Source organism: Streptomyces sp. NPDC013455 (assembly GCF_040632975.1).
GTDB lineage: Bacteria > Actinomycetota > Actinomycetes > Streptomycetales > Streptomycetaceae > Streptomyces.
Map to the genome: position 1 here is coordinate 55,890 of NZ_JBEYCX010000009.1, position 57,671 is coordinate 113,560.

At 72.3% G+C, this 57,671-nt stretch carries 50 protein-coding genes and 1 pseudogene (1 of these 51 only partly in view); 37 read left to right on the plus strand and 14 right to left on the minus strand.

Annotated elements, in window-relative coordinates:
* A protein-coding gene (locus ABZ576_RS16655; RefSeq protein WP_360740756.1) for a YbjN domain-containing protein crosses the window boundary here: on the plus strand, positions 1–350 show its 3' portion. The gene continues 211 nt to the left of window position 1, outside the view; the window shows 350 of its 561 coding nt (coding positions 212–561); its start codon lies beyond the left edge, outside the window; the stop codon is at positions 348–350.
* Between the two features lie 105 nt (positions 351–455).
* Here ABZ576_RS16655 and ABZ576_RS16660 read toward each other — a convergent pair whose 3' ends face one another.
* Positions 456–1,649, minus strand: coding sequence for a pyridoxal phosphate-dependent aminotransferase (locus ABZ576_RS16660; RefSeq protein ID WP_360740758.1), 1,194 nt, complete (start codon positions 1,647–1,649; stop codon positions 456–458).
* A 336-nt stretch (positions 1,650–1,985) separates the two neighbouring features.
* Complete coding sequence (locus ABZ576_RS16665; protein ID WP_360740760.1) at positions 1,986–2,435, minus strand: hypothetical protein; 450 nt, start codon at positions 2,433–2,435, stop codon at positions 1,986–1,988.
* Between the two features lie 223 nt (positions 2,436–2,658).
* Between ABZ576_RS16665 and ABZ576_RS16670 the strand changes: the two are divergent.
* From ABZ576_RS16670 to ABZ576_RS16740, 15 genes and pseudogenes are all read left to right on the plus strand, one after another.
* Positions 2,659–3,082 (plus strand): annotated as a pseudogene (locus ABZ576_RS16670) (tyrosine-type recombinase/integrase); the annotation flags it as partial.
* 1,320 nt (positions 3,083–4,402) lie between these two features.
* Complete coding sequence (locus tag ABZ576_RS16675; protein WP_360740762.1) at positions 4,403–4,945, plus strand: DUF2617 family protein; 543 nt, start codon at positions 4,403–4,405, stop codon at positions 4,943–4,945.
* 79 nt (positions 4,946–5,024) lie between these two features.
* On the plus strand, positions 5,025–6,659 hold the full coding sequence (locus tag ABZ576_RS16680) for a polyamine aminopropyltransferase (RefSeq protein WP_360740764.1): 1,635 nt from the start codon (positions 5,025–5,027) through the stop codon (positions 6,657–6,659).
* A gap of 147 nt (positions 6,660–6,806) precedes the next feature.
* Positions 6,807–7,766 carry an SRPBCC family protein gene (locus ABZ576_RS16685; RefSeq protein WP_360740766.1) on the plus strand — a complete coding sequence of 320 codons (960 nt, stop codon included), beginning with the start codon at positions 6,807–6,809 and terminating at the stop codon, positions 7,764–7,766.
* 46 nt (positions 7,767–7,812) lie between these two features.
* Positions 7,813–8,601, plus strand: a complete 789-nt coding sequence (locus tag ABZ576_RS16690; protein ID WP_360740768.1) for an aldose 1-epimerase — start codon at positions 7,813–7,815, stop codon at positions 8,599–8,601.
* Between the two features lie 10 nt (positions 8,602–8,611).
* Entirely contained in the window at positions 8,612–9,160 is a 549-nt protein-coding gene (gene pyrE, locus ABZ576_RS16695) for an orotate phosphoribosyltransferase (protein ID WP_360740769.1), read from the plus strand.
* A gap of 142 nt (positions 9,161–9,302) precedes the next feature.
* Positions 9,303–10,325 (plus strand): class II fructose-bisphosphate aldolase, encoded by a 1,023-nt coding sequence (gene fbaA / locus ABZ576_RS16700; protein ID WP_360740771.1) that lies wholly within the window; start codon positions 9,303–9,305, stop codon positions 10,323–10,325.
* A gap of 63 nt (positions 10,326–10,388) precedes the next feature.
* On the plus strand, positions 10,389–11,870 hold the full coding sequence (locus ABZ576_RS16705; RefSeq protein WP_360740773.1) for an MFS transporter: 1,482 nt from the start codon (positions 10,389–10,391) through the stop codon (positions 11,868–11,870).
* Positions 11,867–12,280 carry a DUF3151 domain-containing protein gene (locus ABZ576_RS16710; protein WP_360740775.1) on the plus strand — a complete coding sequence of 138 codons (414 nt, stop codon included), beginning with the start codon at positions 11,867–11,869 and terminating at the stop codon, positions 12,278–12,280. The genes ABZ576_RS16705 and ABZ576_RS16710 overlap by 4 nt, the downstream gene beginning before the upstream one ends.
* Positions 12,281–12,432: 152 nt before the next feature.
* Positions 12,433–13,281 (plus strand): tryptophan 2,3-dioxygenase family protein, encoded by an 849-nt coding sequence (locus ABZ576_RS16715; protein WP_360740777.1) that lies wholly within the window; start codon positions 12,433–12,435, stop codon positions 13,279–13,281.
* Entirely contained in the window at positions 13,274–14,485 is a 1,212-nt protein-coding gene (kynU, locus tag ABZ576_RS16720) for a kynureninase (RefSeq protein ID WP_360740779.1), read from the plus strand. The genes ABZ576_RS16715 and kynU overlap by 8 nt, the downstream gene beginning before the upstream one ends.
* 183 nt (positions 14,486–14,668) lie before the next feature.
* A complete protein-coding gene (locus tag ABZ576_RS16725; protein ID WP_360740781.1) occupies positions 14,669–15,595 on the plus strand; it encodes an alpha/beta hydrolase in 927 nt (308 codons plus the stop codon).
* A gap of 173 nt (positions 15,596–15,768) precedes the next feature.
* The gene (locus ABZ576_RS16730) at positions 15,769–17,115 is read left to right on the plus strand and encodes a histidine kinase (protein WP_360740783.1); all 1,347 of its coding nucleotides are present in this window, start codon (positions 15,769–15,771) and stop codon (positions 17,113–17,115) included.
* On the plus strand, positions 17,112–17,777 hold the full coding sequence (locus tag ABZ576_RS16735; protein ID WP_360740785.1) for a response regulator transcription factor: 666 nt from the start codon (positions 17,112–17,114) through the stop codon (positions 17,775–17,777). The genes ABZ576_RS16730 and ABZ576_RS16735 overlap by 4 nt, the downstream gene beginning before the upstream one ends.
* Before the next feature lie 54 nt (positions 17,778–17,831).
* Complete coding sequence (locus ABZ576_RS16740; RefSeq protein ID WP_360740787.1) at positions 17,832–19,052, plus strand: cytochrome P450; 1,221 nt, start codon at positions 17,832–17,834, stop codon at positions 19,050–19,052.
* A gap of 33 nt (positions 19,053–19,085) precedes the next feature.
* Here ABZ576_RS16740 and ABZ576_RS16745 read toward each other — a convergent pair whose 3' ends face one another.
* Entirely contained in the window at positions 19,086–20,597 is a 1,512-nt protein-coding gene (locus ABZ576_RS16745; protein ID WP_360740788.1) for an APC family permease, read from the minus strand.
* A 125-nt stretch (positions 20,598–20,722) separates the two neighbouring features.
* Positions 20,723–21,571, minus strand: coding sequence for a diacylglycerol kinase (locus ABZ576_RS16750; protein WP_360740790.1), 849 nt, complete (start codon positions 21,569–21,571; stop codon positions 20,723–20,725).
* Positions 21,572–21,768: 197 nt separating this feature from the next.
* Here ABZ576_RS16750 and ABZ576_RS16755 point away from each other — a divergent pair, with 197 nt between their 5' ends.
* Positions 21,769–23,052, plus strand: a complete 1,284-nt coding sequence (locus ABZ576_RS16755; protein ID WP_360740792.1) for an adenylosuccinate synthase — start codon at positions 21,769–21,771, stop codon at positions 23,050–23,052.
* A 71-nt stretch (positions 23,053–23,123) separates the two neighbouring features.
* Here the strand turns inward: ABZ576_RS16755 and ABZ576_RS16760 are convergent, their stop codons facing one another.
* The 3 genes from ABZ576_RS16760 to ABZ576_RS16770 all read right to left on the minus strand — a co-directional run bounded on the left by ABZ576_RS16760 (position 23,124) and on the right by ABZ576_RS16770 (position 26,052).
* A complete protein-coding gene (locus tag ABZ576_RS16760) occupies positions 23,124–23,774 on the minus strand; it encodes a hypothetical protein (protein WP_360740794.1) in 651 nt (216 codons plus the stop codon).
* A 112-nt stretch (positions 23,775–23,886) separates the two neighbouring features.
* Positions 23,887–24,582 carry a GntR family transcriptional regulator gene (locus tag ABZ576_RS16765; RefSeq protein ID WP_360740797.1) on the minus strand — a complete coding sequence of 232 codons (696 nt, stop codon included), beginning with the start codon at positions 24,580–24,582 and terminating at the stop codon, positions 23,887–23,889.
* Positions 24,583–24,696: 114 nt separating this feature from the next.
* A complete protein-coding gene (locus ABZ576_RS16770; RefSeq protein ID WP_360740798.1) occupies positions 24,697–26,052 on the minus strand; it encodes an aspartate aminotransferase family protein in 1,356 nt (451 codons plus the stop codon).
* Positions 26,053–26,262: 210 nt separating this feature from the next.
* Here ABZ576_RS16770 and ABZ576_RS16775 point away from each other — a divergent pair, with 210 nt between their 5' ends.
* Positions 26,263–28,464, plus strand: a complete 2,202-nt coding sequence (locus ABZ576_RS16775; protein ID WP_360741113.1) for a serine/threonine-protein kinase — start codon at positions 26,263–26,265, stop codon at positions 28,462–28,464.
* A 34-nt stretch (positions 28,465–28,498) separates the two neighbouring features.
* Here ABZ576_RS16775 and ABZ576_RS16780 read toward each other — a convergent pair whose 3' ends face one another.
* Positions 28,499–29,248 carry an SLATT domain-containing protein gene (locus tag ABZ576_RS16780; RefSeq protein ID WP_360740800.1) on the minus strand — a complete coding sequence of 250 codons (750 nt, stop codon included), beginning with the start codon at positions 29,246–29,248 and terminating at the stop codon, positions 28,499–28,501.
* 260 nt (positions 29,249–29,508) lie between these two features.
* On the opposite strand from ABZ576_RS16780, the gene ABZ576_RS16785 reads away from it, so the two are divergent.
* The 7 genes from ABZ576_RS16785 to ABZ576_RS16815 all read left to right on the plus strand — a co-directional run bounded on the left by ABZ576_RS16785 (position 29,509) and on the right by ABZ576_RS16815 (position 35,947).
* Entirely contained in the window at positions 29,509–29,850 is a 342-nt protein-coding gene (locus tag ABZ576_RS16785; protein ID WP_360740802.1) for a YbaB/EbfC family nucleoid-associated protein, read from the plus strand.
* Positions 29,851–29,923: 73 nt separating this feature from the next.
* A complete protein-coding gene (gene recR / locus ABZ576_RS16790; protein ID WP_356151572.1) occupies positions 29,924–30,523 on the plus strand; it encodes a recombination mediator RecR in 600 nt (199 codons plus the stop codon).
* A complete protein-coding gene (locus tag ABZ576_RS16795; RefSeq protein WP_360740803.1) occupies positions 30,516–31,178 on the plus strand; it encodes a DUF5063 domain-containing protein in 663 nt (220 codons plus the stop codon). The genes recR and ABZ576_RS16795 overlap by 8 nt, the downstream gene beginning before the upstream one ends.
* Positions 31,179–31,376: 198 nt before the next feature.
* Positions 31,377–32,648: an aspartate kinase gene (locus ABZ576_RS16800; RefSeq protein WP_360740805.1), complete on the plus strand. Its 1,272-nt coding sequence runs from the start codon at positions 31,377–31,379 to the stop codon at positions 32,646–32,648.
* A gap of 16 nt (positions 32,649–32,664) precedes the next feature.
* Complete coding sequence (locus ABZ576_RS16805) at positions 32,665–33,735, plus strand: aspartate-semialdehyde dehydrogenase (protein ID WP_360740807.1); 1,071 nt, start codon at positions 32,665–32,667, stop codon at positions 33,733–33,735.
* Positions 33,736–34,139: 404 nt separating this feature from the next.
* Positions 34,140–34,733, plus strand: a complete 594-nt coding sequence (locus ABZ576_RS16810; protein ID WP_360741115.1) for a SigE family RNA polymerase sigma factor — start codon at positions 34,140–34,142, stop codon at positions 34,731–34,733.
* 143 nt (positions 34,734–34,876) lie between these two features.
* A complete protein-coding gene (locus tag ABZ576_RS16815) occupies positions 34,877–35,947 on the plus strand; it encodes a hypothetical protein (protein ID WP_360740809.1) in 1,071 nt (356 codons plus the stop codon).
* A 71-nt stretch (positions 35,948–36,018) separates the two neighbouring features.
* Here ABZ576_RS16815 and ABZ576_RS16820 read toward each other — a convergent pair whose 3' ends face one another.
* Positions 36,019–36,804 (minus strand): SURF1 family protein, encoded by a 786-nt coding sequence (locus tag ABZ576_RS16820; RefSeq protein WP_360740811.1) that lies wholly within the window; start codon positions 36,802–36,804, stop codon positions 36,019–36,021.
* A gap of 258 nt (positions 36,805–37,062) precedes the next feature.
* Between ABZ576_RS16820 and ABZ576_RS16825 the strand changes: the two genes are divergently transcribed.
* Entirely contained in the window at positions 37,063–38,877 is a 1,815-nt protein-coding gene (locus ABZ576_RS16825) for a prolyl oligopeptidase family serine peptidase (protein ID WP_360740813.1), read from the plus strand.
* Positions 38,878–39,061: 184 nt separating this feature from the next.
* On the opposite strand, the gene ABZ576_RS16830 is transcribed toward ABZ576_RS16825, so the two are convergent.
* Positions 39,062–40,894 carry an NAD(P)-binding protein gene (locus ABZ576_RS16830; RefSeq protein ID WP_360741117.1) on the minus strand — a complete coding sequence of 611 codons (1,833 nt, stop codon included), beginning with the start codon at positions 40,892–40,894 and terminating at the stop codon, positions 39,062–39,064.
* A gap of 339 nt (positions 40,895–41,233) precedes the next feature.
* Between ABZ576_RS16830 and ABZ576_RS16835 the strand changes: the two genes are divergently transcribed.
* Positions 41,234–42,217 carry a permease gene (locus ABZ576_RS16835; RefSeq protein ID WP_360740815.1) on the plus strand — a complete coding sequence of 328 codons (984 nt, stop codon included), beginning with the start codon at positions 41,234–41,236 and terminating at the stop codon, positions 42,215–42,217.
* Positions 42,214–42,918 (plus strand): TIGR03943 family protein, encoded by a 705-nt coding sequence (locus ABZ576_RS16840; RefSeq protein WP_360740817.1) that lies wholly within the window; start codon positions 42,214–42,216, stop codon positions 42,916–42,918. Before ABZ576_RS16835 ends, ABZ576_RS16840 begins: the two co-directional genes overlap by 4 nt.
* Positions 42,919–42,996: 78 nt before the next feature.
* Here the strand turns inward: ABZ576_RS16840 and ABZ576_RS16845 are convergent, their stop codons facing one another.
* Positions 42,997–45,078 (minus strand): NAD(+) synthase, encoded by a 2,082-nt coding sequence (locus ABZ576_RS16845; protein ID WP_360740819.1) that lies wholly within the window; start codon positions 45,076–45,078, stop codon positions 42,997–42,999.
* Between the two features lie 167 nt (positions 45,079–45,245).
* On the opposite strand from ABZ576_RS16845, the gene ABZ576_RS16850 reads away from it, so the two are divergent.
* Together ABZ576_RS16850 and ABZ576_RS16855 are read left to right on the plus strand one after the other, a co-directional pair.
* Positions 45,246–45,653: a hypothetical protein gene (locus ABZ576_RS16850; protein ID WP_360740821.1), complete on the plus strand. Its 408-nt coding sequence runs from the start codon at positions 45,246–45,248 to the stop codon at positions 45,651–45,653.
* 299 nt (positions 45,654–45,952) lie between these two features.
* Positions 45,953–46,669: a flavodoxin family protein gene (locus ABZ576_RS16855; protein WP_360741119.1), complete on the plus strand. Its 717-nt coding sequence runs from the start codon at positions 45,953–45,955 to the stop codon at positions 46,667–46,669.
* A 10-nt stretch (positions 46,670–46,679) separates the two neighbouring features.
* On the opposite strand, the gene ABZ576_RS16860 is transcribed toward ABZ576_RS16855, so the two are convergent.
* Positions 46,680–47,216, minus strand: coding sequence for a PepSY domain-containing protein (locus ABZ576_RS16860; RefSeq protein ID WP_360740823.1), 537 nt, complete (start codon positions 47,214–47,216; stop codon positions 46,680–46,682).
* A 122-nt stretch (positions 47,217–47,338) separates the two neighbouring features.
* Here ABZ576_RS16860 and ABZ576_RS16865 point away from each other — a divergent pair, with 122 nt between their 5' ends.
* From ABZ576_RS16865 to ABZ576_RS16880, 4 genes are read left to right on the plus strand one after another with little or no spacing between them, the layout of a single operon-like run.
* Positions 47,339–48,025 (plus strand): response regulator transcription factor, encoded by a 687-nt coding sequence (locus ABZ576_RS16865; RefSeq protein WP_360740825.1) that lies wholly within the window; start codon positions 47,339–47,341, stop codon positions 48,023–48,025.
* On the plus strand, positions 48,018–49,640 hold the full coding sequence (locus ABZ576_RS16870) for a HAMP domain-containing sensor histidine kinase (protein ID WP_360740826.1): 1,623 nt from the start codon (positions 48,018–48,020) through the stop codon (positions 49,638–49,640). Before ABZ576_RS16865 ends, ABZ576_RS16870 begins: the two co-directional genes overlap by 8 nt.
* Positions 49,637–49,864 (plus strand): hypothetical protein, encoded by a 228-nt coding sequence (locus tag ABZ576_RS16875; protein WP_360740828.1) that lies wholly within the window; start codon positions 49,637–49,639, stop codon positions 49,862–49,864. Before ABZ576_RS16870 ends, ABZ576_RS16875 begins: the two co-directional genes overlap by 4 nt.
* A gap of 40 nt (positions 49,865–49,904) precedes the next feature.
* Positions 49,905–50,366, plus strand: coding sequence for a hypothetical protein (locus ABZ576_RS16880; protein WP_360740830.1), 462 nt, complete (start codon positions 49,905–49,907; stop codon positions 50,364–50,366).
* A gap of 358 nt (positions 50,367–50,724) precedes the next feature.
* On the opposite strand, the gene ABZ576_RS16885 is transcribed toward ABZ576_RS16880, so the two are convergent.
* Both ABZ576_RS16885 and ABZ576_RS16890 read right to left on the minus strand, forming a co-directional pair.
* Positions 50,725–51,906, minus strand: coding sequence for a serine hydrolase domain-containing protein (locus ABZ576_RS16885; protein WP_360740832.1), 1,182 nt, complete (start codon positions 51,904–51,906; stop codon positions 50,725–50,727).
* A gap of 79 nt (positions 51,907–51,985) precedes the next feature.
* The gene (locus ABZ576_RS16890; protein WP_360741131.1) at positions 51,986–52,132 is read right to left on the minus strand and encodes a hypothetical protein; all 147 of its coding nucleotides are present in this window, start codon (positions 52,130–52,132) and stop codon (positions 51,986–51,988) included.
* A 111-nt stretch (positions 52,133–52,243) separates the two neighbouring features.
* On the opposite strand from ABZ576_RS16890, the gene ABZ576_RS16895 reads away from it, so the two are divergent.
* The 3 genes from ABZ576_RS16895 to ABZ576_RS16905 are packed head-to-tail and all read left to right on the plus strand — an operon-like array spanning position 52,244 to position 57,301.
* Positions 52,244–52,609, plus strand: a complete 366-nt coding sequence (locus tag ABZ576_RS16895; protein WP_360740834.1) for a hypothetical protein — start codon at positions 52,244–52,246, stop codon at positions 52,607–52,609.
* A complete protein-coding gene (locus tag ABZ576_RS16900) occupies positions 52,599–56,867 on the plus strand; it encodes a DUF6531 domain-containing protein (RefSeq protein WP_360740836.1) in 4,269 nt (1,422 codons plus the stop codon). The genes ABZ576_RS16895 and ABZ576_RS16900 overlap by 11 nt, the downstream gene beginning before the upstream one ends.
* Entirely contained in the window at positions 56,864–57,301 is a 438-nt protein-coding gene (locus ABZ576_RS16905) for a hypothetical protein (RefSeq protein WP_360740838.1), read from the plus strand. Before ABZ576_RS16900 ends, ABZ576_RS16905 begins: the two co-directional genes overlap by 4 nt.
* Positions 57,302–57,671 lie beyond the last annotated feature (370 nt).

A 57,671-nucleotide genomic window follows, 5' to 3' on the forward strand; every position in this document is an offset into this window, starting at 1 on the left:
AGGCGATCTTCTCGGTGCGGACCTTCTACGACCGCCCCCACAAGATCGACGAGCGGCCCCAGCTGCTGGAGTCCCTCGACGAGTGGAACCGCCGCACCCTGTGGCCCAAGGTGTACACCCACACCCACGACGACGGCACCGTCCGTCTGATCGGTGAGGCCCAGATGCTGATCGGCACGGGCGTCGACATCAACCACTTCGTCTCCTCCACGGTCAGCTGGGTGCGGGCCGCGATCGAGTTCGACAAGTGGCTGGTCGAGCAGCTCGGCCTGGAGCAGGAGGTCAACGAGGCGGAGACGCCCGAGAACGGCGCGGACGGCGCCGGCAGGCCCGAGGGCGACGGGGAGTAACCGAGCCCGGACCGGTCCGGGGGCGCACCGCCCCCGGACCGCACCCTTCCGCGTGCCCGCACCCTTCCGCGTGCCCGCGGCCGGGCCGCCGCCTCGCGGGGTGCCTCACATGCCCCGCAGGCGCTCCGCCGCCTCGCGCAGCACGTCCTCCCGCTTGCAGAAGGCGAACCGCACGAACGGCGCCCCCGCCTCCCGGTCGTCGTAGAAGACCGCGTTGGGGATGGCCACGACGCCCGCCCGCTCCGGCAGCGCGCGGCAGAAGGCGAACCCGTCCTTCTCGCCGAGGGGCCGGATGTCGGTGGTGATGAAGTAGGTACCGGCCGGCCGGAACACCTCGAAGCCCGCCGCCGTCAGCCCCTCCGCCAGGATGTCCCGGCGGACCAGCATGCCCCGGCGGAACTCCTCGAAGTAGCTGTCGGGCAGCGCGAGGGCCTCGGCCACCGCGTACTGGAAGGGGCCCGAGGAGACGTACGTCAGGAACTGCTTCACCGCCCGGACCGCGCCCACCAGCTCCGCGGCGGCCGTCACCCAGCCGACCTTCCAGCCGGTGAACGAGAACGTCTTGCCCGCCGAGCCGATGGTCACCGTCCGCTCGCGCATCCCGGGGAACGTGGCCAGCGGCAGGTGCGCGGCGTCGTCGAAGACCAGGTGCTCGTAGACCTCGTCGGTCACCACCAGCAGGTCCCGCTCCACCGCCAGCTCGGCGATCGCGGCCAGCTCCGCGCGCGTGAGGACCGTGCCCGTCGGGTTGTGCGGGGTGTTGATCAGCAGCAGCCGGGTGCGGTCGGTGACCGCGGAGCGCAGTTCGTCCAGGTCCAGACGGAATCCGGCGCCCCCCTCGTAGTGCGGCCGCAGGGTCACCGGCACCCGCCGGCCGCCCGCCATCGCGATGCTCGCCGCATAGGAGTCGTAGTACGGCTCCAGCGCCACGACCTCGTCCCCGGGCTCGACCAGCGCCAGCAGGGCGGCCGCGATCGCCTCGGTGGCGCCCGCCGTGACCAGCACCTCCGTGTCGGGATCGTAGGACAGGCCGTAGCGGTGCCGCTGGTGCGCGGCGATCGCGGTGCGCAGCTCGGGGACGCCGGGCCCCGGTGGGTACTGGTTGCCGCGGCCGTCGCGCAGCGCCCGTACGGCGGCCTCGCGGACCTCTTCGGGGCCGTCGGTGTCGGGGAAGCCCTGCCCGAGGTTGATCGACCCGGTCGCCACGGCGAGCGCCGACATCTCGGCGAAGATCGTGGTCCCGAACGCGGCGAGCCGGCGGTTGAGGTGGGGGCGTGCGCTGGAGGTCATGCCGGTCATCCTGCGCCCAAGCTCTGGACTTCCTCAACTCACCTTCACGGATGAGCGCCTGCGGCCGTATCCAACGCGCCAGCCCTGAGCTGGGCGAATGCTGTCATCAACTGTCGTTGTTTGTCGTCATTGGCCGTCTCCGGACGGCCCCGAGACGGCCCCTCACTGCTGTCGTCTGACACTGAACATGCACCGACTGCCAGGGAAGTGGACCACCGGCCGCAGTCCCCCGGGAAGGGCGGGGCGCACCGGTTCCCCGCTTACGTCAAGATCAGGTGGCGGCGCGGTTGTCGCCCCGCTGCCGGAGCAGCGGTGTGCCGGATCGGCGCGTGGGGAGGCGGGGGGCTACCTCACGTCTTTCTCAGCCAACCCCTCCTCGAAGCGGTCGGCCAGGATGCCGACGACCATGGCCGACCCAATAGCGATTTTCAGAAGCTGCTCTTTGGTGTTTTCCGTGCTGTCGTCGCTGTACGGAATCAGGCTGAAGTGGTGACGCAGGGCCAGCTGCCCGCCGATGTTGACGGCGCCCGGCCTACGCCACTCCTCCCCGAGCTGCTCAAGAAGTGCTGAGATGTTGAGCCCCTCAGCGGCGGCGATGAAGGACGTGGCAGCGACCCACCCCATGTTTTTGCCGTCGGACTCGAAGAGCACCTTCTGGCGGCGCTTCTGCGTGCTGCCCTCCTCGGCAGGGACGTCCATGGTGGCCGACACCTTCGTGCCGTCTCGCCCTACTGACACGTTCTCGGTGCCGAACGCATCGGTGAGGACTTCGATGAATCGCTGCCACGTCGCCATGGTTACCCTGCTCCTGGATCGTCGGATGTGCCTCGTGCTCAACGGGCATACCGCCTACAGGTCACGGCCACGGGACACGGACGATCGGCCCGCGGACGGACGGGGTCACCTCCCTCACCTCAAGACTTACGAACTGATCCGAAGCAACTTGGGAGCTATGGCCCACGGACAGGTTCTGACGGTCCATCTTCGATGGCACATAATCCAACTCCGATGTCAGAGCTCCGTCGCGGAAGCCGTCCGGGCGCACATCGACGCTTTCAAACCCGCCGAGATCACGTTGCCGTGGGACGTGCCCGAAGGGCCGAAGGTGTCTGCCCGGCTGATCTTCACGGCCGAGCAAGGGGGAATGGTGTGGCGGAGCAACTTCAACGGCAAGGAGTGGAAGCCCGCTCTCGCGGCGGCAGGGCTCATCCCGGAAGCCGACGGTGACGGCAAGTACGAGTCGGCGCGCGCACGGGATGCACGCCCTACGGCACTTCTACGCCTCCGCGCTGCTGGACGCGGGCGAGAACATCAAGGCCGTCAGCGAGTACATGGGGCACGCCGATCCAGGGCTGACTCCGCGGGTGTACGCCCACCTAATGCTTGATAGCCGCGAGCGCGCCCGCCGCGTCATTGACTCGGTGTTTGCGAGCACAAGCTGACGGGACGCCGGAGTACCACGACCCGGGTGTCCCATCACCAGGAGTTGCCTGCGAAAACGGGCGGGACGGTGAGGCGCTGAGCTGTCCTGCCTGTCCGTCAATGACCTGTTCACGGGGGGCGGCGCCTTGAGACCTGGGCGGAGGAGTAGTCCAAGTCGGGGGGGGACTGCTCCCCCCCCCGCTCTCGTTGATCAGGTCCCCCGCAGACGGAAGGAACATCACGTGACTGACGTTGACTCGCTGTTTGGCGGCGCGATCCCGCCCATCGGCACGGACTTCCCATTCGAGATGTACGCGGCGAATGCGCCGCTGAAGATCGACACCTTTCGGCGGCCTCGGGCTCGACTTCAAGGGCCGCATCAACGTCGCGGGGCTGTTTGATGCGATGCCACACGCGATTACCTGGCTTCGCGTTCTGGGGAAGATCACGGCCCACAGACGGCCCAGTGAACCCCGGACGGCCCCTGAACTGCCCTTCTGTGCAGGTCAGGGGCCGTAGTCGTGCGAAAACCCTCTGAACTTCCTCAACTGTGCTTTGCGCGTTCGGGCGGTGGGGCATCTCCCCGGCACCGCGCGGGACGCGGCAGTGCGCGAGGCGCCCACGGGGGGCCGCTTCGGGGGAACGGAAGGAGGGTGGCGCCATGAGTGACACAGCGATCGCGGGCATCATCCTGGCGGTGGTCGTAGTCGTGCTCATCGCGGTGAGCCGGGCGCGTCGCAGCCGGCGGCGGGTGAAGCCGTCGCTCGGCAAGGGCGGTGCGCGCGGCCGGGGACACCGCTCGGTGTCGTCGGCGTCGTCGTCGGCGTCCAGCACCTACGGCGGTGGCAGCTGGTGGGCCGGGGGCGGCGACTCCGGCTCGTCGGGGGGACACGGCGGACATCACGGGGGGCACGGGGGGCACTCCTGCTCGAGCCACTCGTGCGGTGGCGGCTCGTCGTGCGGCGGAGGTTCGTCGTGCGGCGGCGGGGGCGGATGCGGGGGAGGCAGCTGACACGGGGCAGCCGGCCTCGCGGCAACGGGGGAACCGCATCCGGGCCACACGGCCGAGCGCCCGTCGGAGCAGTTTTCCGGCGGGCGCTCGGCACGTCCGGGCCCGCTCCCGGCGTACGCCATGGTTGAACAGTTGAGCTGTGGAGCCCCCCGAGGGATGGAAACCCCACGAAGTTGGGTAAAAACGCTGTGGCGGCGCCTCTGTTCATGATTCCCTCTAAATCGCCAACGCAGCCCCTCGGACGTCCCCGCAGGCTCCCCACCCCGGCCGGGCCGGCTGGGCTGACATGGCCGATCTCCCCCTCATCGCGTGTTAGCGGAGCCGATCCATGCTCACGACCCTGAACACCTCCTATACCGATACGCGCGCTGCGGACCTCGCCTGGGCCCTGGGACGCGAGCCGCTGCCCGCCCTCGCCACCCTCGACCTGGAACTCACCGGCGCCAAACTCCAGTTGCGACTGCTCGGCGCGTCCCATCAGGTGCTCCTGGAGGAGCCGCGAGGCATCTGTTCGGAGACGGTCGCGTGCATCCCCGGTTCCAGCACCCCGCTGCCGCTGGGCGTCGCCAAGCGGGTCGGCGACTGGGAGTACGAGTTCGCCGCCCGCGTGGAGGTGCTCACCCCCGGCTCGTTCGAGGGCCGCGCCCAGGAGCTGCTGGCCCTCGTCTCCGACCATCCGCACGGCCTCGCCGGTGTCTTCCCCGGCAGTCCGCACGCCTTCACCGCGATGCTCGCCCAGCGGCAGGAGGGCCAGGTGCACTGGCGCACCTGGCACGCCTACCCGCAGGACGGCCAGTTGGTGGCCACCCGGACCCGGGTCGGGGCGCGGGCACGGGTGCGCAGCCAGGCCGATCACTTCCCGGCGGCATAAACCCCGCACGCGCCGACCGCCGCCGTTTCCACACGTGTGGGTGACGAAGCGTGCCGAGTGTCTGACGTAACGTCGCAGCGTGATCGAACCGCACGCCCCCGCGCCCCCGGGCGCCCCGCCCCACCGGACAGGCCCCGCACGGCTGCCCGTCCGGCCCGGCACCGGGCGGTTCCTGGTCCTCGTGTGCGTCTTCGTCTGTGCGGCCTGCGGACTCGTGTACGAACTCGAACTCGTCGCCTTCGGCTCGTACGTGACCGGCGGAACGGTCACCCAGGCCTCCGTGGTGCTGTCCGTGATGGTGTTCGCGATGGGGATCGGCTCCCTGGGCGCCAAGCGGCTGCGCTGGCACGCGGCGGCCGGGTTCGGCGCGGTCGAGTCGGCCCTCGCGCTGGTCGGCGGGTGCAGCGCGATGGCCCTGTACGCGGTGTTCGCGTGGACCGGCGGCTGGGGCGGTGCCTGGGCCGACGGCTCGCGCTGGCTGCTGGCCGCCTTCTCCCTCGTCATCGGTCTGCTCATCGGCGCCGAGGTCCCGCTGCTGATGGAGCTGATCCAGCGCGTCCGCCGGCAGGACGCGGGCGGCGCGGTGGCCGACCTGTTCGCCGCGGACTACGTGGGCGCACTCGTCGGCGGCCTGGCCTTCCCCTTCCTGTTGCTGCCGTTCTTCGGCCAGTTGACCGGCGCGCTGCTGACCGGCATGGTCAACGTCGTCGCGGGCGGCGCCCTCGTCCTCGGCCTGTTCCGCCGCGACCTCAGCCGCCGTGCCCGCTGGACCCTGCTCGCCGCCGGTGTCACCGTCCTCTCCGTCCTCGCCTCCGCCGCCGCCCTCGCCGGCGACTTCGAACGGACCGCCCGGCGCGCCGTGTACGGCCCGGACGTCCGGGTGGCCGTGCAGACCGGCGTCCAGGAGGTCGTCCTGACCGGCGGCACCCACGGGCGGCCCCTCGGCCTCTACCTGGACGGCCGGCTGCGGGCCGGCGGCCGGGACGAGCGCCGGTACCACGAGGCCCTGGTCCAGCCGGCCCTGGCCGGCCCGCACGCCCGTGTCCTGATCCTCGGCGGCGGTGACGGCCTGGCCGCCCGCGAGGTGCTGCGCCACCGCGGGGTGCGCCGCGTCGACATCGTCGAACTCGACCCCGGACTGCTGCGCCTGGCCCGCCACGACCCCGGCCTGGCCGCCGCCAACGGGCACGCCCTCGCCGACCCGCGGGTGCGCGTCACCGCCGCCGACGCGCTCGCCTGGCTGCGCGGGGCGCCCGGTCCGGCGTACGACGTGGTGATCGCCGACCTCCCCGACCCCGGCGTCACCGCCGGCACCAAGCTGTACTCGCAGGAGTTCTACGGCCTGGTCCGCCGCGTGCTGGCCGGGGACGGGCGCCTGGCCGTCCACGCCGGTCCCGTCACCGTCCGCCCCCGCGTCTTCTGGACCGTCGCGGCGACCCTGCGCACGGCCGGCTTCGCCGGCTCGCCCTACCGGGTCCTCGGCGACGGCCCCGGCCGGGCGGCCGGGGCCGGACGCGCACCGGGCACCTTCCGCGCGCCCCGCGACTGGGGGTTCCTGCTGGCGGCCCCGGGAGGCACCGCACCGCCCCTGCGGCCGGGCCCCGGCCGGCCGCGCACCCTCACCCGGGCCGGGCTGGCGGCGGACGCGAGGGCCGCGGAACGCACGCGGGTCGGGGGGCTGCGGGCGTCGACGCTGCTGCATCCGCGGTACTGAGACGACCGCGGCGCGGAGACGGCCGCGGTGCCGAGACGGCGGCAGTGCCGAGGCGACCGCGGCGCCGAGGCGCAAACGGGGGGCAGGGGGCGGGGCCACCGGCGCGACAGGGTGAGTTCCGGCCACGACTGGGTAGGCTCACCGACCATGAGGCACCAGGTCTTCGTCCCGGTCCCCGCCGAGAGGCTCGGCGCGGCGCTGGCCGACCCCGCACGCGTCGCCCGGGCGGTTCCCGGACTGCACCAGGACGCCGGTGCCGAACCCGTCGCCGGCCGGCTGAAGCTGCGCGTCGGCGGACACTCCGTCACCTACCGGGGGACGGCCCGGGTGACGGCCCGCGAGGACGGTTCGTACGCCGTCGAGGGCGATGCCACCGAGGCCCGCGGCACCGGCGCGGTCACGTTCGCGCTGACCCTGCGCCTCGCGGACGGTGACGGCGGCTGCGCCGTCACGGCCGAGGGCACGGCGGAGGCCTCCGGACGGATCACCGAACTGCCGGCGGACGCGGTGACCTCGGCGGCGACCCGGCTGCTGAACCGCTTCCTGGAGAACCTCGCGACGGACGGGGACGACACGCAGGAGCCCGCGGACGAAGCGGAGGGACCCGCGGACGAAGCGGAGGAAGGCGGGGCCGGGACGCAGGAGGGCGAGGCCGCGCCCCCGGAGTCCGCGCCCCAGGAGTCCGCGGCCCAGGAGTCCGCGCCCCAGGAGTCCGCGGCCCGTGAGGCCGAGGCGCGCGAGCCCGGGGCGCCGGGGGCCGACTCCGGCCGTGCCTCCGTCTTCGGCACCGGGGCACCCCCGTCCGCCCCGGGCCCGGGCGGGGACGACGGTGTCGAGCTCGACGTCGGCACCGGCGCCGCCGACCGGCCCGCCGGGGACTTCGCCGACACCGGTGAGCCGCCGGCCGAGGCCGCGCACGCCCGCCGCACGATGATCGGCCGCAGCGCCGAGGAGGTCGACCACGCCCCGCCCCGCGGCCGTTACGCCCCCGTGCCGGCCCCCCAGACCATCGCCGGGAACCCGGCCCTGCGCTGGGCGGCCCCCGCCGCGGCGCTGGCCGTGGCCTCGGCGATCGTGGTGACCCGCGCCCTGCGCAGGCGACGCTGAACGGCCTTGCGCACGCCCTCTTGATCGCCCCAGTAGGGTCGGTCACGTGAGTGACGAAGACATCACGCTGACCGCGGGCGACGCGGAAGTGACCGTGCGGCCCGGCAACGGCGGCCGGATCGGCGGACTGCGGATCGGTGGCGCCGAGCTGCTGCGGCAGGGCGAGCGCTACGGCTGCTTCCCGATGGTGCCCTGGTGCGGGCGGATCCGGGACGGCCGCTTCCTGGACGGTGCCACCGTGCGCCAGATGCCCCTCAACTCCCCGCCGCACGCCATCCACGGCACCGCGCGCGACGGCGCCTGGCGCACCGCGCGCACGGCGGCGCACGAGGCGGTCATCACCTACGACCTGGTCGACCCCTGGCCGTACCGCGGCCGCGTCACCCAGGTGGTCACGCTGGCCGAGGACAGCCTGACGCTGACCATGTCCGTGGAGGCGTACGACGACTCCTTCCCGGCGCAGATCGGCTGGCACCCCTGGTTCAACCGGAACGTGGACGGCGCGGACGTACGCCTCGACTTCACGCCGGCCTGGCAGGAGGAGCGGGGCGCCGACCACCTGCCCACCGGCAACCGCACCGAGCCCGCGCCCGGTCCCTGGGACGACTGCTTCGGCATGCCCGGCGGCGTCGACGTCACCCTCACCTGGCCCGGCCGGCTGGAGCTGAAGGTGGCCAGCCGCGAGGAGTGGGTGGTCGTCTACGACGAGCAGGCCGAAGCCGTGTGCGTCGAGCCGCAGACCGGCCCGCCCAACGGCCTGAACACCCTGCCGCGCCTGGTCACCCCGCTGGAACCGCTGGAAGCCACGACCACCTGGACCTGGCGCCGCCTCTAAGCTGGTCGGCATGACGGACGCACGCGGCGAGCTGCTGCAGCACATCAAGGACAAGGCCGTGGTGCACGGCAAGGTGACCCTGTCGTCGGGCAAGGAAGCCGACTACTACATCGACCTGCGCCGGATCACGCTGGACGGCGCGGCCGCCCCGCTGGTCGGTCAGGTCATGCTCGACCTGACCGCCGAACTGGACTTCGACGCGGTCGGCGGGCTCACCCTGGGCGCCGACCCGGTGGCCACCGCGATGCTGCACGCCTCCCACGCGCGCGGGAAGACCCTGGACGCCTTCGTGGTGCGCAAGGCGGGCAAGGCGCACGGCCTCCAGCGCCGGATCGAGGGCACCGAGGTCGCGGGCCGCCGGGTGCTCGCCGTGGAGGACACCTCCACCACCGGCGGCTCGGTGCTGACCGCCGTGGAGGCGCTGCGCGAGGCCGGCGCGGAGGTCGTGGCCGTCGCCACGATCGTGGACCGGGCGACCGGGGCGGCCGAGGCGATCGCCGAGCAGGCGGGGGTGCCCTACCTCTTCGCCTTCTCGAAGGATGAACTGGGACTGGACTGACGACCCGGATTGACCTGGACTTGACCGGCGCATGGACCATCGGTTCATGTCTGGGAAGATGGGGCCGACGATGACGTCGCCCCCAAGGTCTAGGTCAGGGCCGTAACGCAGAACGCCAACCCGCAACTCAAGGAGCGGACAGATGCCCATCGCAACCCCCGAGGTCTACAACGAGATGCTCGACCGGGCGAAGGCAGGCAAGTTCGCCTACCCGGCCATCAACGTCACCTCGAGCCAGACCCTGAACGCGGCGCTGCGCGGCTTCGCGGAGGCGGAGAGCGACGGCATCGTCCAGATCTCGACCGGCGGCGCCGAGTTCCTCGGCGGCCAGTACAGCAAGGACATGGTGACCGGCGCGGTCGCGCTCGCCGAGTACGCGCACATCATCGCCGAGAAGTACCCGGTCAACATCGCGCTGCACACCGACCACTGCCCGAAGGACAAGCTCGACGGGTACGTGCGTCCGCTGCTGGCGCTCTCCAAGAAGCGCGTCGACGCGGGTCTGGCCCCGCTGTTCCAGTCGCACATGTGGGACGGCTCGGCCGAGACCCTCGCCGACAACCTGGAGATCGCGCAGGAGCTGCTGGAGCAGGCCCGCGCCGCCAAGATCATCCTCGAGGTCGAGATCACCCCGACCGGCGGCGAGGAGGACGGCGTCACCCACGAGATCAACGACGAGCTGTACACCACCGTCGACGACGCGATCCGCACCGCCGAGGCCCTGGGCCTGGGCGAGAAGGGCCGCTACCTGCTGGCCGCCTCCTTCGGCAACGTGCACGGCGTCTACAAGCCGGGCAACGTCGTCCTCCGCCCCGAGCTGCTGAAGGAGCTCAACGAGGGCGTCGCCGCCAAGTTCGGCAAGGCCGCGCCGTTCGACTTCGTCTTCCACGGCGGCTCCGGCTCCACCGAGCAGGAGATCCTGACCGCGCTGGAGAACGGCGTGGTGAAGATGAACATCGACACGGACACCCAGTACGCCTTCACCCGTCCGGTCGCCGCGCACATGTTCCAGAACTACGACGGCGTCCTGAAGGTCGACGGCGAGGTCGGCAACAAGAAGGCCTACGACCCGCGCACCTGGGGCAAGCTGGCCGAGGCGAGCATGGCCGCCCGCGTCGTGGAGGCCACGCAGCACCTGCGCTCGGCGGGCAACAAGATCAAGTAAGCGGCGCATGACCACGGGCCCGGCGGCTGTCCATGCCGCCGGGCCCGCTGTATACCTGGGACCATGCCCGATGTCCGGCTGGCCGCGCCCCAGGGCAAATGGATCCTGTTCACCACCGTGCTCGGCTCCAGCATGGTCATGCTGGACTCCACCGTCGTCAACGTCGCCCTCCCGCGCATCGGCCACGACCTGGACGCGAGCCTCGCCACGCTCCAGTGGACGGTCAACGCCTACATGGTCACCCTGGCCGGCCTGATCCTGCTCGGCGGTTCGCTGGGGGACGTGTACGGCCGCCGCCGGGTCTTCGTCCTCGGCGTGCTCTGGTTCGCCGCCGCCTCGCTGCTGTGCGGCCTGGCCCCGACCTCCGGCGTGCTGATCGCCGCGCGCGCGTTGCAGGGCGTCGGCGGCGCCCTGCTCACCCCCGGCTCGCTCGCGCTGATCCAGGCGTCCTTCCACCCCGACGACCGCAGCCGCGCGGTCGGCCTGTGGTCCGGCTTCGGCGGGATCGGTGCCGCCGTCGGCCCGTTCCTCGGCGGCTGGCTGGTGGCCGGCCCCGGCTGGCGCTGGGTGTTCCTGCTCAACGTGCCGCTGGCGCTGGTGTGCGTACCGGTCGCCCTCCGGCACGTGCCGGAGTCGGCCGGCCGCCGGGAGAGCGGCCGCTTCGACGTCCTCGGGGCGGCCCTGGGCGCCCTGGCCCTCGCCCTGCTGACCTACGCCCTCATCGAGGCCCGGTCGGGTTCCCCCGCGGTGGCCCTGACGGCGGCGGCGGGCCTTGCCTCCGCGGTGGCCTTCGTGTCCGTGGAGCGGCACCGCGCCGCCCCGATGCTCCCGCCGGACATCTTCGCCTCGCGCTCCTTCACCGCGGTCAACCTGGTCACGCTGTGCGTGTACGCGGCCTTCGGCGGCTTCTTCTTCCTCACCGCCCTCCAGCTGCAGGTGGTGGCGGGCTACTCACCGCTCGCCGCCGGTACGGCCCTGCTCCCGACCACCGCGCTGATGCTGCTGTTCTCCTCCCGCTCGGGCGCCCTCGCCGACCGCACGGGCCCCCGGCTCCCCCTGACGGCGGGTCCGCTGCTCTGCGCCGCGGCGATGCTGCTGATGCTGCGCGTGGGGGCGGACGCCGACTACCCGACGGACGTCCTGCCCGCGGTGCTGGTGATGGGCGCCGGCATGGTCACCCTGGTCGCGCCGCTGACGGCGACCGTCCTCGCCTCCGTCGACACCGCCCGCGCCGGCCTGGCCAGCGGCATCAACAACGCGGCGGCACGGGCGGCGGGCCTGATCGCCGTGGCGGCGCTCCCGCTGCTGGCGGGGATGGGGCCGGAGGCGTACCGGTCGCCGGCCGCCTTCGACGCGGCCTTCGACCGGGCGATGCCGATCTGCGCGGGCCTGCTCGCCGCCGGTGCGCTGCTGGCGTTCGCGCTGGTCCGCCGCCCCTCCCCGGGCTGCCGCCGGCCGGAGTGCCGCACCCACGGCTCGGTGGCCTCTCCACCTCTGGAGGGTCAAGGGCCGGGAGCACCGCGCGGTGACAGACTGAGCCCATGACGATTCACGAGAACCTCCTCGGCGGCCCGCCCCCCACCCACCTCCCCGACGACCCGGAGCCCCGGCAGGCCCTGGCGGACGGCACCGCGCCCGCGGACGTCGCCGCGAAGCACCCCACCTCCTCCCTCGCCTGGGCCCAGCTGGCCGACGAGGCGTTCGAGCGGGGCTCGGTCGTGGAGTCGTACGCCTACGCCCGTACGGGCTACCACCGCGGCCTGGACGCCCTGCGCCGCAGCGGCTGGAAGGGGCACGGCCCGGTGCCCTGGGAGCACGAGCCGAACCGCGGCTTCCTGCGCGCCCTGCACGGTCTTGCCCGCGCCGCCCAGGCCATCGGTGAGCAGGAGGAGTACGAGCGCTGCACGCAGTTCCTGAAGGACTCCTCACCGACGGCGGCCCAGACCCTGGGCTGACCCGTAGGGGGAGGTCACCGGTGTGGCCCGTCTGGCAGCAGACGGGCCTTGCCGTGGCCGGGGGGATTGCGGAGGATGCCGGTGGGGACCGGGGCCCCCGTGCCGGCATCGGCAGGGGCGGACCGCTACCCGGAGTAACACAGGAGACAGCGATGTCCCAACAGGCTCACCCCCCTCACGAGGCCGCTGAGCCCGAGACCCCGAATCTCGATTTCGCGGGGACGACGCCGTATGAGGACTACGTCAAGGCGGACGTCCTCACCCACCTCCAGCAGACCCTCTCCGACGACCCCGGAGAGATGGTCTTCCTGGTGACGACCCAGGTCATGGAGTTGTGGTTCACCGTCATCGTGCACGAGTGGGAGACGGCGGCGCAGGCGCTGCGCGCCGACGACGTGCCCACCGCGATCGCCGCGCTGAAGCGCTCCGTGCGCGAGCTGGAGGCCCTCAACGCCTCCTGGAAGCCGCTGGGCCAGCTCACCCCGGCGCAGTTCAACTCGTACCGCAGCGCGCTCGGCGAGGGCTCGGGCTTCCAGTCGGCGATGTACCGGCGGCTGGAGTTCCTGCTCGGCGAGAAGTCCGCGTCCATGCTCGTCCCGCACCGCGGCGCCCCGCGCGTCCACGCGGAACTGGAGAAGGCCCTGCACGAGCCGAGCCTGTACGACGAGGTGCTCCGGCTCCTCGCGCGCCGCGGCCACGCCGTCCCCGCCTCCGTGCTGCACCGTGACGTGGCCCGGCGGTACGAGCCCTCGGACGCCGTCGAGGCGGCCTGGGCGGAGATCTACTCCGGCGACCAGGACGCCGAACTCGTCCGCCTCGGCGAGGCGTTGAGCGATGTGGCCGAGCTGGTGTGGCGCTGGCGCAACGACCATCTCGTCGCCACCCGGCGCGCGATGGGCGCCAAGGCCGGAACCGGCGGCTCCGCCGGTGTGGCCTGGCTGGAGAAGCGCGCCCGCAAGAACGTGTTCCCGGAACTGTGGACGGCGAGGTCGCATGTCTGAGCTGGCCCTGCACGCCGAGAAGCTGGACGCGGCGGACGAGCTGGCGCCGCTGCGGGAGCGTTTCGTCCTGGACGACCCGTCCGGCCGTGCGGCGGACACCGCCGGCGTCTACCTGGACGGCAACTCCCTGGGCGCCCTGCCCACGGGCGTCCCGGACCGGGTGGCGGACGTGGTCCGGCGCCAGTGGGGCGAACTGCGCATCCGCTCCTGGGACGAGAGCGGCTGGTGGACGGCGCCCGAGCGGATCGGCGACCGGATCGCCCCGCTGGTGGGCGCGGCACCCGGCCAGATCGTCGTCGGCGACTCGACGAGCGTGAACGTCTTCAAGGCGCTGGTCGCGGCCGTCCGCATGGCCGGGGACGCCCGGGACGAACTGCTGGTCGACGCGACGACCTTCCCCACGGACGGCTACATCGCCGAGTCGGCGGCCCGGCTGACCGGCCGCACGCTGCGCGCGGTGACCCCGTCACAGGTGCCGTCGGCGCTGAGCGACCGCACGGCCGCGGTGCTGCTCAACCACGTCGACTACCGCACCGGCCGGCTGCACGACCTGCCGTCGCTGACGGCCGCGGTCCACGCCTCCGGCGCCCTCGCGGTCTGGGACCTGTGCCACAGCGCGGGCGCGCTGCCGGTGGGCCTGGACGAGCACGGGGTGGACCTGGCGGTCGGGTGCACCTACAAGTACCTGAACGGCGGCCCGGGTTCGCCCGCCTTCCTGTACGTGCGCACCGAGCACCAGGACCGCTTCGACTCCCCCCTGCCCGGCTGGAACTCCCACGCCGAGCCCTTCGGGATGAGCCCGTCCTACACCCCGGCACCGGGCGCCCTGCGCGGCCGGGTCGGCACCCCGGACATCCTCTCCCTGCTGGCGCTGGAGGCGGCCCTCGACGTCTGGGAGGGGGTGTCGGTCACCGCCGTCCGCGCCAAGTCCCTGGCGCTCACGGACTTCTTCCTGCGGTGCGTGTCCGCGTACACGGAGCCCGGCCGGCTGGAGTGCGTGACGCCCGAGCGGCACGAGGAGCGGGGCAGCCAGATCGCGCTGCGCTGCCCGGACGCGGGCGAGGTGATGAAGCGCCTGATCGCCCGGGGCGTGGTCGGCGACTTCCGCCACCCCGACGTCCTCCGCTTCGGCTTCACCCCGCTGTACGTGGGCTTCCGGGACGTGGAACGGGCGGCTCGGGTGCTGGGGGAGGAGGTCCGGTAGGGCGGTGGGGCGGTGGGCGGGGGGCCGGCGCCCCCGCCTCCCCCTGCCGCCCCGGCCCCCTGCACCACTCACCCAGCGTCACATCCCCGTATCCCCGCACGTCACCGGCCTGATACCGTCCCCGCCGACGGCCGATTTCCCTCCTGGTCCGCCAAATTCGTTCCTTCGCTGAGAGGTTGGAGCATGCCGGACGACGCAGCAGCAGCCCGCGCCGCCGCCGAAGAGGAGTCGGCCTTCTCGCACCCCGTGGTCGACCCCGACGTCACCGCCGCCTACGGTGACCACCCCGACCAGGTGATCGACTTCTACGCGCCCCGCACCGGCCCGGAGTCCGCCGCGAACGGCGCACCGGCCCCCCTGGTCGTCGTCCTGCACGGCGGCGCCTGGCGCGCCCGCTACGACCGCCGCCACATCACTCCGTTCGCGGACTACCTGGCCCGCGGAGGCTTCGCGGTGGCCAACGTCGAGTACCGGCGGGGCGGCGAGCCGCTGATCCCGGGGCAGCAGGCGGGGCGGGAGGAGCCGGCCGGGGCCGGCGGCACGCCGCTCGCCGGGCGCTGGCCGGACACGTTCGACGACGTGGCGGCGGCTCTGGACGCCCTGCCCGCGCTCGTGCGCGAGGCGCTTCCGCAGGCGGATCCCCGCCGCACGGTGCTGACCGGCCACTCGGCGGGCGGGCACCTGGCCCTGTGGGCGGCGGCCCGGCACGTCCTCCCCGCGGACGCGCCCTGGCGCACCGACGGCCCGGTGCCGCTGCGCGGTGTCGTCGCGCTGGCCCCGATCGCGGACCTCGAGGTGGCGGAGAAGCTGGGCGTGTGCGAGCACGCGTCGCTGCAGCTGCTGGGCGGACCGGACCACTTCGCCGAACGCCGGCCGTACGCGGACCCCGCGCTGCTCCTCCCGACGGGCATCGCCACGACGCTCGTCCAGGGCCGCGGCGACCTGGACGTACCGGAGCAGGTGGCCGAGTCGTACGCCGAGGCGGCGGCCAAGGCGGGCGAGATGGTCGGGCTGACGCTCCTGGAGGACGTGGGTCACTTCCCGCTGATCGACCCCGCGGCGGACGCCTGCGCGGTGGTGGCGGAGGAGATCGCCCAGCTCGCCTGGTGAGTCCGCGATGTGAGTCCGCGATCACCTGGTGCCGGCGCTGATCGCGCAGGGCCTGTCGCACGCGCAGACCGCCGAGCGGCGCCGACCCGCACCCCGTAGTACCTGAGGGGGACCCGCGAGGACCCCCTCCAAGGGGACGACCGCGCCCCCCGCCCCCGCCTACCGTGTGGCACGTGACCGAGACGACGCACACGCAGACGCCGCCGGGCCCGGCCGCCAGGCCGCGCAGCCCCGAGGCCAGGCTGGCCGCGGACGCCCTGCGCGGGCTGTGGCAGGACCTGTTCCACGACGCCTTCGCCTACCGCCCGCTGCCCCGCAGGACCGTGGCCGGCCCCCTCTCCCGCCACTTCTCCGAGCGGATGCGGGCATACGCGGCCTGGACACCGCACGGCGTGGTGGTGGCCGGCGGACTGGTCGCGATGGCCGCCGGCATGGTGGACACGGACGCCGGCCCGACGGCGCTGATGTCCGGGCTGCTCGCCCTGGCGCCGGTGCTGCTGACCCTGGTGCGCCCGGTCGGCGCGTTCTGGCTGTCGTTCGCGGCGACCACCGCCACCGCCGTGCTCGGCGGCGACTGGGGGAGCTGGCCGTGGCTGCCGGGCAGCCTGGTGTCCCACCTGCTGGTGCTGACGATCGTGGCGAGCCGTACCCGCCCGCGCGCGGCGGCCTGGATGTGGGTGCTGACCGGGGTGTACGGCTTCTTCGCCGAGGCCCTCTTCGGCTTCGGGCACTACGACACCGACACCGGCCCCATGCTGCTCGTGTCCGCGCTGCTGCTGCTGGCCGTCACGGTCCGGCACACACGCCGGCAGGCACAGCAGGAGGTGACCGCCCAGCAGACGGTGACCGAGCACGAGCGCTCGCGGCGCACCCTGCTGGAGGAGCGCACGACGATCGCCCGCGAGCTGCACGACGTGGTCGCCCATCACATGTCGGTGGTCGCCATCCAGGCGGAGGCCGCGCCCTACCGGGTGGAGAACCCGCCGCCGGAGCTGGAGAAGGCGTTCGCCACCATCCGGGAGAACGCGGTGGCGGCCCTGACCGAGCTGCGCCGCGTCCTCGGGGTGGTCCGCGCGGAGGACTACGAGGCACCGGACGCCCCGCAGCCCACCCTGGCCGACCTGGACGGGCTGCTCGCCAACGTACGCGAGGCCGGTCTGCGGGTGGAGAAGGCGGTGACCGGCGCGGTGCGGGAGCTGCCGCAGGGGGTGGAGCTGTCGGCGTACCGGATCGTGCAGGAGGCGCTGAGCAACGCGCTGCGGCACGCTCCGGGGGCCGGGGCACGGGTGGAGATCGGGTACGTCCTCGGCGGCCTGGGACTGCGCGTGGTCAACGGTCCGCCGCCGGCCCCGCACCTGGTCAAGGCGTCCCCCGGCGCCGGGCACGGCATCACGGGCATGCGGGAGCGCGTGTCGATGCTGAACGGCGAGATGACGGCGGGCCCGACGGCCGACGCGGGCTACGAGGTGACGGTGTTCCTGCCGGTGCCGGCCGCCACGGCGACCGAGGACGGGGCATGACGATCCGCGTACTGATCGCGGACGACCAGATGATGGTCCGCGAGGGCTTCTCCGTCCTGCTGAACGCGATGCCCGACATCGAGGTCGTCGGCGAGGCCGTCAACGGCCGGGAGGCGGTCGAGCGGGTGCGTGAACTGGCCCCGGACGTCGTGCTGATGGACATCCGGATGCCGGAGCTGAACGGCATCGAGGCCACCCGGGAGATCGTCGCGGCGGACGGGACGGCGAAGGTGCTGGTGCTGACCACGTTCGACCTGGACGAGTACGTGTACCAGGCGCTGCGCGCGGGCGCCTCGGGCTTCCTGCTCAAGGACGCCTCGGCCCGCCGGCTGGCCGACGGCGTCAGGGTGGTGGCGGCGGGCGAGGCCCTGCTGGCCCCCTCGGTCACCAAGCGGCTGATCACGGAGTTCTCCCGGCTGGCCGACGCGCCCCGGCTGGTGCCGTCGGCGCAGGCGGCGTACGGGCAGCTGACGGAACGGGAGACGGAGGTGCTGGTACTGATCGCGCAGGGCCTGTCGAACGCGGAGATCGCCGAGCGGCTGGTGGTGGCGGAGTCGACGATCAAGACGCACGTCAGCCGGGTGCTGGTGAAACTGGGACTGCGGGACCGCACCCAGGCGGCGGTGTTCGCCTACGAGGCGAGGCTGGTCACACCGGGCTGAGCCGCGGCCCCCTCACCCTGGCCGGCGGGGGACGCCCGGGGCTACCGTCCGTCCATGGCAGCTGCTGCGGACCTCGCCTTCGACCCCTGGGACCCGGCGTTTCTCGCGGACCCGTACCCGGCCTACGCCGAGCTGCGGGCGCGCGGCCGGGTGATCCGGTACGAGCCGACCGACCAGTGGCTGGTGCCGCACCACGCGGACGTCTCGGCGCTGCTGCGCGACCGCCGGCTGGGCCGCACCTACCGGCACCGGTTCTCGCACGAGGAGTTCGGGCGGACACCGCCCCCGCCGGAACACGAACCGTTCCACACCCTCAACGACCACGGGATGCTCGACCTGGAGCCGCCGGACCACACCCGGATCCGGCGCCTGGTGTCGAAGGCGTTCACCCCGCGCACGGTGGAGCGGCTGCGGCCGTACGTGGCGGCTCTCGCCGGCGAACTGGTGGACCGGCTGGTCGCGGCGGGCGGCGGGGACCTGCTCACGGACGTCGCCGAGCCGCTGCCCGTGGCCGTCATCGCCGAGATGCTGGGCATCCCCGAGCCGGACCGGTCCCCGCTGCGCCCCTGGTCGGCACAGATCTGCGGGATGTACGAGCTGAACCCGTCGCAGGAGACGGCCCGGAAGGCGGTGCGCGCCTCGGCCGAGTTCTCGGACTATCTGCGCGAGCTGATCGTCGAGCGCCGCAAGGAGCCGGGCGACGACCTGATCTCCGGGCTGATCGCCGCGCACGACGAGGGCGACCGGCTGACCGAGCAGGAGATGGTCTCCACGGCCGTACTGCTGCTGAACGCGGGGCACGAGGCGACCGTCAACGCCACGGTCAACGGCTGGTACGCCCTGTTCCGCAACCCCGGCCGGCTCGCCGCCCTGCGCGCCGACCACTCCCTGGTCCCCTCCGCGGTCGAGGAGCTGATGCGCTACGACACCCCGCTCCAGCTCTTCGAACGCTGGGTGCTGGACGACATCGAGATCGACGGCACGACGATCCCGAGGGGCGCGGAGATCGCCCTGCTCTTCGGTTCGGCCAACCACGATCCGGCGGTCTTCACCGACCCCGGCCGGCTGGACCTGACCCGCGCGAACAACCCGCACATCTCCTTCGGCGCCGGCATCCACTACTGCATCGGCGCGCCGCTGGCCCGGCTGGAACTCGCGGCCTCCCTGACGGCCCTCCTGCGCCGGGCCCCGACCCTGTCCCTCGCGGCGGACCCCCGGCGCAAGCCGAACTTCGTGATCCGCGGCCTGGAGGGGCTGGCCGTCGAGGTGGCCTGAGCACCCCCGCACCGGGAGCGGACGACCGGAGCCTCAGCGCTCCTTGGTGTCCTCCAGCACCGTCCGCCCCAGCAGCGCGTACCGCTCGGGGGCGCGGCGCTTGAGGTAGTGGGCGTAGCCGAGGCCGGTGGCCGCGACCAGCGCGACCAGCCACGGGGTCGCCTTCAGGACGAGCGAGCCGGACTCCGGGCCGGCCGCCACGCCCATGTTGGACACCAGCAGCACGACGACCGCGAGCATCGCGACGCCGCCCAGCAGGGGCGCGGTGAAGGTGCGGAACCAGTGCCGGGTCTCGGGGTGGTGGGAGCGGAAGTACACCAGGACCGCGAAGGAGCACACGGCCTGGACGACGAGGATCGCCATGGTGCCGAGGATGGCGAGCAGGACGTAGGTACCGGTGTACGGGTCCTTGCCCGCGATCCAGAACGCGGCGATCAGCAGCCCGCTCACCGCCGTCTGCACCAGGCCCGCGATGTGCGGGGAGCCGTGCCGGGCGTGGGTGCGGCCGATGGTGCGCCGGAGCGCGGGCAGGACGCCCTCCCGCCCGAGGGCGTACAGGTAGCGGGCGGCGCAGTTGTGGAAGGCCATGCCACAGGCCAGCGAGCCGGTGATCATCAGCCACTGCATGACGTCGACCGCCCAGTGGCCGACGTAGCGCTCGGTCGGGTCGAAGAACATCGCGAGCGGATTGGCGGACGAGGCCGCCCGCACGGCCGCCGCCTCGCCGTTGCCGGTGATGGCCATCCAGGAGACGAAGACGTAGAAGACGCCGACGCCGAGCACGCTGATCAGCGTCGCCTTGGGGATGATCCGCTTCGGGTCGCGGGACTCCTCGCCGTACATCGCCGTGGACTCGAAGCCGACCCAGGACCAGAAGGCGAAGAAGAGACCGAGGCCGGCGGAGGTGCCCCGGAAGGCGTTCACCGGGTCGACGGGCGCGAAGGTGAAGCCGTGCGGGCCGCCGCCGTGGAAGGCCACGGAGACCGCCATCGCCGCCAGCACGGTGACCTCGGTCGCCAGCAGCGCCACCAGCAGCTTCTCGGCGACGCTGACGCCGAACCAGGTCCCGGTCGCGTTGACCGCGAGCATCAGGGCCGCGAAGGCCCACCAGGGCACGTCCAGTCCCGTCTGGTCCTTCAGGGTGGTCGTGGCGAAGGTGGAGAAGATGCCGATCAGCGCCGGTTCGAAGACGACGTACGCGAAGGTCGCGAGCAGTCCGGAGGCCAGTCCGACGGTGCGTCCCAGGCCGTAGGAGATGAAGCCGTAGAAGGCGCCGGTGGACGTGATGTGCTTGGCCATCGACGTGAAACCCACGGAAAAGATTGCCAGTACGACCATTGCGACGAGATAGCTCGCGGGTGCCCCGACGCCGTTCCCGGAGGACACCATGAAGGGCACGTTGCCGGTCATCGCGGTGATCGGCGCGGCGGTGGCCACGGCCATGAACACCACGCCGAGCAGGCCCACTGCGTTGGGTTTCAGCCGGTGGACCGTGCCGCCGTCACCGCTGTCCGTCGCCGGGGCAAGGCCCTCGTCCACTGCCATCCCATGGCCCCTTCCGTGTCCGGCCCGTGGGTCCTGATGGAGCAGGATGGTGGACGAGGGGTCCGCTCGGGAAGGGGTCTGCGTTGTTAAATATTTGTCACTAGACCTTTAGCTGGCCGTCGGGGTCATCGGTCGGCGGGCAGTACGAGCCCCCAGGCCGCTTCCTCCACCCGCCAGGTCCGCCGCCGTACCGGTCCCGACACCATCGCGTCCGCCCGGTACCGGAAGTCCGCCCCCGTGACCGTCACCGTCCGGCCGGAGGCGGGCAGCGGGGTCGCCTCCGCGCCCACCGACAGCGGCCGTACCTCCACCGACGCCAGCCCGCCCGGGCCCGGGACCACCGACACCGCCTCCACCGGCTGGCCCAGGTCCACCACGGTCTCCCCGTCGACCTCCACCCGCAGCCGGGTGGCGCCGGGTGCGGGCGCGGCGGCCGGCCGGGCGGGCCGGGCGGCCAGGGTGCGCACCAGGGAGCGGTACGTCGTCCGCAGCCAGGGGCGGCCGGAGCCGGCCGGCACCGGGTCCGCCGGCTCCCGGACGGGCGCCGACGGAATGGCCACCGTGCTCAGCACCACCCCGTCGCTGTCGTCCACCAGCAGGTCCAGCCGCCGCTCGACCCCGTCCAGCACGGCCCGCGCCGCCGCCACCGCACCACCGGGCACGCCCAGCGCCTCGGCGAGCGCGGTGTCCCCCACCGGCACCACCGACAGTGCGCATCCGGCCAGCTCGCGCTGCCGGTGCAGCAGGCCCACGGCCCGCACCAGGGCCCGGCCGTCACCGATCACCACCGGCCGCCGGGACCCCCTTCGGCCCAGGGCACGGGCGAATTCCTCCGGCCCCTCGGGAAGGCACACCTTGGCCGCCGCACCCGCGCTGAGCACGTCTTTCGCGATCCGGACGGACTCCGCGTCCGTATGCCGGGCCGCCGGATCAATGATCACCAGCAGCTGATCGGACGTCGCGAAAGTCGCCACCTCGGTCCTGCCTCGCTTCCTCGGGTAGCATCTTTGTGCAAGAGCCCCTTGCGCTATTGCGCCAGGGGCTTCGTCTATTCCGGGGCATCCGGTCCGACGGTTGTGCGACCAACGGCGGTCGCGGTGGTACGCGGCGGTGAACCTTACGCCCGCGCCCCCGACCTTGGACATGCCCCGCCCGGAAGGGGTGTACGCGCGTGCCCGCACTTGTGCTGCTCGGTGCTCAGTGGGGTGACGAAGGCAAGGGAAAGGCGACGGACCTGCTCGGTGGCTCCGTCGACTATGTGGTGCGTTATCAGGGCGGCAACAACGCCGGCCACACGGTGGTCGTCGGCGACCAGAAGTACGCACTCCACCTCCTCCCTTCCGGAATCCTCTCGCCTTCGTGTGTTCCGGTCATCGGCAACGGCGTCGTCGTCGACCCGTCGGTCCTGCTCTCCGAGCTGAGCGGTCTGAACGAGCGTGGCGTCGACACGTCCAAGCTCCTGATCAGCGGTAACGCGCACATCATCACGCCGTACAACGTGACCGTCGACAAGGTGACGGAACGCTTCCTCGGCAAGCGCAAGATCGGCACCACCGGCCGCGGCATCGGCCCGACCTACGCCGACAAGATCAACCGCGTGGGCATCCGGGTCCAGGACCTGTACGACGAGTCGATCCTGACCCAGAAGGTCGAGGCGGCCCTCGACGCCAAGAACCAGATCCTCACCAAGCTCTACAACCGGCGCGCCATCGCCGCCGGCCAGGTGGTCGAGGAGCTGCTGGGCTACGCCGAGCAGATCAGGCCGTACGTCGCCGACACCGTGCTGGTCCTCAACCAGGCCCTGGAGGACGACAAGGTCGTCCTCTTCGAGGGCGGCCAGGGCACCCTCCTGGACATCGACCACGGCACGTACCCCTTCGTCACCTCCTCGAACCCGACCGCGGGCGGCGCCTGCACCGGCGCCGGCGTGGGCCCGACGAAGATCAGCCGCGTCATCGGCATCCTCAAGGCCTACACGACCCGCGTCGGCGCGGGCCCGTTCCCGACCGAGCTCTTCGACGAGGACGGCGAGGCGCTGCGCCGCATCGGCGGCGAGCGCGGCGTCACCACCGGCCGCGACCGCCGCTGCGGCTGGTTCGACGCGGTCATCGCCCGCTACGCCACCCGCGTCAACGGCCTGACCGACTTCTTCCTCACCAAGCTCGACGTCCTCACCGGCTGGGAGCAGATCCCGGTCTGCGTGGCGTACGAGATCGACGGCGAGCGGGTCGAGGAGCTGCCGTACTCGCAGACCGACTTCCACCACGCCAAGCCGGTCTACGAGATGCTGCCGGGCTGGAGCGAGGACATCAGCAAGGCCAAGTCCTTCTCCGACCTGCCGAAGAACGCCCAGAACTACGTCAAGGCGCTGGAGGAGATGTCCGGCGCCCCGATCTCCGCGATCGGCGTGGGCCCGGGCCGGGACGAGACGATCGAGATCAACTCGTTCCTCTAGGCACCTCGCGGCAGCGCCCGCCGTTCCGCCTCCGGGCGGGACCGGCGGGCGCAGCCGTGTCGCCCGGTGGGTCAGCTGAAGACGATCATCGAGCCCTGGGCCAGGGAGCGGGTCGCCGCCGCGTGCAGGCCGAGCCAGACGTGCCGCTCGCGGGCGAAGGGGCTGGGGTCGTACGGGGCCGCGACGGCCGGTTCTTCCAGTTCGGTGGGGGCCGCCGGGGGCACCGGGGCCGCCGGCGGGTTCGCCGGGTCGATGCCGATCGACGGGGCCACGTACTGCAGTTCGCGCAGCAGGGTCTGCGAGGAGCCCAACGGGCCGCCGCCCGCGAGCAGTTCCTCGTTCGACAGCGGGTGCGGGAAGTCGACCGGGACGTACGCGCCCGCGTGGTCGTAGTGCCAGACCAGGTGCGACTGCTGGGCGGTCGGCTCGAACATCTCCAGCAACTGCTCGTAGTCACCGCCGAGCTCGTCCACCGGTGTCACCGGCAGCCCGCAGACCTGGAGCAGGTACGCCCGGCGCAGGAAGTGCAGGGCGTCGTAGTCGAAACCGGCGACCGGGGCGACGTCACCGGACAGGCCCGGCATGTACTGGTACACCGGCACCGGCGGCAGACCGGCCTCGGCCAGCGCTTTGTCGTACTGCGCGAGTTCCTCGGCGAAGGGGTTTTCCGGGGTGTGGCACAACACGTCCACGAGCGGTACCAGCCACAGGTCACAGGCCAAAAGAGGGCTCCTCGCGTCGGCAGGCGCGTGATCACGCACGGCAGCGGGTGGTCAGGGCAGGGTAGTCCGTACGACCCCGGGAGGCGCCCCCCGTACGGGCCGTACCGGTCACTTACCCGTTGGTCAGGTATTCCAGCAGCGCCAGCGAGTGGGCGTTGGAGTCGGCCACGATCGCCCGGGCGGTCCCGGCCTCGCGGCGGGCGAGCGCGTCGACCAGCTCGGTGTGCCGGGCCCAGAGCCGGCCGCGCAGATCGGGCAGCCGGAGCAGGTGCTGCACCGCGCAGACCCAGGACTGGACGCGCAGGCGGTGCAGGAAGTCGGCGAGGTAGGGGTTGCCGAACAGGGCGCTCAGCTCGCGCCAGAACCTCAGGTCGTAGCCGATGAGGATGGTGAGGTCGCCGGCGGTCGCGGCCCGCTGGGCCTCCTCGCCGCGGCGCCGCACGGTGGTCAGGGCGGCGGCCGTGCGGGGATCCTCGGGCGGGGTGCGGAAGGCGGGGTGGCCCGCGGTGAGGGCCTGGAACATGCCGTCGGTGACCAGGCTGCGGGCCTCGATCATGTTCCGGTAGTCGGTCACCGAGTACTCGGGCACGCGGAAGCCGCGGTGCTGGTCGGCCTCCAGCAGGCCCTGCGCGGACAGGTCGACCAGCGCCTCGCGGACGGGGGTGGCGGAGACGCCGTACTGGTCGGCGATCTCCTTGACGGTGAACGCCCGGCCCGGGCGCAGCCGCCCCGCCAGCACCTCGTCACGGAGCGCGTCCGCGATCTGCTGGCGCAGGGTGCTGCGCGTCACCGCGCCGGTGCCGGGCATGCTCGGGCCTCTCCTACGTGCTCGCTGTCGTTCCAGGACGCCGGGTGTCCCACGACGTCGTTCGAGCACGCCACCTTACGCGTTCGGATCGGCCCGGCGGCAGCCACCGTACGGTCACCCGATGTGTTCGTCGGCGGCGCTCAGCGCGGCGTCGAGCGCGGCCAGACCCTCCTTCAGCTCGGCCTCGGTCGCGTTGCACGGCGGGACGACGTGGGTGCGGTTCATGTTCACGAAGGGCCACAGGCCGTTCCGCTTGGCGGCGGCGGCGAACGCGGCCATCGGGGCGTTGGCCTCGCCCGCGGCGTTGTACGGCACGAGCGGCTCGCGGGTCTCCCGGTCCCGCACCAGCTCCAGCGCCCAGAACATGCCGACCCCGCGCACCTCGCCGACGCTCGGGTGCCGCTCGGCCAGCGCGGCGAGGCCGGGGCCGACGACCGTCTCGCCGAGCCGCCTGGCGTTCTCGACCACGCCCTCCTCCGCCATCACGTTGATCGTGGCGACGGCGGCGGCGCAGGCCAGCGGGTGCCCGGAGTAGGTGAGGCCGCCGGGGTAGGGCCGCTTGCCGAAGGTCTCGGCGATCTTCTCGGAGATGGCCACACCGCCCAGCGGCACGTAGCCCGAGTTGACCCCCTTGGCGAAGGTCATCAGGTCGGGGACCACGCCGAACAGGTCGGCCGCGAACCACTCGCCGGTCCGGCCGAAGCCGGCCATGACCTCGTCGAGGATGAAGACGATGCCGTACTTGTCGCAGATCTCCCGGACGCCGGCCAGGTAGCCGGGCGGCGGGACCATGATCCCGGCGGTGCCGGGGACGGTCTCCAGGATGACGGCGGCGATCGTCGCGGGCCCCTCGAAGGCGATCGTCGTCTCCAGGTGCTCCAGCGCCCGGGCGCACTCCTGCTCCTCGGTCTCGGCGTAGAAGCGGGAGCGGTAGAGGAACGGCGCCCAGAAGTGGACGACTCCGGCGGCGGCGCCGTCGGAGGCCCAGCGGCGCGGGTCACCGGTGAGGTTGACGGCCTGCTGGGTGCCGCCGTGGTAGGAGCGGTAGGCAGAGAGCACCTTCGGACGGCCCGTGTGCAGCCGGGCCATGCGCACCGCGTGCTCGACGGCGTCCGCGCCGCCGTTGGTGAAGAAGATCTTGTCCAGGTCGCCGGGGGTCCGCTCGGCGATCAGCCGGGCCGCCTCCGAGCGCGCCTCGACCGCGAACGCGGGCGCGAAGGTCGTCATCCGCGCGGCCTGCTCCTGGATCGCCGCGACGACCCTCGGGTGCTGGTAGCCGATGTTGGTGAAGACGAGTCCGCTGGTGAAGTCCAGGTACCGGGTGCCGTCGTAGTCCCAGAAGTAGGACCCCTCGGCGCCGGCGACGGCGAGCGGGTCGATGAGGTCCTGGGCCGACCAGGAGTGGAAGACGTGCGCGCGGTCCGCGGCCTTCACCGCGGCGCCGGCTTCGGGGCTGGGCTGAGGGGTCATGCCGGTGAGGGTAGATGTCCGCGATGCGGAAGCGACATCGGCGTCTTGTTCCGTGGGCGGGGGCAATCCGCGACAGGTTGTCGACGGGCGGGCGCCGGTGGCGTGGTCGGGGTCCTGTTACGCAACCGTAGACACCGGCCCGGGACCGCTGTCGCACCACCGCACTATTCTCGGTCGGTGCAGACCTACGGGGGGAAGGCGGGCGCGGGGATGGAGAAGCTGGGGGCGGGGGATCCGCTGGGGGCACCCCCGGCCGGAGGCTGGGGGAAGATCGGGGCCTACCGGCTCCTGGCGCGGCTCGGCGCGGGCGGGATGGGGCAGGTGTACCTGGCCCGCTCCGACCGGGGGCGCACCGTCGCGGTCAAGGTCGTCCGTGAGGAACTGGCCGAGCAGGAGGAGTTCCGGGCGCGGTTCCGGCAGGAGGTGGAGGCCGCGCGGCGGGTCGGCGGGTACTGGACCGCGCCCGTGCTGGACGCGGACACCGAGGCGGCCGTGCCGTGGGTGGCGACCGGGTACGTGGCCGGGCCGAGCCTCCAGCAGGTGGTCGGGCACGACCACGGCGCCCTGCCCGAGCGGTCGGTGCGGATCCTCGCGGCGGGGCTGGCGCAGGCGCTGCGGGACATCCACGCGGCCGGCATCGTGCACCGCGATCTGAAGCCGTCGAACGTGCTGGTGACCATCGACGGGCCCCGCGTGATCGACTTCGGGATCGCGCGGGCGCGGGAGACGGCCACCGCCGGCGGGGAGGGGCTCACCCGGACCGGGTCCCTCGTCGGGTCGCCCGGCTTCATGGCGCCCGAGCAGGTGCGCGGGGACCGCATCACACCGGCGTGCGACGTGTTCTGCCTCGGCTCCGTGCTGGCGTACGCGGCGACCGGCGCGATGCCCTTCGGGAGCGCGAACAGCGGCGTGCACGCGCTGATGTTCCGGATCGCCCAGGAGGAGCCGGACCTCACGGGGGTGCCCGAGGGGATCGCCGACCTGGTGCGCGACTGCCTGCGCAAGGAGCCGGAGGCGCGGCCCTCGCTGGAGGCGATCCTGGAGCGGACCGGGGTGGAGGACACCGTGGTCGGCGGCCGGTCCCGGGACCCGTGGCTGCCGGGCTCGCTGGTCGCCCAGCTGGGCCGGCACGCCGTGCGGCTGCTGGAGGTGGAGAACCCGGAGCGGGGTGCGGGGGGATCACCGGGTGCGGGTGCGGGTGCGGGTATGGGCGCGGGCGTCGGAGCGTCGGGGAACGGTGTGCCTCCGGCACCGCCCGTTCCGCCCTCGCCGCCGGCCGCGGGGGCAGGGGGTGCCGGGACGCTTCCCGGGGGTGCGCGTGGCTCGGCCGAGCATGCCGCCGTGGCCGACGGGGGTCCGGGGCCGTCCGGTACCCCCGGGGCCGGCGGCCAGGTGAACCACCTGCCCACCGTCGCCGCCGCGCAGGCACCGCCGTCCGGCATGCCGCCGGCACCGGCTCGGCCGGGAATCGGCGCGGCACCCGGGGCGTACGGCACGCCGTATCCCCAGCAGTACCAGGATCCCCACCAGCAACACGGGAACCAGCAACACCAAAACCAGCAGCACCCGAACCCGCAACACCAAAACCAGCAACACCAGAACCAGCAACACCCGAACCAGCAGCCCCCGCAGCCTCCGCACCAGCCCCAGCAGCACCAGCAGTACCCGCACGTCCCCCAGCAGCACGCCCCGCCCGGTGCCTACGGCTATCCGCAGCAGTCCGGCGCCGCGGGCTGGGGCGGGGCGCAGCAGCCGTACCAGCCCTACGGCGGCGGGCTCGGTTCCACCCCGCCGTACGGGCCGCCGGCCGTCGGAGTGCCCGCCGAGCCGGAGCGGCGCAACGGGCGCTCCACCGCCCTGCTCGTGGTGATCGCGCTGGTCGTGGCGCTGGCCGCGGGCGGTTCGGTGTACGCGCTGATGAAGAACGGCGACGGCACCGACGACAAGGCGACCGGCACCGTCAGCCCCGCGCCGACCGGCACCTCCGGACCGCCGGCCACCTCGGGGGCGCCCACGCCGACCACCTCGGCGCCGTCCCCGTCCGCCTCCGCCGCCGGGGCGATACCGGAGGCGTACCTGGGCACCTGGCGGACGACGATCGACAACGCCGACGGGGCGAACACCCGTGAACTCACCATCCGCCAGGGCGAGGTGGGGGACACCGTGCTGACGCTGGTCGCGGACGGGCCGACCGACGGCGGCGGGTCGTACCACTGCGTCTTCGAGGCGACGCTCTCCGCGGAGCCCGGCGACAACGGGCCGTTGGCGATCGGGCCGTCCACCGTCACCACCGGTGAACCCGCCTCCTCCTGCACCCCGGGCGAGGCCACCGAGGTCACCCTGCTGCCGGACGGACGGCTGAAGCGGGCGAAGGCGAGCGGCGGCGAGAGCCTGACGTACACCAAGGAGTGAGCGGCCGGCTGGATCGATCCGGCGCCGAAAGGCGCTATCGGGGCTCGGGCGGCCGTTGCCGGGGCATGTTGGGCCGGCTGCCGTTCGCCGGCGGCAGGGAGAAACGGCCTCCGCCGGCCCCGCCCTCCTGCCGCGGCACCGCCGCCACCGCCGTCTGGATCCCGAGCGGTGCCGCGCCGGTGCGAAACTCCACCATCCAGTCCGCCGTCTCCGCGCGCACCAGCTCCGTGATGTCCTCCGCGAACCGCCGCAGCACCGACAGGCACCGCTCGGCCGCCTCGCTCGCCGTGCCCTCCGCCGGCCCCAGCACCTCCCGCACGCTCTCCGACGCCCAGTCGAACTGGAACGACTGGAGCCGTCGCTGCACCGCCTGCGCGGTGGCCACGTCCCGCATCCAGCCGGAGGTGACCCCGAAGTACCGGTCGACGCCGACGGAGGCGGCCGTCAGGAGCAGCGCCAGGCAGCCCCAGGGTGCCACGCCGCCGGCCACCCCGGTGAGGTCCAGCAGGGGCAGCGCCGCCCCGGCCACCGCTCCCGCCGCCGCGCCGGTGCGCAGGACGCGCGCGCCGCGCCGCTTCCAGATCCGGTCCCGCAGGTACCAGGCCGTGGTCTCCAGTGCCCGGCGCTCCGCCCACCGGTACAGCTCGTCCAGCCGTTCGGCGGGCTCGCCCCAGTCCCCGAGCGGGAAGGCCCGCCCGGTCAGGTCGCCCGGCCGCAGTCCGGCGGCACCCTCGCCCCGCCCGTCCTGAGGCGGACCCTCGGGCTGCATCTCCGGCTGACCCACCCGGCACTCCCTACTGATCACGACCGGTCACGTTGCGTGACATTCCATGCCGACGCGCGGGCACCTTCCTACCGCCCAATGGGTGGCGGAGAGGGAGCTTCCCCCACTTTTCCGCTCGGAAGAGGGCCTTGATCAGGTATAGGGCTGTCGTCACCTTCACTCGAAAGAGTGGCGCAGCAGTGGCCGCGTGGACCACGTAGGCTCGTTGACGACGGAGAAAAACGTCGGAGACAACGACGGAAAACGGCGAGGAGCTGATCGTGATCCCCGGTGGCCAGCCCAACATGCAGCAGTTGCTCCAGCAGGCCCAGAAGATGCAGCAGGACCTGCAGCGGGCGCAGGAGGAACTGGCGAACACGGAGGTCGACGGGCAGGCGGGCGGCGGACTGGTGACGGCCACCGTCACCGGCGCGGGCGAACTGCGCGCGCTGAAGATCGACCCGCGGGCGGTGGACCCGGAGGACACCGAGACCCTCGCCGACCTGGTCGTGGCCGCCGTGCAGGCGGCCAACGAGAACGCGCAGACGCTCCAGCAGCAGAAGCTCGGCCCGCTGGCCCAGGGCCTCGGCGGCGGCAGCGGCATCCCGGGGCTGCCGTTCTGACGCATCCGCCTTCCGGGCGGAGGCGGAAGCCAACTACGGTACGTACCGAAAGGTCTCCAGGAAAGGCAGTCCGTTGTACGAAGGCGTGGTCCAGGACCTCATCGACGAGCTGGGACGGCTGCCCGGCGTCGGTCCCAAGAGCGCGCAGCGGATCGCCTTCCACATCCTCCAGGCCGAGCCGACGGACGTGAAGCGGCTCGCACAGGCGCTGCTGGAAGTGAAGGCGAAGGTCCGCTTCTGCGCGACCTGCGGCAACGTGGCGCAGGAGGAGCTGTGCGGCATCTGCCGCGACCCGCGCCGCGACCCCGCCGTCATCTGCGTGGTGGAGGAGCCGAAGGACGTCGTCGCGATCGAGCGCACCCGTGAGTTCCGGGGCCGCTACCACGTGCTCGGCGGGGCGATCAGCCCGATCGAGGGTGTGGGACCCGACGACCTGCGTATACGAGAACTTCTCGCGCGGTTGGCCGACGGGACGGTCACGGAACTGATCCTGGCGACGGATCCGAATCTGGAGGGCGAGGCGACGGCGACGTACCTCGCTCGCATGATCAAGCCCATGGGCCTGAAGGTCACCCGCCTGGCCAGCGGCCTCCCGGTGGGTGGCGACCTGGAATACGCGGACGAGGTGACCCTCGGCCGCGCCTTCGAGGGGAGACGACTCCTAGATGTCTGACGCCACGCTGCACGCCTCGACGCAGAACCCGGACGACTTCGTGGTCCAGATCGCGGACCAGGTCGAGAGCTTCCTGGTGGCCGTCACGGAGGTGGCGAAGGGCGACGAACCGGAATCGGCCGTCCCCTTCCTCCTCCTTGAGGTCTCCCAGCTGCTGCTGGCCGGCGGCCGGCTAGGCGCGCACGAGGACATCGTCCCCGACGAGCGCTACGAGCCCGACCCCGGTCCCGAGCCGGACCTGGACGAGCTCCGCGAGAACTTCGCGCGTCTGCTGGACCCCGTCGACGTCTACTCCGAGGTCTTCGACCCGTACGAGCCGCGCAAGGCCCCGGTGCCGGCACGCATCTCCGACGACCTCGCCGACATCATCAGCGACCTGCGGCACGGCATGGCCCACTACCGGGCGGGCCGGGCCACCGAGGCGCTGTGGTGGTGGCAGTTCTCCTACTTCTCCAACTGGGGTCCGACGGCCTCCGCCGTGCTGCGCGCGCTGCAGTCCGTCCTCATCCACGTCCGGCTGAACCAGCCCCTGGAGGAGCTGGACGGCCTGGACACGGACCAGGCCACCATGGGCGACGAGACGCTGGAGTTCGAGGCGGGGCGGGTCATGGCCCAGGAGATCGGCGGCCGGCTGGGGCTCCAGCCGGGCCAGTAGCCCCCGCGCCGGCGGTCCGCCGCCCGGTCCGGCTGTGAGCCGGGGCACTTTCCGAGTGCCGGGCGGCACGCTGGGCAGGTGCCGGTAGCGGACGTCCGCCGTCCGCCCGCTCCCATGTCTCACCATGCGGGAGCAGGGCGGTGGGATTCGGACGCTCGTTAGACTGAGCCGACACAACGAACCGAGCGAGGAGCGCACGTGGGCCTTGTCGTGCAGAAGTACGGAGGCTCCTCCGTAGCCGATGCCGAAGGCATCAAGCGCGTCGCCAAGCGGATCGTGGAAGCGAAGAAGAACGGCAACCAGGTTGTCGTCGTCGTTTCCGCGATGGGCGACACGACGGACGAGCTGATCGATCTCGCCGAGCAGGTTTCTCCCATGCCTGCCGGGCGGGAATTCGACATGCTGCTGACCGCCGGAGAGCGGATCTCCATGGCCCTGCTGGCGATGGCGATCAAAAACCTGGGCCACGAGGCCCAGTCCTTCACCGGCAGCCAGGCAGGCGTCATCACCGACTCGGTCCACAACAAAGCCCGGATCATCGATGTGACGCCGGGCCGGATCCGCGAGTCCCTGGACAAGGGCAACATCGCGATCGTCGCCGGTTTCCAGGGCGTCAGCCAGGACAAGAAGGACATCACCACGCTGGGGCGCGGTGGGTCCGACACGACGGCCGTGGCGCTGGCCGCCGCGCTCGACGCCGAGGTCTGCGAGATCTACACCGACGTCGACGGTGTGTTCACCGCCGACCCGCGTGTGGTCAAGAAGGCGAAGAAGATCGACTGGATCTCCTTCGAGGACATGCTGGAGCTCGCGGCCTCCGGCTCCAAGGTGCTGCTCCACCGCTGTGTGGAGTACGCCCGCCGCTACAACATCCCGATCCACGTCCGTTCCTCGTTCAGCGGACTTCAGGGCACGTGGGTCAGCAGTGAGCCGATTGGGGACCAGAAGGTGGAGCAGGCCATCATCTCCGGTGTCGCGCACGACACCTCCGAGGCCAAGGTCACGGTCGTCGGCGTGCCGGACAAGCCGGGTGAGGCCGCCGCGATCTTCCGGACCATCGCCGATGCCGAGATCAACATCGACATGGTCGTGCAGAACGTGTCCGCCGCCTCCACCGGCCTGACGGACATCTCCTTCACGCTGCCGAAGACCGAGGGCCGCAAGGCCATCGACGCGCTGGAGAAGAACAAGCCGGGCATCGGCTTCGACTCGCTGCGCTACGACGACCAGATCGGCAAGATCTCCCTGGTCGGCGCCGGTATGAAGACCAACCCGGGGGTCACCGCCTCCTTCTTCGAGGCGCTGAGCAACGCCGGCGTGAACATCGAGCTGATCTCGACCTCCGAGATCCGCATCTCGGTCGTCACCCGCGCCGACGACGTACCGGAGGCCGTGCGCGCCGTGCACACCGCCTTCGGACTCGACTCGGACACCGACGAGGCCGTCGTCTACGGAGGCACCGGCCGATGAGCCGGGGTACCGGCCGATGACCGGCAAGCCGACGCTCGCGGTCGTGGGGGCGACCGGAGCCGTCGGCACGGTCATGCTCCAGATCCTGTCCCAGCGCGCGGACATCTGGGGCGAGATCCGCCTGATCGCCTCCCCCCGCTCGGCCGGCCGCAAGCTGGCCGTGCGCGGGGAGGAGGTCGAGGTGATGGCCCTGACGGAGGACGCCTTCGCCGGGGTCGACATCGCGCTGTTCGACGTCCCGGACGAGGTCGCCGCCGCGTGGGCGCCCGTCGCCGCCGCGCGCGGCGCGGTCGTCGTCGACGACTCGGCCGCCTTCCGGATGGAACCGGACGTGCCGCTGGTGGTGCCCGAGGTCAATCCGCACGCGCTGCGGAACCGGCCGCGCGGCATCGTCGCCGGCCCCGACGGCACCACCCTGACGATGATCGTCGCCCTGGGCGCGCTGCACGCCGAGTTCGGCCTGCGCGAGCTGGTGGTGTCGTCGTACCAGGCGGTGAGCGGGGCCGGGCGGGCCGGCGTGGAGACGCTGCGGGCCCAGCTGTCCCTGGTGGCCGGCACCGAACTGGGCACCAAGCCCGGGGACGTACGGCGGGCCGTCGGGGACCACACCGGGCCGTTCCCGGAGCCGGTCGCGCTCAACGTCGTCCCGTGGGCCGGAACGCTGCGGGAGGACGGCTGGTCGTCGCAGGAGATGAAGGTCCGCGACGAGTCCCGGAAGATCCTCGGCCTGCCGAAGCTGCCGGTCGCCGTGACCTGTGTGCGGGTGCCGGTGGTCACCACCCACTCGCTGACCGTCCACGCCCGCTTCCAGCGCGAGGTCGGCGTCGACGGCGCCCGGGAGATCCTCGCCACCGCGCCGGGCGTGGTGCTGTGCGACGATCCGGCCGCCGGCGAGTTCCCCACCCCCGCCGACGTGGTGGGCACCGATCCGACCTGGGTCGGCCGGGTGCGGCGGGCGCTGGACGATCCGACCGCGCTCGAACTCTTCGTCTGCGGTGACAACCTGCGCAAGGGCGCCGCGCTGAACTGCGTGCAGATCGCGGAGCTGATCGCCGCCGAGCCGGCGGAGCCGGACGGTCCCGCCTGACGGCTGCGTAGGATCTGTACAAGCAGTGTGGCCGGGAGCATGGTCCAATCCACTTGATCCGCTCCTCTTGGCGACAGAGGATTTTCTCTCCCCGCTTTCCGCAACCGTACGGAGGGCGGGGAGCGTCTTTGCGGTCACCCTTGTGGGGCCTGGGACGTGATGATCCTGGCGTGGGGACGCCGTGATCGGGGCGTGGGGACGCCCGTTCAAATGGGATATAAGGGAAGAGCGGGACGCATGACGGCACTTGAGGCACCGTCGGTTGTCGCACATGTGACGTCCGGCACGTACAACCCCCGAGGGGGGAAACGTGTCCAACTGGCGTGGCAGAGGTACTCGAACTATCCCGCGGCGCCGCGGCCCTGCGGCCCCGCGCGGCGCTCCGGCCCCGCTCGTCCGGCGGCATGCCGGTGATCGCGCCCATGCCCGCAGCGCGGCCCGCCCGCATACCCAGTCAGCGTGACGGCGCCGAGGAGACCGCGGGTGCCGTGGCGACCGAGGCCGTCGGCACGACCGTCGACCACCTCACCGAGACCTACCGGGCGCACTACCGCTCGCTGCTCGGCCTCGCGGCGCTCCTGCTCGACGACACCGCCTCCTGCGAGGATGTCGTCCAGGAGGCGTTCATCCGCGTCCACTCGGCCCGCAAGCGCGTCCGCGACCCCGAGAAGACCCTCGCCTACCTGCGGCAGACGGTCGTCAACCTGTCCCGCTCCACGCTGCGCCGGCGCATCCTCGGCCTCAAGCTGCTCTCCAAGCCGATGCCCGACATGGCGAGCGCGGAGGAGGGCGCCTACGACCAGCTGGAGCGCCGCGACCTGATCAAGGCCATGAAGGGCCTCCAGCGCCGCCAGCGCGAGGTCCTGGTGCTGCGCTACTTCGCGGACATGACCGAGGCCCAGGTCGCCGAGACGCTCGGCATATCCCTGGGCTCGGTGAAGGCGTACGGCTCGCGCGGCATCGCCGCGCTGCGGGTGGCCATGGAGGCACCGGCATGAGCGACCGCGCCGAAGGGGGCGATTCCCATGACGGTCACTCCCACGAGCGTCACTCCCATGAACGTCACGAGCCCTACGCCTGGCGTGAGCCGACACGGCGCGAGGGCCAGGAGCACACGCAATCGCATGCTGGGAACGGAACTGTGAACGACGGCCCCGACGACAAGGACCGCGAGGGGCTCGGCCCGGCCGGCGACGGGCTCGACTCGGACGAGCTGGCCCTGCGCCGCCTGCTGCACTCGGCGGTCGACGACATCCAGCCGCGCTCCGGCACGCTGGACCGGCTGCGCCGCGCCGTCCCCGCGCGCCGCGCCCGCAAGCGGCAGGCGGCGGTCGGCATGGCCGCGGCGGCCCTGTTCATCGGCACCGCGGTCCCCGCCCTCGTGCACGTCTCCCACTCCGGCGGCTCCGACCCCAACACCGCCATGGCCGGCCAGACCTCCCAGGCACAGGGCGGCACCGGCCAGGGCAAGGACAAGGGCGGCGACAAGGGCGTCGAGAAGGACTCCCACGACAAGCCGGACAAGCCCGGCAAGGAGCCCGGCAAGCCCGGCTCCAAGCACACCGAGGACGGCCACGGCGGCGGCTCCACCAGTGGCGCCGATCCCGCCGCCACCACGGCCGCGGGCATCCCGCTGTGCACGGTCGACCAGCTGAGCTCCGCCACCGGCACGGTGAACGCGCCCGACTCCGCGGGTGCCGTCTACGGCGTCTTCCGGGTCACCAACATCTCCGCCACCGCCTGTACCGTCGGCGGCCCCGGCACCGTCTACGCCGCCGCCCAGGGCGCCGCCGACCCCGCCAGGGTCCTCACCGCCCGCCATGTGGCCGGGGACGCGGCGACCGCCCTGCCCGACCCGTCCCTGGAGTCCGCCTCGCTGGTCCTCCAGCCCGGTGCGGCGTACGAGGAGAAGTTCGCCTTCGTGCCCTCGGAGACCTGCCCCACCACCGGCGGCGACGCGGGCGGCAGCAGCACCGGCGGGCCCTCGCCGGACCCGACGCCGACCGAGGACGAAGGTGCCTCCGGCGCCACCACGACCGACACCGGCGCCTCGACGGGCACCACGACCCAGCTGATGACCGAGGAGGGCGTGGCCGACGGCAGCATCGCCGTCACCCACACCGCCCAGGGCGGCGCCCCTTCCACGACGGCGGTGGTCCCGGGGGCGTGCGCGGGGACCGTCTACTACACCGGGGTGCTGGCGGGGGCCTGACGCCCCGCGGGCTCGGCGCCCCTCCGGGGGCGCTCCCCACCGCCGTACCCGAGGCGCGGCACCGGCACCGGTCAGCCGGTGGTCACCGGTGTCTGCTCCTCCGGCACCAGGCCCAGCGCGGCGTCCCGCTGGAACTCCACCTCGCGCCGCAGCAACCGGAACCACATGAACACCACGAACCCGGCGAACACGAACCACTCGCCGGTGTAACCGAGGTTCTGGAACGCCTTGAGATCCAGACCCGTACCGGTGGGCACGCTCGCGGGCACCGCCTTCATCCCCGCGTCGCCCTTGTCGAGCGTGACCCACGCGTCGTACAGCCGGTCCGGCACCAGGTTCACCAGCGACGCCGAACTGATCGCCGCGGTCTGCCCGGCCGGCAGCCCGCCCTGGGCGCTCACCCCGTTGTCCCCCGGGGTCTCGGACGCCTGCAGCGCCCCGGTGACGGTGACCTCACCGGCGGGCGCGGCGGGAGCCTTCGCGGCATCCGCCCGGCCCGGCAGCCACCCCCGCACCACGGGCAGCGACCTGCCGGAGTCGGTGCGCAGCAGGGTGAGGACGTAGAAACCGCGCTTGCCGTCCAGCTCCCGTCCGGGCACCAGCAGCTGCTCGCCGTACCGCCCGCTCGCGGTGACCCGCCGCCCCGAGGTGCTCTTGTCGACGGGCAGCATCGTCTCCAGCGGGCGCGCGCCCTCGCTCCGGCCCGACGCGACCTGGTCGGTGGCGGCGCGGTGGTCCTGCACCCGGCCCTCGAAGCGGCTCAGCTGCCAGGACCCCATGAAGACGCAGAACGGGATGGCGAGCAGCACGAAGACGTTGATGCCCCACCAGCGGGGTGTCAGCAGGAAGCGGTACACGCCCTCCACGGTACGGCGCCCGCGACGGTGGCCCGGCCGCGGGTCGGCCTTGTCCGCCGTCGGCGAGTCGGCCGGCGGACGCGGCCGCCGTCGGCCGGCGGAGGCGGTCGGGGTCGGTCGGGGTCGGTCGGCGGAGGCCACCGGGAACGGGTGGAGAGGCGACGGCAACGCCCATGGTCCGGAAGTTGTCCACAGGCTGCGCACACCCGTCACCCGAATGTCGTCGCGGCCAGGCAATATGGGCGCATGACTGGGGCCATGAGTGAGAGCAGCGCGTCGAGCACGCAGCACACGCCGGACATGCCGGACTGGGAGAAGCGCTTCCGGGCGCCACGGGTCTCGCTGCCCGACTGGGCGGAGGACGCACCGGACCGTGCCCTGTTCGTGTCGAACGCGACGGGCACGTACGAGCTGTACGCCTGGGACCGCGCGACGGGTGAGCAGCGGCAGGCGACGCACCGTCCGAACGGCACGACGGACGGCGTGCTCTCCCCGGACGGCGCGTGGATCTGGTGGTTCGACGACAAGGACGGCGACGAGTTCGGGATCTGGCGCCGCCAGCCCTTCGCGGGCGGACCGGACGAGCCGGCGGTGCCCGGCCTCGGCCCCTCGTACCCGGCCGGACTCGCCCTCTCCCGGGACGGCCGCACGGCGGTCGTCGGCCGCTCCACGGACGAGGACGGCACGACGATCCACCTCGCGCGCGAGGGCGCGGACCCGGTGGAGATCTACCGGCACCGCGAGTCGGCGGGCGTCGGCGACCTCTCGCACGACGGCACCCTGATCGCCGTCGAGCACACCGAGCACGGTGACGCCATGCACGCGGCGCTGCGCGTCCTGCGCCCCGACGGCACGACCGTCGCCGAACTGGACGACACCAAGGGCGGCACCGAGGAGCTGGGCCTTGAGGTGCTGGGCTTCGCCCCGGTCGACGGCGACACCCGGCTGCTCATCGGCCACCAGCGCCGGGGCCGCTGGGAGCCGCTGGTGTGGGACGTGGCGACGGGCGAGGAGACGGACCTCGCCCTGGACCTGCCCGGCGACGTCAGCGCGGAGTGGTACCCGGACGGCTCGGCGCTGCTCGTCGTGCACGGCTTCGAGGCCCGCAGCGAGCTGTTCCGGTACGACGTGGCGGCCCGCGAGCTGACCCGCGTCCCCACCCCGCCCGGCACGGTCTCCGGTGCGACGGCCCGCCCCGACGGCAGCGTGGAGTACCTGTGGTCGTCGGCCGCCGAACCGCCGGCGGTGCGCTCCACGGCCGGCACGGTGGTGCTGGACCCGCCCGGCATGGCCTGCCCGCCCTCGGTGCCCGTGGAGGACGCCTGGGTGGAGGGCCCCGGCGGCCGCATCCACGCCCTGATCCAGAAGCCGGCGGGTGCCAGTGGCCCCCTGCCCACCGTCTTCGACCTGCACGGCGGCCCCACCTGGCACGACAGCGACGCCTTCGCGGCGGGCCCGGCCGCGTGGGTCGACCAGGGGTACGCGGTGATCCGCATCAACTACCGCGGCTCCACCGGCTACGGCCGCGCCTGGACCGACGCCCTCAAGCACCGGGTCGGCCTGATCGAGCTGGAGGACGTGGCCGCGGTCCGCGACTGGGCGGTCGCCTCCGGCCTCGCCGACCCCGCCCGCCTGGTCCTCACCGGCGCCTCCTGGGGCGGCTACCTCACCCTGCTCGGCGTCGGCACCCAGCCGGAGTCCTGGGCGGTGGGCATCGCCGTGGTGCCGGTCGCGGACTACGTCACGGCGTACCACGACGAGATGGAGGCCCTGAAGGCCATGGACCGCACCCTGCTGGGCGGCACCCCCGAGGAGGTCCCCGAGCGCTTCGCGGCGTCCTCCCCGCTGACCTACGTCGACCAGGTCAAGGCCCCGGTCTACATCTCCGCGGGCGTCAACGACCCGCGCTGCCCGATCCGCCAGATCGACAACTACGTGAAGAGACTGGAGTCCCGCGGCGCGGTCCACGAGGTCTACCGCTACGACGCCGGTCACGGCTCACTGGTGGTGGACGAGCGGATCAAGCAGGTGCGACTGGAGATGGAGTTCGCCCAGCGGCACCTGCCCGCCTGACCCTCCGGCCGTCCGACCGCCTGCCCCTCCGGCCGGGCACCTGCCCGCCCGGCCCTCCGGCCCTCTGCCCGCCGCTCTCCGGCCCCTCTGCCCGGCTCTGCGGCTCTCTGTCCGCCCGGCTCTGCGGCCCTCCGGCTCTCCGGCCCTCGGTCGGTCCGCCGGGCCCTCCGGCCGGGGCTCGCGGTCAGCGCAGTTCCGCCAGTCCCCGGCGGGTGGCGGCGACCACCACCCGGTCGCCCTTTTCCAGGACGTGATCGGACGGCGTGCCGGTCCGGCCCTCCAGCGCCAGCACCCGCCAGGCGCCGGACCGGAACGCCTCCGCCACGGTGCGGCCTTCCAGCTGGGGGTGGCCGTCCACGTCCACCGCGGCGAACAGCAGCACCCGCCGCTCCACGGCGACGGCCCCCAGCACCTGCCGCCCGAGCATCGCCCCGGCGAACGCCGGAGCGGCCAGGTGGGTGACGCTCCGGCTGCGGGTCAGCGCGTGCGGGTAGGCGGCCCGCAGGGTGCGGTACACGGCGGTGGCGAAGTCGTCGTCGTACAGCCGCAGCACCACGCGCAGATCGGGCCGCAGGGTCCGCGCGTACAGCACGGCCTCCAGGTTCGTGGTGTCGGCGCTGGTCACCGCGAGCAGGGTCTGGGCCCGGTGGATCTGGGCGGCCTCCAGGACGCCTTCCTGGGTGACGTCACCGAGCACCACCGGCACCCGCAGCCGCCGAGCGGCGGCGAGCCCCCGCGCCTCCGGGTCGGACTCGACACAGACCACCGGGATGTTCAGCTCGCGCAGCCGGGTCAGCACCCGGGTGCCGATCTTGCCCAGACCGAGCAGCACGACGTGCCCGTTCAGCCCGCGGGGCGGCTTGCGCAGGGCGGAGGCGGTGCGGAAGGTGCCGAACGTCTCCAACGCGGCGGCCAGCAGCACCGGCAGGAGCAGCAGTCCCACCAGCGCGGAGAGGAGCTGGAGGAGCTGGCGGCCCAGGGGCGACCCGAGGGCCGGGTCGTCGATCGCGAACAGGTCGAGGAGGGTGATGTAGAACGCCCGCAGCGGATGGATGCCGGTCACCAGCCACAGGGCGACGGCCAGGCCGATGACACAGCCGGCCAGCACGGCCAGGGACCAGCGCAGCCGGCGGGAGAACAGGGAGGCGAGGGGCGGGACACCGGCCAGCCCGCGCCGGCCGGGCACGGCGGACTCCGGGCCGGCCGCGGCGGAGACCTGCTCCAGCACCACGGCCTGCCGTCCGACGGCCTGTCGTACCTGCGCGTCGTCGGGCAGCAGGCGCGGCTGCTGCTCCCCGGGGCCGTCCGGGCCGTCGGCGCCGGCCGGGTCACCGCCCGACAGCAGGGCGAGGGTGCACAGCCCGGTGCCGGGTCCGTCCGCGGGCAGCGGCCGTTCCACGGCCCGCAGCAGCAGGCCCTCGGTCTGGACGACCCTGCTGGTGCCGGTCACGGCGGTCGCCGCCAGCGCGGGCGCGGCGGTGTCGGCGTCGGACAGCACGGTCGTGGAGGTCTCGGCAGCGGCGCCCGCGCCGCCGGCACCGTCTCCGGCGGCCAACGCGGCGGCCTGATCGAGGAGTTCCTCGATGTGCTGGCCCAACCGCCGGTTGTACAGGCGCAGGACGAGCCGGAGCCGGGGGTTGAGCCGACGGGCGGTCAGGGCGGCGCGGATGTTCGTCTCGTCGTCGTCGTACACGAGGGCCAGCGCGGCGGCCCGGGCCACGCCCGCCTCGGCGAGCACCGCCTCGGTCGGCTCGGCGGCCTCCCACACGCCCTCGCCGTCCGGGCGCTGGCCGGGCGCGGCGCCGGGGGGCTGCCCGGCCCCGCCGGTCCGGCCGCCCACCGCCGCGCTGACCACGCGGTCGAACAGCGCCGCCGACGCGGCCCGCGCCCGGCCGACCACCGGGGGACGGGCGGTGCGCCCGTTCGGCGGCACGACGAGGGTCACCTGCTCGCCGTAGACCCCGCGCAACTCGGCCGCCAGCCGGTGCGCGAGCCCGTCGTCGCCGCACACCACCATGTGCGCCGGCGGGGCCCCCGGCCCCCCTTGGTACGGAACGCTCGCCACAAGGGAGAAGAGTGCCCCAAGGAGATGCGTGGTTCCAGCAACGGCCTGAACGCCCGTACGACGGCCCGCGTACTGACGGGGAGGGAGAGCAGCAGCCGGAGGTAACCACCCGTGGCCATCACCGAAGACGCCCCGCCCACCCCGGACACGGACCCCGCCACACCCCCGCCGGCGAGGACACCGGTTGCCGTGGCCGAAGAGGGGTTGCCCGGTGGGAATGCGGGGTGTTCCGCACACCCGTTGGCGGGGGCATCCGTGGTCGCCGCCGAAAACCCCCCGCCCGGTGGGGAGGTGCGGCGTTCCGCGGGTGCGCCGGGAGCGGCGGGCCGGCGGCCGGCTTCGTCGTTGGCGCTGGCGGCGGGCCTGGTGGCGGCCGTGCTGGCCCAGTCCCCGATCCGCGGTCTGCTCGGCACCGCCGCGATGCAGAGCTGGATGACCGTGTTCGTGGCGGTGACCGTCCAGGCGCTGCCCTTCCTGGTGCTCGGCGTGCTGCTGTCGGCGGCGATCGCGGTGTTCGTCCCGGCGTCGTTCTTCGCGCGCGCCCTGCCGCGCCGGCCCGCCCTGGCCGTGCCCGTGGCGGGGGTGGCGGGGGCGGTGCTGCCGGGCTGCGAGTGCGCCTCGGTGCCGGTGGCCGGCGCCCTGGTCCGCCGGGGGGTGGCCCCCGCCGCCGCGCTCGCCTTCCTCCTCTCCGCCCCGGCGATCAACCCGGTGGTGCTGACCGCCACCGCCGTCGCCTTCCCCGGGCACCCGGAGATGGTCCTGGCCCGCTTCCTGGCGAGCCTGCTGGTGGCCTGCGCGATGGGCTGGCTGTGGCAGCGGACGGGCCGCGCCGACCGGCTGCGCCCGCCGGCCCACGGCGCGCACGAGGGCGCGACCAAGGGCGAGGCGTTCTGGGGGTCCGTCCGGCACGACGTCATGCACGCCGGCGGTTTCCTGGTGCTCGGCGCGATGGCCGCGGCGACGCTGAAGGCGGCGGTCCCGGCGCAGTGGCTGCGGGCGGCGGCCGGCGACCCGGTGCTTTCGGTCCTCGCCCTCGCCGTGCTGGCCGTCGTGCTGTCCATCTGCTCGGAGGCGGACGCGTTCGTCGCGGCCTCCCTCACCCAGTTCTCCCCGACGGCCAAGCTGGTGTTCCTGGTGGTGGGCCCGATGATCGACCTCAAACTGTTCGCGATGCAGGCCGGCACCTTCGGCCGCGGCTTCGCCGTCCGCTTCGCCCCCGCGACCTTCGCGCTGGCCGTCGCGGGCGCCGTGCTGGCCGGGGCGGTGCTGCTGTGAACCGCCAGGCCCAGGCGGCCGTCCTGTTCCTGCTCGGCGGGGCGCTGCTGCACGCGGGCACCACCGACCTGTACCTGCGGTACGTCAAGGGGGGCCTGCGCCCGCTGCTGCTGGCCGCGGGCGCCGTCCTGCTCGCGGCGGCCCTGGCCACGGTCTGGTACGAGCGCCGCGGCGGCCGGCCGGGGCACGCGCACCCGGAACCCCGCGTGGCCTGGCTGCTGCTGCTCCCGCTCCTCGCCCTCATCCTGGTCGCCCCGCCGGCCCTCGGCTCGTACAGCGCCCTGCGCACCGGCACGGCCCTGCAGGAGCCGTACGCCCACGGCCCGTTGCCCGCCGGCGACCCGGTCCCGCTCTCCGTCGTCGACTACGCCTCCCGCGCGGCCTACGGCCACGGCCGCTCGCTGCACGGCCGTCCCGTCCGGGTCACCGGCTTCCTCGCGCTGGACCGCGGCGGCCGCCCCTACCTGGTCCGCATGGCCCTGAACTGCTGCGCCGCGGACGCCCAGCCGGTGAAGATCGCGCTGACCGGCGAGCTGCCGCCGGTCCTCCGCCCGGACGCCTGGCTGGAGGTGACGGGCACCTACACCCCCCGGCTGGACCGCGACCCGGTCAACGGCGGCCCGGTCCCGTACCTGAAGGCCACCTCGACCCGCCCGGTCCAGGCCCCGCCCGACCCGTACGACGAGACCTGGAACAACTGAACACCCGCCCACCGCCCGCGAGACGGCAGCCGCCCACCGCCACCTCGGCCCGCGCCCGGACCCGGCCCCGGACCCGCCCTACGCCTCCGCCGGCGCTTCGGCTTCGGCTTCGGTTTCCGCTTCCGCCCCCGGCCGGTCGAAGCGGCGCAGATCCCTCAGCCACGCCTCCGCGTTGCCGTCCGACGGGGCGCGCCAGTCGCCGCGCGGGGAGAGGGAGCCGCCGGCCGAGACCTTCGGGCCGTTCGGCATGGCCGAGCGCTTGAACTGGGAGAACGCGAAGAAGCGGCGGCAGAAGACCTCCAGCCAGTGCCGGATCTCGGGCAGGTCGTACGCCACCCGCTTGGCCTCCGGGAAGCCGGGCGGCCAGGCGCCGGCCTCCTCGTCGTGCCAGGCGTGCCAGGCGAGGAAGGCCACCTTCGAGGGCCGGAAGCCGTAGCGCAGCACCTGGAAGAGGGTGAAGTCGTGCAGCGCGTACGGGCCGATCTTCGACTCCGTGGACTGCATCTCCTCGCCCGGCACCAGTTCCGGGCTGATCTCGGTGTCCAGGATCGCGGCGAGGACCTCGCCGGTCTCCTCGTCGAACTGGCCGCTGCCGATGACCCAGCGGATCAGGTGCTGGATGAAGGTCTTCGGCACGCCGGAGTTGACGTTGTAGTGGCTCATCTGGTCGCCGACGCCGTACGTGGACCAGCCGAGCGCCAGCTCGGAGAGGTCGCCGGTGCCGAGGACGATGCCGCCGCGCTGGTTGGCCAGCCGGAACAGGTAGTCCGTGCGCAGGCCCGCCTGCACGTTCTCGAAGGTGACGTCGTACACCGGCTCACCGGCGGCGAACGGGTGGCCGATCTCCTTGAGCATCAGCCGCGCGGTCGGCGTGATGTCCAGCTCGGCGGCGGTCACGCCGAGCGCGCGCATCAGCTTGTGCGCGTTGTCCTTGGTGTGGTCGCTGGTGGCGAAGCCGGGCAGGGTGAAGGCCAGGATGTCGCTGCGCGGCCGGCCGGCGCGGTCCATCGCACGGGCGGCGACGATCAGCGCGTGCGTGGAGTCCAGGCCGCCGGACACGCCGATGACGACCTTGGGCCCGCCGATCGCCGCGAGCCGCTGCTGCAGCCCGGCGACCTGGATGTTGTAGGCCTCGTAGCAGTCCAGGGCGAGCCGCTCGGGGTCGGCGGGCACGAACGGAAACCGCTCGACGCGCCGGCGCAGCCCGAGGTCGCCGGCCGGCGGGTCCAGCTCGAAGGAGACCGTCCGGAAGTCGCCGGTCCGGGCCGCGTGGGCCCGCCGGTTGTCGTCGAAGGTGCCCATCCGCTGCCGCTCCTGGCGCAGCAGGTCGAGGTCGACGTCGGCCACCGCGCACTGGTCGCCGAGCGGGAAGCGCTCGGTCTCGGCGAGCAGCACCCCGTTCTCGTAGATCATGGTCTGCCCGTCCCAGGACAGGTCGGTGGTCGACTCGCCCAGTCCAGCGGCCGCGTAGACGTAGGCGGCCAGGCAGCGGGAGGACGCCGAGCGGCACAGCAGCCTGCGGTCCTCGGCGCGCCCTACGGTGATCGGGCTGCCGGAGAGGTTGACCAGCACGGTCGCTCCGGCGAGGGCCGCCTCCGCGCTGGGCGGCACCGGCACCCACATGTCCTCGCAGATCTCCGTGTGCAGCACGAGTCCGGGCACGTCCGTGGCCGCGTACAGCAGGTCCACCCCGAACGGCACCTCGGCGCCGGCGACCCGGATGGTGCCGCCCCGCTCGTCGTGGCCGTCCGCGATCTGCCGGCGCTCGTAGAACTCCCGGTAGGTGGGCGGGTACGACTTCGGTACGACGCCGAGGACGCGGCCCCGGTGGATGGTCACCGCGCAGTTGTAGATCCGGTGGCGGTGGCGCAGCGGGGCACCGACGACCAGCACGGGCAGCAGGTCCGCCGACGCGGCCACGATCGTCGCGACGGCCGCCTCGACCTGGTCGAGCAGCGCGTCCTGGAGCAGCAGGTCCTCGATCGAGTAGCCGGTGAGGCCCAGCTCGGGGAAGACGGCGACGGCGACGCCCTCGTCCGCGCACCGGCGGGCCTGGCGCAGCACCGCTTCGGCGTTCGCCTGGGGGTCGGCGATGACGGTGTGGCCCGTGCACGCGGCGATGCGCGCGAAGCCGTGCTGATAGATCGACCAGAAGTTCAACGTGGCTTCCTTCATGATTCAACAGACCGCACAGACGAAGCGAGATCTCCTCCGGGAGAAAGCCTAGATCCCGGCCCCGCGCGACCCCGGACCCGGCCGTGCGTACTCGGGTGCGGCTGAGTATTTCCGCTCTGGCCCGTGCCGGGGCGAGGCGGAAAGCTGGGGCCATGCGCCAAGGACTGAGGAACTCGATGCTCCGCATGCTGCCGCTGCTCGCGCCGGTCGTCGTCGCACCGCTGGCCTGGGCGGCCTGGCTGGGCTGGGACCAGCAACGGGACGTGCACCCGGACGGCACGACGACCGGCCCGTACGAGGCGTGGCAGGTGATCGGACTCGTCCTCACCCTGATCGGACCGGTGTACTGGGCCACTTCCCGGGGACATGCCGCGAGCGCCGTCCTCGGCACCACGGTCGGCCTGACGGCCGCGGCCTACGTCGACTGGTCGGACGACGCCAGCGGCCTGTTCGTGATCGGCGTGGGCCTGGTCATGGTCGGCAGCCTGGCCGCGACGGCCGCCGTCTCCGGAGTGATCACCCTCGCCCGCCGGAGCCTCACGGGGGCGGCCAGGCACTGACGAGCCGTACGGGGGGGGCGGGTCGGGGAGGCAGGGGGTCGAGGAGCCGTGCGGAGGTTCCACGGGGAGGCCGGACACTCTGCCGGTGCCGGGCCCGTTCGGGGGTGCTGTGCTGGCGCCGTACCGGGACGGCACCGAGGCTGGACCCGGACGTGGACGGATCGCCGCGCCACGCGGCGGCAGGCCCCCGGGAGGACCGTGTGACCCCTTCGCCTGCCGGCACCGGAACCGGAACCGGCACCGAAAATGGCACCGGTACCGGTACTGGCACCGGAACCGGAACCGAAACCGGCACCGGCATCGACACCCCGCCGGCCCGGTACGACGACCTGCGCGCGCTGGTGATCAACTGCACGCTCAAGCGCTCGCCGGAGACCAGCAACACGCAGGGGCTGATCGACCGGAGCACCGCCATCATGAACGCGCAGGGGGTGCACGTGGACGTCGTACGGGCGGTGGACCACGACATCGCCACCGGCGTGTGGCCCGACATGCGGGAGCACGGCTGGCAGACGGACGCCTGGCCGGAGCTGTACCGGCAGGTGATGGCGGCCGACATCCTCGTCCTCGCCGGTCCCATCTGGCTCGGCGACAACAGCTCGGTGACGAAGCGGGTGATCGAGCGCCTCTACGCCTGCTCCAGCCTGCTCAACGAGGCCGGGCAGTACGCCTACTACGGCCGCGTCGGCGGCTGCCTGATCACCGGCAACGAGGACGGCGTCAAGCACTGCGCCATGAACGTCCTCTACAGCCTCCAGCACCTGGGATACACGATCCCGCCCCAGGCGGACGCCGGATGGATCGGCGAGGCGGGCCCCGGGCCGTCGTACCTCGACCCCGGCTCGGGCGGCCCGGAGAACGACTTCACCAACCGCAACACCACCTTCATGACCTGGAACCTGCTACACCTGGCCAGGGCGTTGAAGGACCTGGGAGGCATCCCCGCCTACGGCAACCAGCGCACCGCCTGGGACGCCGGTTGCCGCCACGACCACGAGAACCCGGAACACCGGTAGGACTCCTCCGTCAGTCCTGGTCGTCGTGGTCGCCGGTGCCGCCGGCGTCCCTGCCGTCGTCCTCGTTGCCGTTCCCCTTGCCGTCGTCGTCACCCGGAGTCGTGACGGCGCCGGTCCGCGCGTCGACGGTGACCTCGTGCTCCCTGCCCTGGGAGTCGGTCACGTCCACCTCCCAGACCGGCTTGCCCTGCCGGCCCTCCAGGTCGACGGCCGTGACCGTGCCGGCGACGGACTTCCCGGCGGCGTCGGCGGCCTGCCCGATGCCGACCTTGACGCTCTCGACCAGCGCGGCGTCGTCGTCGCGGTCGTCGCCGTCCTTGCCGTCGTCGCCGTCCTTGCCGGCCTTGGCGCCGTCACCGTCCTCGCCGTCGTCGTGGTCGGTTCCCGGCGAGGCGGTGGTGGCGGCCGCCCGGGTACCGTCGTGGTCACCGTCCCCGGTGAGGGAAGCGGCGGTCGCGGCTCCGGCACCGCCGAGGAGGACGGCGGCCACGAGCACGGCGGCGACGGTACGGCGGCGGCCGGTCGGAGTGCGCTTGAGGGACTTCATGGTGGTGCCCTTTCCGGCTGGGGAAGCTTCGTGCTGACACCGACCACCCTGGGCGAACGACCCTGAAGCCCCGCTGAAGCTTCCTGAAGATCGCTTCAGGAAGGGTCTGAGACGCTGGAGCCATGCGTCTGCTGATCGTGGAGGACGAGAGACGCCTCGCCACCGCCCTCGCCCGCGGCCTGGGCGCGGAGGGCTTCGCCGTGGACGTGGCCCATGACGGCGTCACCGGTCTGCACCTGGCGCAGGAGCGGGAGTACGACCTGGTCGTCCTGGACATCATGCTGCCCGGCCTGAACGGCTACCGCGTGTGCGCGCAGCTGCGGGCCGCGGGTCATGACACGCCCATCCTGATGCTCACCGCCAAGGACGGCGAGTACGACGAGGCGGAGGGCCTGGACACCGGCGCGGACGACTACCTGACCAAGCCGTTCTCGTACATGGTGCTGCTGGCCCGCATCCGCGCGCTGCTGCGCCGCCGTACCCGGGGAGGCGCCCGGGTCCTGAGGATCGGCGACCTGACCGTCGACCCGGCCGCCAGACGCGTGGACCGCGCGGGCACGGACATCGCGCTGACCGCGAAGGAGTTCGCGGTCCTGGAGCACCTGGCCCTGCACGCCGGGCAGGTGGTGTCGAAGGGCGACATCCTCGACCACGTGTGGGACTTCGCGTACGACGGCGACCCGAACATCGTCGAGGTCTACGTCAGCGCACTGCGCCGCAAGATCGACGTGCCCTTCCGGCGACGGTCGATCACGACCGTGCGCGGGGCCGGGTACCGGCTGGAGACAGACGGTGGCCGGGATGCCTAGACGCCTCTCCTTCCTTCCGTTCGCCTCCGTCCGGGCCCGCGCGACGCTGGCCGCCACGGTGGTCGTGTCGATCGCGCTGGTGGCGGCCGGGATCCTCGTCATCGCCGTACTGCGCCACAACCTCACCGACCGGGCGGGCCTGGAGGCCGAGGTGACCGCCCGTACCGTGGCCGGCTCACAGGCCGCGCTGAACGGGAACTTCGGTTCGCTGGACCTGCCCGACGACGAGGACGACCCGGTCCAGGTGGTCGACTCCACGGGCAAGGTGCTGGCCGCGGCCGACGACCTGCACGGCCGGGGCCCGATCACCGACTACTCACCGGCACCCGGCGCGGCCGCCGACGACGGCACCGGCAGCGCGGACGGCGCGGACGGCGCGGACGGCGCGGACGGCGCGGACGGCACGGACGGCACGGACGGCAGTGACGGCACGGACGGCAGTGACGACGCCGATGACGACGATGACGGCCACGACGAGGCGCCGGCGCGCGGCAAGGCTGGCACGGAAGCGGAACGCCGGACTCTCACCCTCACCATCGGCGACGAGACGCACGAATACCGCTTCGCGGCCGTACACGGCACGACCTACGCGGGCCGCACCTACACCGTCTACGCGGGCGCGTCGCTGGAGGACGAACAGGCCACGCTCGACCAGGTCGTCCGCGCGATGCTGATCGGCCTGCCGTTCCTGCTCGCGGTGGTGGCCGGCGTGACCTGGCTGGTCACCCGCCGGGCGCTCAAGCCCGTGGAGGACATCCGAGCGGAGATGGCCGAGATCACCGACAGCGGTGACCTGGCCCGCCGCGTGCCCGAGCCCGACTCGCGCGACGAGATCGCCCGCCTCGCCCGCACCACCAACCGGACGCTGGCCGCGCTGGAACAGTCGGTCGAGCGCCGGCACCGTTTCGTGGCCGACGCCTCCCACGAACTGCGCAGCCCCATCGCCTCCCTGCGCACCCAGCTGGAGGTCGCGCAGCAGCACCCCGGACTGCTGGACGTCCCCGACCTGCTGCACGACGTCGTACGCCTCCAGCACCTGGCCGCCGACCTGCTGCTGCTGGCGCGCCTCGACGCCGGCGAGCGCCGTGCCGACGCGACGGTCGACCTGGCGGCTCTGGTACGGCAGGAGGTGGCCCGGCGCGCACCGACCGACCGCATCGCCCCCACCGTCAGGACCATCGGCACCGCACCGACGGTCAGGGGCAGCAGGAACCAGCTCGGCCGTGTGCTGGGCAACCTGCTCGACAACGCCCAGCGGCATGCGTCCGCGGCGATCACCGTGACGGTGGAGGCGACGCCGGACACCGTGACACTCGGCGTCGCCGACGACGGCCACGGCGTGGCACCGGCCGACCGCGAACGCATCTTCGAACGCTTCGTCCGCCTGGACGAGGCCCGCAGCCGCGACGAGGGCGGCGCCGGCCTGGGCCTGGCCATCGCCCGCGACGTGATCCACCACCACGGCGGCACCCTGAAGGCGACCACCGCCCCCCACGGCGGCGCCCTCTTCCTCGTCGAACTGCCCCGCACCCACAGCAACAGCTGCACGGAACACGGGGCCCGGCCGAGGTCGGCCGCGAACAGCACCGCTGGGAAAGGACCGGTGTCACGATGACGGAGCCCCTCCCGTTCTACGCGGAAGTGCGCGTAGTACGAGCCCCTGACAGACCCCATGTCGAGGGCGAACTCGGAGCAGTCATCGGCATATCGGACCCACCCGACCAGTCGACTCCGCCCGCCTACGCGGTGCTGCTCGACGGCGAGGAGGAGCTGTACACGTTCCTCCACGACGAGATGGAGCCCACGGGGCACATGCGAAAGAGAGAGGACTACTACTGACACCTGCCGTCCGGTCCGGTCACCGCTTTGAAGGTCGCACATGGAGTACGTCGCGGCCGCCTGGGATGATGGCGGGTTCCACGTCGATCCGCGGGCCTGTCTGGCCGAACCTCCCGACTTCCGGGATCGGCTGCCTGCCGGCGCCAGGCAGTTCGCGTCCGATCCGGCGCATCACGCTCTGGGGCGTGGAAACAGCCGCTGCGTCAAGGATCTGGAACTGTCCGGCATCCATATCGCCACCGACGAGAGCGGCGGTATGACACTCGAATGCACCCCGAACCAGTGGAAGCATGACGCGGCGCCGCGCATCGGCTATTCAGGGGTGACGCACTTCTCCATCGATTACGCGCGTGCCATCGACTGGATGCCGGCCGACACCGTCCTCCTCGACGAGATTCTCCCGGATGAGCACGGCGGTTGCGTCCATGAGATCGCTCTCACTGACGCGTCGATCACCGTCCGCTGCGAGGACCTGCAAGCTGTCTGGGGAGACGCTGACTGAGGAACGAGCCGAGCTCGCCGACCCACAAGAGGAAGTCCGCGAACGGCATCCGGCCCGGCCTCGGCTCATCGTCTGTCGGCCGCTTGGAGACCGGCGTCGTCGTTCCGGCATGGACGATCGCCGGCTTTCGGCCGGCCACCCGCCTGCTGGACGAGCTGGCCCCGTCACGAGGGGAGCCGGGCGCATCCCGAACTCGGCCACGGCAAAGCGACCCCAGGAACCACTCAGGGGCGTGATCCACTCGATAGGGCCGGGGCTTTGATCGCGGAGGCACCGTCGATCACGAGCTTCATGGACTTGGCCAGCCACATACTCAGGCAAGTGGAGCGGCAGTCCCCGCGTGCGTAGTTGGCACTATTCACGTGAGAGCCCCCAGGGACCCTTGAACCGCGTTAACCAGTGACATAGCACGGGTATCATCACCGCCCGCAATGATGCGGTTCATCGCGTATGCAAAAGCAACACCGTGCTCCGGATCGGCGAAGGCGAGCGACCCTCCTCGGCCAGTGTGGCCGAAGGCGCCTGGCCCCGTCATCGGGTTGCTCTCGGTGGGCAGCATGTACCCGGCGCTGAAGCGGCTGGGGATCAGCATGACCTGGTCCTTCCCGCTGACCTGCTCCTCGGTCGCCGACGCCAGGGCGTCCGGGGAGAGTAGGCGCACTCCGCCCACCTCGCCGATCAGCGCGGCGTACATGCGGGCAAGAGCGCGTGCCGTGCCGATGCCGTTGGAGGCCGGGAGTTCCGCGGTCTGCACCTCCGGCGAGTCGAAGTCGATCTCGGGCGGGTCGGTGACGGCGTACGTCCGGTTGCTGAATGAGTTCGGGTCCCGCCAGGCGGCGACCTGCTCGCAGAGTTCCTCGGGGACCGACTCGGTGGGCACGGTGGTGAGGTCGACGTCGGGTCGCTGGTACACCATGCGGCTGACTCGGTCGCGTTCGCCGGCGGGCAGGCCGATGAAGAAGTCCAAGCCCAGCGGGGCCGCGATCTCGTCGGCGAAGAAGCGGCCGGGTGAGCGGCCGGATACCCGGCGGATCACCTCGCCGACCAGCCAGCCCCATGTCCGCCCGTGGTAGCCGTGCGCTGTGCCCGGAGTCCAGAGGGGGCGTTGGGCGGCCAGTGCTGCCGCCATCGGGTGCCAGGCCAGCGCCTCCTTCAAAGGCACCGGCTGATCCAGCGCGACCAGGCCGGCCTGGTGGGACAGGAGCCAGCGCACCGGGATGTCCGCCTTGCCCTTCGCGGCGAACTCCGGCCAGTACTTCGCGACGGGCGCATCCAGGTCGAGAGCTCCGCGCTCTACCAGCATGTGCGCCATGGTCGCGGTCGCACCTTTGGTCGCCGAGTAGACCAGCTGCAGCGTGTCCCGCGTCCACGGACGACCGGTTTCGGCATCGGCCACGCCACCCCACAGGTCCACCACCGGTCGGCCGTCCCGGTACACGCACACCGCCGCGCCGAGGTCCCCGTGCCGGATAAAGTTCTCCAGGAACGCAGTCCGGACTGGCTCGAACCCGGGGGCCACCTCACCGTAGATCGTCGTCATATCGGCCATCCTGGCGATCCAGCAGCCCTCTTCACGAGACGGGCTCGTCCCCTGTGTCAGGCGGTGAAGGCGGTAACGATCACGCAGCGACGGACAGTTCCTGCAGGAGCTCCCGGAACTCGCGGACGGAGGACACGGACTTGTGCGGCTCCAGCCGTGTGGAGAATTCCTTGAGGCGAATGCTGGTGCCCGGTCGGCCGAAGGCGACGAACTCGAAGTCATCCACAGCGTGCCCGCCGCCAACCATTACTTGCACGTGCCTCCCATATGACCTCTCCTTGACCCGTCTCCCCTAAGGTCGGAAGCTGCAATCGCGAACCGGGGGGAGACGGAAGCGATGGGCGACGGCAAGGTCCCCGGCAAGGTCCTGGACATCAAGACCGCCGACATCAAGGCGGCGGCACCGGCCTTCCACCAGGCCGCCATCGATCTGAGCAAGGCGCTGACCACCCTCATCCAGACCCTGGACGGCCTCGGCGAACCCTGGGGCCATGACGAACAGGGCGACAAGTTCGGCAGCGCCTACAAGCCGCAGCAGAAGAAGATCGAGAGCGCGGCGGGCATCCTGGTGCTCGGTCTGACGAGCATTCACGAGGCCATGGTGGACCTGTCGGACGGGCACGTGGACAACGACCAGCTCATCGCCGGCATGTTCACGCAGGTGAAGGCCGACAAGCAGAGGGACGGTGCCGGTGAGCGTTGAGGGCAAAGCCCGCCACATCCTCCTGAAGCTGGGTCTGTGGTGGCCCGAGGCCGACTCCGGCAAGCTGCGGGACGCAGCGAAAGCCTGGCGCACCTTTGCCGATTCGGTGGACGACGTCCGCTCCCCGGTGCACCGCAGCGCGTCGTCGATCATCCACAACAACACCGGTGAGTCGATCGAGGCGTTCGAGAAGTTCTGGGGCCGCTACTCGAAGGACCAGGACGGCGGCTGGCTGAGCGATCTTGCGGAGTCCTCGCGGGAGATGGCCAAGGCGCTGGAGAAGTTCGCCGACGCGATCGACGATGCGATCAACAAACTCTGGACGCAGATCGGCATCGACGCCGCCGTGATCGCGGGCGGGGTGACGCTCGCCTTCTTCACCGCGGGCCTCGCTTCGGGGGCTGCAGTCGCGGCGGCCGACGCGGTCATCGAGTTCGGCGCCACGATGGGCATCGCCGTCACCACGACGGTCGCCGAGATCGCCGCCGGCACCCTCATCGCCGCCGCGTTCGGCGGGGTCGAATCGGTCGCGGTCGACCTCGCCGTGGCCCAGCCATTGAAGATGGTGACCGGACTACAGGACGGCTTCAGCCTGGACGAGGTCAACCAGGCCGCCAAGGACGGCATGATCTTCGGCGGCGCGCTGGGCGCGGGCGGCGGCCTGCTGAAGGCGAGCATGGAAGGTGGGCTGGCCGACACCACCCCCCTGTTGCTGCGCCCGCCCTCGCTCCGCCCCGACCTGGTCGAGCTGGGTCCGGCGACCCGCAACGCCGAGCGCACCCCGTGTGTGGGCGAGCCGATCGACGTGGCGACCGGCGCCATGCTGATGACGCAGACGGACCTGACCCTGCCGGGCAGTCTGCCGCTGGAGTTCACCCGGACTCACCTCTCCTCCTACCGGGGTGGCGTCTGTTTCGGCCCGACCTGGATCTCCACTCTGGACGAGTGCCTCCAGATCGACGGCGAGGGCGTCGTCTTCGCCGCGGCTGACGGCATGCGCCTGGTGTACCCGGTGCCCGAACCGGGCGTTCCCACGATGCCGGTGAAGGGCCCACGCTGGCCCCTGGAGTGGGACGGCAAGCCGGACGGCGCGATGACGGTCACCGACCCGGCGACCGGCGTGACGCGCACCTTCGCCGCCCCCGTCCCCTCCCCGACCTTCGGCGTCTTCCACCTGGCGCTGGACTCCTGGAGCGACCGCAACGGCAACCGCATCGACGTCGAACGCGACGACGAGGGCATCCCCTTCGGCATCCGCCACTCCGGCGGCTACTACGTCGCCGTCGACACCCAGGGCCCACGCATCACGGCCCTGCGCCTCCTGGACGAGCCGCCCTCCCGCTACCGCCCATCAGCCGCGCCCGACGAGGGCACGCTCGTCATGCGCTACGCCTACGACACCGCCGGCAACCTCACCGAGGTCATCGACTCCAGCGGCGAACCCCTCCGCTTCACCTACGACACCGAGAGCCGCGTCACCCGCTGGACCGACCGCAACGGCACCTGGTTCTCGTACGTCTACGACGAGCGGGGCCGCGTCGTCCGCACCGACGGCGTCGACGGCATCCTCTCCGGGACACTGACGTACGACGACGAAGAACGCACCACGACGTACACCGACTCCCAGGGCCACACCTCGGTCCACCGGTACAACGCCGAGGGCCTGGTGGTGGAGGAGACCGACCCACTCGGGCATGTCACCCGCACGGAGTGGGACGAGTATGGCGACAAGCCTATGACGGTCACCGACGCCCTGGGTCACACCACGCGTTACACCTACGACGCCGCGGGCAACATCACCGAACTTAGCCTGCCCGACGGCTCGGTCGCCCAGGCTGCGTACAACGCGCTTGGCCTGCCCACGGAAGTGGTCGAGCCCGGCGGGGTGGTCTGGCGGCACACGTACGACGAGAGGGGCAACCTGCTCAGCACCGTCGACCCGGTCGGCGCCGAGACGCGGTACACGAACGACGCGGCGGGCCGCCCCACGGCGATCACCAACGCCCTCGGCCACACCCGCACGGTCGCCTACGACGACGCCGGCCTGCCCGTCACCCTGACGGACGAGATGGGCCACACGACGACCATCCGCCGGGACGCCTTCGGTCGGGTGGTTGAGATGACGGACCCGCTGGGCCACACCACACGCCTCGGTTGGACGACGGAGGGCAAGCCCTCCTGGCGCGAGCAGCCCGACGGCACCCGGGAGTCGTGGTCCTGGGACGCTGAGGGAAACCTCCTCTCCCACATCGATCCAGCAGGTCATACGACCCGGCACACCGCGGCACATTTCGACGTACCGGCCACGAGAATCGACCCGGACGGCGCCCACTACGCGTTTTCCTACGACACGGAACTGCGTCTGACAGAGGTCACCAACGCACAGGGCCGCACTTGGTCGTACACCTACGACGAGTCAGGCCGTCTCGTAACCGAGACGGACTTCAATGGCCGCACGCTGACGTACACGCACGACGCGGCAGGTCGGGTGACTGCGCGGACCAACGGAGCCGGGGAGACTTTGCGCTTCGCGCGGGACGCGTTGGGGCGGCTCGTGGAGCAACGGTCGGACCGGGACGACGTCACGACATTCGCTTATGCGGCGGACGGCCGCCTCGCGCAGGCGGTGAACGCGGACGCGGACGTAGCGTTCACCCGGGATGCGATGGGCCGCGTAGTGAGCGAGACCGTCAACGGCCGCACCACCACCTACGCCTATGATCCGCTGGGCCGCCGGGTCCGACGCGAGACCCCATCGGGGCTGGCCTCGCACTGGACTTACGATCCGGCGGGCAGGCCGACACGACTGCGTTCCGAAGCGGGCGCGCTGACCTTTACGCATGACGCGGCAGGGCGCGAGACACAACGTCACTTGGGCAGCGGCGTGACCCTCACGCAGACCTGGGACGCGGTCGACCGTCTCACAGCCCAATCAGTCACAGCGGGTGCCCACAACCTGTTGCAACACCGTGCGTATGCCTACCGGGTCGACGGCCACCTGACCGAGATTCGAGAGCTCACAACGGGCACGCGCCGCTTCGACATCGACACCATGGGCCGAGTGACGGGTGTACGTGCCCATGGCTGGAGCGAGACCTACGCGTACGACAGCGCCGGCAACCTCACTGACGCGGCCGCGGCCGCCCATGTCGCCGCAGGTGGTCGTGACATCGACGGCATGCTGGTGCGGCGGGTGGGTGACACCACGTACTCCTACGATTCCCAGGGCCGCCGGACCCAGAAAACGCGCAAGCTGTTGAGCGGGCAGGCGAAGACGTGGCTGTACGCCTGGAACGCCGAGGACCGGCTCGTCGAGGTCGTCACGCCCGAGGGCGACCGATGGCGGTATGCCTACGACCCGCTGGGACGGCGCATCGCCAAGGTCCGCCGTCTGCCGGAGGGCTCGGAGGCCGACCGGACGGACTACACGTGGGAGGAGACCCTTCTCGCCGAGCAACTCCTCGCGGACGGCGGCGTCACGACGTGGGACTACGCCCCCGGCACACATCGCCCCGTCGCCCAGACCACCAGCAGGCACGTGGTCGCTCCTGCGGGTGCGTCCTTCCTCTCCCGGCTCGCCGAGGAGACCACGGCCGACCACACCACTCACTTCCACGCCGTCATCACGGACGCCATCGGCACCCCGACCGAACTCGTCGCTCCCGACGGTGACATCGCCTGGCAGCGGCGTACCACCCTCTGGGGCACACAGTTTCCGGCACCCGCGGACGACGCCGAGTCCGTGGATTGCCCCTTGCGTTTCCCCGGCCAGTACGCCGATGCGGAATCCGGCCTCAACCAGAACTTCCACCGCTACTACGATCCCGAGACTGCGGCGTACCTCTCCCCGGATCCGCTCGGTCTGGAAGCCGGTCCTAACCCGTACTGGTACGGACCTCATCCGCTCACCTGGACGGACCCCTACGGTCTCGCACTCTGCCGCACCACTCCAAGGCTGGAGAACGGGAACCCCAAGGAGGGGTGGCAGCACATCGACGAACGTCACATCTCGGGGTCCGCCCAAGGCGGCCACGGCGATCTGATGCCTCCGTCGACCACCCGTGGGCAGGTGGAGAAGGCTGTGAGGACAATGATCGAGCGAGGTCAGCGGGTATCGGATCCCGGGCGCCGGATCCAGACCTTCGAGAAGAGGATGACCGTGAACGGCATGTCGGCCCGATATCGGCTCATCGTCGACTCCGAGGACGGGAACCGCGTCATCACCTTCTTCCCGGTAGGAAAGAGCTACATCCCGTGATCACTGTGAAGTTCACCGTACGGCCCGGCCAGGGCGACGCCAGCGGTTTCGATCTGGGCGACATGGCCGTCACCGGCGACTTTGGCACGGCCGACTCGGCCGGGCGCGTTCCCGATCAGGGCATGATGATCTACCTTTCGGTCGTCCAGTTGCTGGACAGCCTGGGTGCCTTTCTCCGGGGCAATGCCCGCGTGCTGAGCTTCACCGGTGCCGACACCTCCTTCGGCCTTGTCGTGCGACGGACCAAAGACGGCCTGTCGGTCGCCGGTAAGAACGGCGTCGTCGCACGGACGACGGCGCCGGAGTTCGCCTCCGCCGTGCTCCGCGCGGCAGAGGACCTGGGTCCCGCCCTCCCTCCGGAAGACCCGGTCGCTTCCGACTGGGAAGCTGCCCTCGCCGCATTCCGTGCTCTCGTACCGGGCGGGGAGGGGTGAGTGCCGACAGCCTGGACGACGAAGGCCGAGGAAACGTCAGCACCCTGCCCCGGACGTACACGCGCCTTGAGACCCGCTCGCCGTTACCTGGTGCGGTCGCCCAACTCATGGAGAGCCACCCCGGCTCACGGGTATAGCCGGAATTGCCATGTAGACAGACGGCGGCGGTTCACGCGGAGGCTGAGGTGCCTGAGGTGCCGTTGACCGCGTGCATGATCGCCGAGGGCATGGTGTCGTCGGCCTCTTGACCGAGGTGGTCACGGCGAGCGGCGACCGATGGAGATACCTCCGTCGGGCTGACGCCTCTCCAAGCGCCCAACGAGGCACACGCCCGCCTGCGGTCGGAGCTTCCGGGTGGCTCGTCAAGCAG

Coding starts and splice junctions, on each gene's coding strand:
- ABZ576_RS16660 (WP_360740758.1), bottom strand. CDS start 1,649: ATGACCGGCATGACCTCCAGCGCACGCCCCCACCTCAACCGCCGGCTC.
- ABZ576_RS16665 (WP_360740760.1), bottom strand. CDS start 2,435: ATGGCGACGTGGCAGCGATTCATCGAAGTCCTCACCGATGCGTTCGGC.
- ABZ576_RS16675 (WP_360740762.1), top strand. CDS start 4,403: ATGCTCACGACCCTGAACACCTCCTATACCGATACGCGCGCTGCGGAC.
- ABZ576_RS16685 (WP_360740766.1), top strand. CDS start 6,807: ATGAGGCACCAGGTCTTCGTCCCGGTCCCCGCCGAGAGGCTCGGCGCG.
- pyrE (WP_360740769.1), top strand. CDS start 8,612: ATGACGGACGCACGCGGCGAGCTGCTGCAGCACATCAAGGACAAGGCC.
- fbaA (WP_360740771.1), top strand. CDS start 9,303: ATGCCCATCGCAACCCCCGAGGTCTACAACGAGATGCTCGACCGGGCG.
- ABZ576_RS16705 (WP_360740773.1), top strand. CDS start 10,389: ATGCCCGATGTCCGGCTGGCCGCGCCCCAGGGCAAATGGATCCTGTTC.
- ABZ576_RS16710 (WP_360740775.1), top strand. CDS start 11,867: ATGACGATTCACGAGAACCTCCTCGGCGGCCCGCCCCCCACCCACCTC.
- ABZ576_RS16715 (WP_360740777.1), top strand. CDS start 12,433: ATGTCCCAACAGGCTCACCCCCCTCACGAGGCCGCTGAGCCCGAGACC.
- kynU (WP_360740779.1), top strand. CDS start 13,274: ATGTCTGAGCTGGCCCTGCACGCCGAGAAGCTGGACGCGGCGGACGAG.
- ABZ576_RS16725 (WP_360740781.1), top strand. CDS start 14,669: ATGCCGGACGACGCAGCAGCAGCCCGCGCCGCCGCCGAAGAGGAGTCG.
- ABZ576_RS16735 (WP_360740785.1), top strand. CDS start 17,112: ATGACGATCCGCGTACTGATCGCGGACGACCAGATGATGGTCCGCGAG.
- ABZ576_RS16740 (WP_360740787.1), top strand. CDS start 17,832: ATGGCAGCTGCTGCGGACCTCGCCTTCGACCCCTGGGACCCGGCGTTT.
- ABZ576_RS16745 (WP_360740788.1), bottom strand. CDS start 20,597: ATGGCAGTGGACGAGGGCCTTGCCCCGGCGACGGACAGCGGTGACGGC.
- ABZ576_RS16765 (WP_360740797.1), bottom strand. CDS start 24,582: ATGCCCGGCACCGGCGCGGTGACGCGCAGCACCCTGCGCCAGCAGATC.
- ABZ576_RS16770 (WP_360740798.1), bottom strand. CDS start 26,052: ATGACCCCTCAGCCCAGCCCCGAAGCCGGCGCCGCGGTGAAGGCCGCG.
- ABZ576_RS16775 (WP_360741113.1), top strand. CDS start 26,263: ATGGAGAAGCTGGGGGCGGGGGATCCGCTGGGGGCACCCCCGGCCGGA.
- ABZ576_RS16795 (WP_360740803.1), top strand. CDS start 30,516: ATGTCTGACGCCACGCTGCACGCCTCGACGCAGAACCCGGACGACTTC.
- ABZ576_RS16805 (WP_360740807.1), top strand. CDS start 32,665: ATGACCGGCAAGCCGACGCTCGCGGTCGTGGGGGCGACCGGAGCCGTC.
- ABZ576_RS16810 (WP_360741115.1), top strand. CDS start 34,140: ATGCCGGTGATCGCGCCCATGCCCGCAGCGCGGCCCGCCCGCATACCC.
- ABZ576_RS16825 (WP_360740813.1), top strand. CDS start 37,063: ATGAGTGAGAGCAGCGCGTCGAGCACGCAGCACACGCCGGACATGCCG.
- ABZ576_RS16830 (WP_360741117.1), bottom strand. CDS start 40,894: ATGGTGGTGTGCGGCGACGACGGGCTCGCGCACCGGCTGGCGGCCGAG.
- ABZ576_RS16850 (WP_360740821.1), top strand. CDS start 45,246: ATGCGCCAAGGACTGAGGAACTCGATGCTCCGCATGCTGCCGCTGCTC.
- ABZ576_RS16860 (WP_360740823.1), bottom strand. CDS start 47,216: ATGAAGTCCCTCAAGCGCACTCCGACCGGCCGCCGCCGTACCGTCGCC.
- ABZ576_RS16865 (WP_360740825.1), top strand. CDS start 47,339: ATGCGTCTGCTGATCGTGGAGGACGAGAGACGCCTCGCCACCGCCCTC.
- ABZ576_RS16870 (WP_360740826.1), top strand. CDS start 48,018: ATGCCTAGACGCCTCTCCTTCCTTCCGTTCGCCTCCGTCCGGGCCCGC.
- ABZ576_RS16875 (WP_360740828.1), top strand. CDS start 49,637: ATGACGGAGCCCCTCCCGTTCTACGCGGAAGTGCGCGTAGTACGAGCC.
- ABZ576_RS16880 (WP_360740830.1), top strand. CDS start 49,905: ATGGAGTACGTCGCGGCCGCCTGGGATGATGGCGGGTTCCACGTCGAT.
- ABZ576_RS16885 (WP_360740832.1), bottom strand. CDS start 51,906: ATGACGACGATCTACGGTGAGGTGGCCCCCGGGTTCGAGCCAGTCCGG.
- ABZ576_RS16895 (WP_360740834.1), top strand. CDS start 52,244: ATGGGCGACGGCAAGGTCCCCGGCAAGGTCCTGGACATCAAGACCGCC.